This window comes from Pseudomonas grimontii, assembly GCF_007858185.1.
Taxonomy (GTDB): Bacteria; Pseudomonadota; Gammaproteobacteria; order Pseudomonadales; family Pseudomonadaceae; genus Aquipseudomonas; species Aquipseudomonas grimontii.
This window is the reverse complement of record NZ_VFES01000005.1, coordinates 230687-282828: the sequence shown is the minus strand read 5'-3', so window position 1 is coordinate 282828 and position 52142 is coordinate 230687. Positions and strand designations below refer to the sequence as shown.

Sequence of the window (52142 nt, the reverse complement as noted above, 5' to 3'; positions counted from 1 at the left end):
CCAAATAGCACTCACGCCGCATATGTGGGCGAATTTTGGAAGGTGTGCGCTTTGAAGGTTCTTGCCTGTCTCCAGCTGGGAGATCAGGGGCTGCTCAACACCGGAAACCGTCGCCAGTTTTGCCTGGGTCAGCTTCGCGTGTTTCCGCGCTTCTTTTAGTCGTTCTGCAAGTGTGCTCATGCACATGAATTTATAAGTTCCCTTATTGGCTTGCAAATAAGCCTGCTTCTACTTAGGATATAAGCAGGCTTATCAGGAGGGCTCTCATATGACCCCTATCGAAAGGCTCGTCGACTTCTTCGGCGGGCAAACCAAAACCGCTTCAGCGCTCGACGTATCCCAAGCAGCAGTTTCGTACTGGGTCGCCGGGATTCACCCGATGCGTGCAGAAAAAGCTTTCAAGGCTGAAGAGTTGACCGGTGGAAAGATCACTGCGCGTGAGCTGTGCATGCCCCAGAAGGGATCCCGATCCGCCGCATGACATCCCTGTCCGCCGTTCCATTGAGCAAATGATCGCCTCTGCACCTGCAGGGCGCCACGTAAAGAATTTCGAGGTGTTACATGCAGGAATTGATGAAGGCGATCTATGACGTGGTGGACGACCACGGAGCAGGGCGGATTGCAGAGGGCGCCAGCTTCTCTTCGAAGACTTTGCTTTCCCAGAAAGCGAACCCGGACTACGACAGCCACAAGCTGAACGTCCAGGAGCTGCACAGGATTATGAAGTTCACTCAGGACTTCCGGCCACTGAAGGCGTGGGCCGAGGCGTTTGGTTTCGACCTGGTGCCGAAGGAAAAGCCCGAGGGCATCAACCTCAACTCCGCGCTGCTGCGCCTGCACGCCGACTTGGCTGATGTGACCCGCCTTGCGTTCGACGCCCAGGCCGATGGTCGCGTTTGCTCTCGCGAGAAATCCGAACTGCTCAAGGAGGCTGAGGAAGTGATCGTCAGCCTGGAAGTGTTCAAGCAGTCCGTGAAGGCGGCCTGAATTACAGACACAAAAAAGCCACCGGACGAGGGTGGCTTTTTCTACAGCGGTAAACAACTGGAGCGAATCATGCACCAACACACCGAATCGATCAATAGCCCCAACATTACAGCGCCACGTTTTTCGCAATCTGAAAACGTGGCGCGGATTAAACCAGTGACACCTTTCGACTTTCACGGCTTCCCCGTACGCGTAGTTGACGACGGTCACGGGGAGCCATGGTTCATCGCCAAGGACATCGCCGAAGCCCTGGGCTACTCCAACACGTCGAAGGCGATCAATGCTCACTGCAAAGCGGTCAATACCTGCCATACCGAAATGGGAGGTCAGGTCCGTGCTGTGCAAATCATCCCTGAGCGCGATCTCTACCGTCTGGTGATGAAATCCAAGCTACCGGCTGCCGAGCAGTTTGAGGAATGGGTTGTGGGCCAGGTGCTGCCGACCATTCGAAAGACCGGCTCTTACACCGTCCAGGAGACGAACAACTCCAAGGTCATTGGCGAACTCGCCATTCTGGAATGCTTCGATCGCCTGCTGAAGCCGGCGCCCTCCAGCAAGATGATGATGCTCGCGCAGATCGCCACCAACAACGGCTTGGATGCCAAATTCCTCCCAGGCTATGCCGTTGATGCCGCCCCTGACGCTGCTGGCGGCTCTTCGATGCCAACGAAGGCCATTACCGCCCTGATCAAAGATCACGCCATCGCCAGCACCGCCCGTGCCTTCAACCTTGCTCTTGAGGCTCACGGCTTCCTCAAGGTCCTCCAGCGCAAAAACTCCAAGCAGGAAATGGTGGACTTCTGGTCTGTGACCGAGAAGGGCATGGCCTACGGCAAGAACCTAACCAGCCCTCAATGCCCCCGCGAGACGCAGCCTCATTGGTACGTGGATCGCTTTCTTGAATTGGCCGCAAAGGTCGGGAAGGCTTGATATGAGCATGGGCCTTATGGTCGCCGCGATGAAACTTCGCGTCGGAAATCCGTTGCGCAAGCTGGTGCTGATAAAACTGGCCGACAACGCTAGTGACATAGGCGAGTGCTGGCCGTCCTATCAGCACATCGCCGATCAGTGCGAGATCAGCAAGCGCTCTGTCATGAACCACATCACAGCCCTGTGTGATGCGGGATTGCTACGTAAGGAAATCCGTAGGGGTGGCCCGAAGGGAAACTCGTCGAACGTTTACTTCCTCACTCTCGATGGGGGTGGTGCACCTCCTGCACCAGGGGTAGTGCAGCAGATTCACCAGGGTAGTGCAGCAGATTCACCCCCTAGTGAATCTCCTGCACCAGGGGGTAGTGCAGCAGCTGCACCCAGAATCAGTAACTCTCTTGAACCAGTCATGGAACCGGTCATTGAACCAATTACGCCCCAGGCTACCGCCAAGGTCGTGACGGGGCAGGTCGTGCAATTCGTTCCGCAGCAACCACGAGTTGAGATCCCCGCCGACATGCCAGGTCCCAAAGACCAGACCTGCAAAACCTTCAAGGTCTGGGCGAACTACGCCATGGCATACCGCAAACGCTACAGCGCCTGGCCGGTGTGGAACGCCAAGGCTGGCAAGCAGATGGCTTTGCTCGTCGACCGCCTGGGCGCCGACGTCGCTCACCACGTCGCCGCCCACTTCCTGAAAACCAGCGATGCGACCGTCTTGCGCAAGTGCCACAGCCTCAACGAACTGCTGGCCAACGCCGAGAGCTACCACACGCAGTGGGTGACCGGGCAGCGGGTCAACGGCACAACCGCCCGCCAGATGGAACGGACTGAGGCAAACCTCTCCGCTGCCGAGCAGGCCGCCCAGATGGTTCTGGCAAAACGCCAAGCAGGTGACCGCAATGAGTACCTCTGAAATGAATGACCAGCAGGTTGCCGGGCTAGCCGCCGCCATCTGCGCAACGGCCGAGGCTATGGGTCAGGAAATGAACCCCGGTACCGCCGCGATGATGGCCGAAGACCTTTGCGCCTACCCGGTCCCTGTCGTCAAAGCTGCGCTCAAGGCCTGCCGCTTTGAGGTTAAGGGCAAGCTGGCGATGGCTGACATTCTGCAGCGCGTCCAGTCCTGCGACGGCCGGCCTGGCAAGGACGAGGCCTGGGCTATCGCCATGACCACGAACGATGAATTTGAAACCGTGGTGCTGACCGACGAGATCCAGCTGGCCCTGGCCGCGGCGAAACCCATCTTGGATGGCGGCGACAAAATCGGCGCGCGCATGGCGTTCATCGACGCCTACCAGCGTTTCGTGAGCCAGGCCCGCGAGGATGCGAAGCCGGTCAACTGGCACGTATCCGTGGGTTTCGACGCCAGCCGTCGAATCCAAGCTGTGACCAAGGCGATGGAGCTGAAGCGCATTCCCCACGAACACGCCCAGAAGTACCTGGCAGACCTTAGCGTTGAGCCGATCACCGAGGATGGTCGTGCCATTGCAGGTCTGCTCACCGGTGCCGTCACCCGGGCAGAGCCGGTGCTTCGCCAAAAACTGGAGATCGTGAAGAGCTCGATGCTGGAAATGCGGAAGGCCAGCGAAGAGCGAAAGGACGAGATCCGGATTGCAGCGGCCAATGAGTTGGCTGATCGCCGGGCCCTGCTGATCAAGCAGGCGCAGGAACTGGAAGAGAAGAGGGTGGCGCAATGACCGACAAGATCAGCGTCAACTGTCAGGCCAAGCTCACCGAGGCGATCACATGCTTGACCGCCATGTACCGGGACAAGAAGTTTGTGGTGGTCTCCCTGCGCCCGGGCAAGGACCGCACGCTGGACCAGAACCGGTTGTGGTTCGCGATGTACAAGCGCATCGCCGAGATGACCCAGATCGGTGACGCAGCGGACGCTCGCCGGTACTGCAAGCTTCACTTCGGCGTCCAGATCCTGCTGAACGAGGACGCTGGGTTCCAGGTCGAGTGGTACCGGGTCATGCGTCATCTGCCATACGAAACGAAGCTGGCCATGATGGGCGAGTGCCATTTGTTTGGCCCTGATGGCTTCCCGGTGACCAGCCTGTTCAACCGCGCCCAGGGCATCGCTTACACCGACCGCATTGCAGCCTACTTCACGGGCCAAGGTGTGGTTTTCACTGATCTACTCAGCAAGGAGGCTGCATGATCGCCAAGCAACCAAAACCGAAGAAATGCCGTGTTACGGCGTGCGGGGTGTCATTCATCCCATTACGCCTGGGTCAGGCTGTGTGCAGTCCTGCATGCGCAATCCTCGATGCACCGAAGAACCAGGATAGGGCCCGCAAGGCAATTGCCCAGCGTGATCGCCGCGATATCAAAGTCCGCAAGGAGAAGCTGAAGAGCAGGGCGGATCATCTGCGCGAGGCCCAGGCCGCCGTGAACGAGTACGTGCGCCTGCGTGACGCGCACCTGCCCTGCATCAGCTGCGACTCCACGCCGAACGATAACGACCTCATGACTGGCAGCCGGTGGGACGCTGGCCACTACCGATCCGTCGGCGCATGCCCGGAGCTGCGCTTCGAGCCACTGAATATCCACCGGCAGTGCGTGAAGTGCAACCGCAACCTTTCCGGCAATGCCGTGGAGTACCGCATTCGCCTGGTGTTGCGCATCGGCGCCGAGAAGGTGGCTTGGCTGGAAGGCCTGCACGCGCCGTGCAAGTACACCGTGGAAGAGATCAAGGCGATCAAAGCCAAATACCGCGCAATGACCAGAGAGTTGAAAAAAGGGGAAGCCGCATGACCTATCGCAATGTTGTTTCAGCAGTAGTTCGCGCCCTTGCGGCCGAGACCATCAGTTCCGCCGGCGGCTGCGACTTCGAGCCTAAGGTGCAGTGCGCCAAGCAGAAGGGGGAGATTGTCGGTAAGGAGGCGGCGTTTCTCCAGGACTGCTGGGTGTTCGGGCGTCTGCATAAGGCGCTGTCAGCAGAGCACTGGCGCGCCTTGGTGGCGAAGTTCTCCACGCATACAGAGCGCAAGCACGCTGCAATTGCTGAGTTGACCCGGGTGATGCGCTCGCCGGCGCCGGAACGATTCCTGCACTGCGCTGTGGTGACTTGGGCGTTGCCTCGGCTTCCTGGTGTTGACGGCAAGCGCTCCACCAACGTTCTGCCCGCTGGCTGGTACGAGATGGATAATTGGTCCAACGAACCGCACCCGATCAAGACTCAGGAGCGCTGGAGGCGTGACATTCGCAAGGCGCTGGAGAGCAGCGTAGACATGGCTTTGGTCGAGGCTCAGCACATCCTTGAGCAGGAAGGTCTTGTGACATCAGAAGTCGCTTGACGATGAATGATCCAATGAGCCATTATCAACCCATCCTGTCGTACTTGCGCATGTAGGTGATGCAAGAGACAAACAAACCCGGCCACCGTGCCGGGTTTTTTATTGCCCAAAGAAACCCACCGAAAGGAATGCCGAATGATGAAGCGAATGTCCGCTTACCTGGGCCTGGCGCTCGCCGCCTGCCTGACCTGTATCTCCATGTCGGCATTCGCCGAGCCGGTGGCTTATGCCTACCGCTCCGCCGTGATGCTGGCCGATCTGCCAAGCGTCGGTGTGAAGCGGCTGGAACTGACCCTCGCCATGTGGCGAACGGGTAGCAAGACCACTGATGAAAGTTTGGCCTCCAATCTGCGCGTATCCAGCAACCACTTCGTGATGGCCTCGGCCAAGCATGCCCCTGATGGCGTCGGCCTGACCCCCTGCTGAATACGCCTGGAAGCAACAGAAAAAGCCCGGACATACGCTCCGGGCTTTTTTGTACCTCCGAGGAAAGCCGCTACCCAAGTGGATGCTTTCCCAGATGTACCCAGTTTCACCTGTAGCCAGGACAGCCCTCGGGAAGGCCTGGACGTCGATAGCCGGTAGTGCGACGTACGGAAACAACACCGGCAGCCCGTGCATCCTGACCTCACTGTGCTTCCAGGGTGGCGCGAGACAAGAGCGGCGAGATCGATGCATTGGGGCGTCGACGCTGGGATTGTCTTTGGCTGGCAGCGCGGAAAGACGCGCACACCTATTCAGGGCCTCGACATTGATCGAGGTCTTTCTGTTTTGGGCTATGCCCAGGCCAACGCAGGCCTTTTTTATTCATGGAGTGACGATGGATCCTACTGACCTCGGCCCAGGCACAGCTACCTGGCTGGGCGGTAGTGCCACCGTTGTGCTGGGCGGCTTGCTTTGGCTGCGCCGGTTCCTTTCCAAGGATGCGACAGACCGCGCGATGGACAGCGCCGATATCGGCACACTGAAGCGCCTGAACGAACTGCTGAACCAGGAGCGCGCCGCCCGCAAAGAAGCCGAGGCCCGCGCTGATCAGTTCGCGAAAGAGCGGAATGACCTGGCGGCCGCCGTTGGGCGAATGGAAGGGAAGATTGAAGCGCTGACCAGTCAGGTAGGCCAGCTTACCGAGCGCGTCACAGAGCAGAGCGAAGAGATTCACCGCCTGCGCACCAAGCTTGGAGGTATCGCGTGATGGAGAGATGCGCAATCAACTTCATCGCCCGCCACTGGTGGAGACGATTCGAAGTGTGGGTAATCGCGCTGCTGTTGGTTGCTGGCGGGTTGATCCTTGGCTACCAGGCTGGTGTGTGGTCCGCCAGTAGCGAGCAGACCAAGCAGCTTGCCGAGGTGCGCGCCGCGTATGACGCCGCGCTGGGCAATCGTGACCTGCGACTTACCAACCTCGCCGAGAAGACCCAGGACGCCGCCGTGAAGGTGCAAGAAGCGTCGAACACGGCAGTCCAGGCAGCTGACACCGCGAGCAAGGCAGCCGAGAAGGTCAACGAAGCGGTAGAGCGGCAGGCGCCGTAATCCGCGCCACGTTTTCGAATGCGCCAAATCGTGGCGCGAGATAGGTCACATGAAAGTAATCGTAACCAAGCTTCTGGGGTCGGCTGAGGTCGAGTTCCTGCGTAAGGGTGTGGTCGTTCATCGTGAGCGGTTCACCGGGAAGACCAATTCCCGCTACGAGCGCACGATCGCCACCAAGGAAGAGTTCGATGCCCACCGGTGCCGGTTTGTGACTGCCACGCCTGCTGATCGGGCATTTCAGTACGAGGTTGCACTGTGAGCAACGTAACTCGCCTGCGGCATGTGCTGCCGATGAGCCCGGACGTCAATACGGCGGTAAACGCTCTCGACAAGGCCATTGCTGATGCCGTGGACGCTGCGAAGTCTGCCGGATTGCCCCAGGGCCTGATCGTTGGCTTGCTCCATGGCCATGCCCACGCACAAACCCATCAGATGGTGACCGAATGACCGTCAAGGTTTTGGAGTTCAAGCGGGAGGACTGGCGCGACGCCGCCAAGACCCTGCGCAAGATTGCCGATGACCTTGATGCCGGTGAGCATCCCGAGTGCGCGGTAGGCGCCTTGACCCTGATCGGCGCGAAGGGAGAGGTGACCGTGTTCGGCCTCGGCCCCAAGTGCGACGACCTTCAGTGCCTCGGTGCGATGCGCCTTGGTGAGCAGAAGCTGATTGATGTGTTGCTGGATAACGCGGAAGGGTAGGTGTGCCGCAGGTGAGTGCGGCACAAGGCGCGGTTAACGCTGTTGAATCGCGGCCTGGATCTGATCGGCATATTTATTCAGGTTGTCGAACTCCTGTTCCAGGTGAACCGAATCCGCGCTGGACGCTCGTGAAGCGATAAGTTCCAGGGCAGCAGAGACTGCGATGATGCGCTTTGCACGGTCGTCGCCGTTGTAGTAATGGGTGGCGCTCAGCGCATTGAGTTTTACATCGGACATGTTGCTTCCCTTGCTTTGTTGGTTGAACACGTTAAGTAGGGGCAGAGTGCCATTAATTCAAGTCGAGTTGATCCATGGATAGGCCACACCCTCCATCTTCACTGCTTGAGCTGTCCGATCTATCCGACTTCGGCATCCGCCTTACCCCAGCTCCTGAGGTGTGGGAGTGGCTCGAGGCCGAGATCCTTGCCGACACCGGAAGCATTCACAACGAAGACCATGCTCACCTGCTGGATGCAGACATCCGGGTCATGTGGGCGTCGTCGAGCTTCGCCAAGCAGGGGCGCACAGTCTTGGGCCAGGCCGAGCAGGTAGCGTTCCGCGCCGGCGGCTGGCAGAAAGCCCGGATGGAGCAGCAGATGCGTGATTGGTTCGGCGATGTGCCGGCATTCATCATCACCCTGGCTGCTGACTACTGCGCCCAGTGCAGCGACCTTGAGTTCTGCGCGCTCCTCGAACACGAGCTGTATCACCTGGCTCACGTGACCGACAAGTACGGTCAACCAGCATTCACCCAAGACGGTGCACCAAAGATCAAGCTGCAGGGTCACGACGTCGAAGAGTTCGTCGGTGTGGTCCGCCGCTATGGTGCGAGCCCTGACGTTCAAGCGTTGGTGGATGCTGCAAACAGTCCTGCTGAGGTGGGGAAATTGAACATTGCGAGGGCCTGCGGAACCTGTCTGCTCAAGTCGGCCTGATTCTGGACAGGCTCTGGACGGATGAGAATCTATGGCAGCCCTTCAAAACGACGTGAAGGCCTTTATCGTTCAGGCCCTGGCGTGCTTCGACACGCCTTCACAGGTCGTTGAAGCTGTCCAGAAAGAATACGGGGTTGTGGTGACCCGCCAGCAGGTGGAGACACACGACCCAACGAAGACATCGGGTAAAGGCCTGGCAAAGCGCTGGGTGACGATGTTCGAAGACACCAGGAAGCGATTCCGCGAAGAGACGGCAGACATCCCGATTGCTAACCGTGCCTTCCGCCTCCGTGCCATGAACCGCTTCGTGGAGAGGGCTGAGTCGATGAAGAACATCGGCCTGGCTATGCAGATCCTCGAGCAGGCCGCGAAGGAAACCGGCGACATCTACGTCAACCGTGCCCGCAAGGAAGAGGTTGGCGACGAGCCAACGATCCCGACCCGCATTCAGGTCGACGTGGTGGATGCGAGGAAGCCGAATGCCGAGCCTTAACGTTCCCCAGGCTCAGTTTCTCACGCTGCCCCACAAATTTCGCGCGTTCGTTGCCGGGTTCGGCTCAGGCAAGACCTGGGTAGGGTGCTCGGCACTGAGCAAGCACTTCATGGAGTGGCCCGGCGTCAACGCTGGGTACTTCGCGCCGACCTATCCGCAGATCCGGGACATCTTCTATCCGACCATGGATGAGGTGGCCTACGACTGGGGGTTAAAGACCAAGATCAACCAGGCGAACCACGAAGTTCACATCTACAGCGGCAGGCAGTACCGCGGCACTGTGATTTGCCGGTCGATGGAGAAGCCGCAGACCATCGTCGGTTTCAAGATTGGCCATGCCCTGGTGGATGAGCTGGACGTGCTGACCGCCATCAAGGCGCAGCAGGCCTGGCGCAAGATCATTGCCCGGATGCGTTACAACTTGCCCGGGCTGAAGAACGGGGTGGACGTCACCACGACGCCGGAAGGTTTCAAGTTCGTCTTCATGCAGTTCGTGAAGCAGTTGCGGGACAAGCCTTCGCTCAAGGACATGTACGGCCTAGTGCAGGCCAGCACCTTCGACAACGAGCTGAACCTGCCGGATGACTACATCGCATCCCTGATGGAGTCGTATCCGCCACAGCTGATCATGGCGTACCTCAGGGGCCAGTTCGTCAACCTGACGTCGGGAACGATTTACACGGCGTACGACCGCAAGCTCAACGGGTGCTTCGACACCGTACAGCCCGGCGAGCCGCTGTTCATCGGGATGGACTTCAACGTCGGCAAGATGGCGGCGATCACCCACGTCAAGCGCGATCAAGGCTTGCCCAGGGCAGTGGATGAGCTGATCGACGGCTACGACACGCCCGACATGATCCGCCGCATCAAGGAACGCTACTGGCAGCACGATGGGAATGACTTCAAGAAGACATGTGAAATCAGGATCTACCCGGACGCCTCGGGCGATTCGCGCAAGTCTGTGAACGCCAGCATCACCGACCTGGCCATGCTCAAGCAGGCCGGGTTCGCGGTCATCGCTCCAGCGGCAAACCCGCCGGTGAAGGACCGAATCAACGCAATGAACGCGGTCTTCTGCAATGCGCAGGGCGAGCGCCGCTACCTGGTCAACCCGCTCACCTGTCCGACCTACGCCGATGGCCTGGAGCAGCAGGTGTGGGGCGCGAACGGGGAGCCAGACAAAACCGCCGGCATCGATCACGCGAACGACGCCGGCGGCTACTTCATCCACCGCGAGTACCCGATCATCAAACCGGTCACCGCTATCAAAATGGGATACGCCCGATGAGCAACGACGTCTCCTTCAAGCGGGCGGAATACACAGCAGTGCTGGACCGCTGGGCCACCGTTCGCGACGTCTGTGCCGGCCAGCACCGGGTTGTCGATCGGCTCCCGTACATCAACGCACACGACAAGTCGCCTGAGAACGAGGACAGGAACCGGGCTTACCGCGAGCGAGCGGTGTTCAAGAACGCCACTGGGCATACCCGCAACGGGCTGCTGGGCCTGGCCTTCCACAAGGATCCGACGCTGACGGTCCCAAAGAAGCTGGAATACCTGCAGGACAATGCAAACGGCTCCGGTGTCAGCATTTACCAGCACTCCCAGGGGACGCTGGAGAAGGTGCTTGAGGCTGGGCGCCACGGGTTGTACGTCGACTATCACCAAGACGACGGAATCGGCGGTCACTCGGTGATCCTTTCCTACTGCGCAGAAGACATCATCAACTGGCGCACTGGTATGGTGAATGGACACAGCGTGCTGACGCTGGTGGTGCTGCGCGAGTCGCCTGAGATACCGGACGGGTTTGGCTACAAGACAGCTGAGCAGTACCGCGAACTGGCGCTGGAGGACGACGGCTTTGTCTGTCGGGTCTGGCGCAGGTCTGGGCCGAAAGGTGGCGGGCCGCTGGCGGTCACCGAAGAATTCAGGCCTGAAGGTGTCACCGGTCGCTTCAAAGAGATCCCGTTCACTTTCGTCGGCGCGCAGAACAACGACCCCAGCATCGACGAATCACCGCTGTACGACATCGCCATGATCAACCTAGGCCATTACCGGAACAGCGCCGACTATGAGGACAGCGTTTTCTGGTGTGGACAGGCCCAGCCGTGGATCAGTGGCCTGGATGAGCAGTGGCGCGACTGGATGGAGAAGAACGGCGTCTATGTCGGCTCCAGGGCGCCAATGATGCTGCCGGTCGGTGGCCAGTTCGGCTACGCGCAGCCATTGCCCAACACACTGGTCAAAGAGGCCATGGCCGACAAGAACCAGATGATGATCGAGCTGGGCGCGCGGATGGTGGTGGCGTCACTTGCCACCAAGACCGCTACGGAGTCCCGCGGCGATCAGTCTGCTTCCACTTCGGTGCTGGCCGGCTGCGTGGCAAACGTCAGCGAGGCTTACACCCGAGCAATCATGTGGTGTTGCGCTTACATGGGCATCGCTGACAAGAAGGTTGCCTACCAGGTGAATCAGGAGTTCGTCGAGCTGACGGCTGATCCGCAGATGATCACGGCCCTGGTCGGCTTGTGGCAGAACGGCGGATTCGCGAAGGCTGACCTTCGGGCCTACCTGCGGAAGCTGGGCCTGATCGCGCCAGAGCGCACTGACCTGCAGATCGACGGCGAATTGCAGGAGCAGGGCGACGGCCTGGGCCTGGACAACGAGGACACACCAAATGGCGGCAAACCAAGCAATCCATGACGCCACCATCCGGCACGCGGTCTTCCTCGAAAAGCTGAAGGCGGGGGAGGTGGGCAAGTTCGCCCCCTTCCTCAAGGAGATCGATCGCTCGATCCGCGACCGGCTGACCCAGTCGGACCTGACCGAGTACAACGTCAAACGCCTTGAGGCGCTGCTGAAGGAGGTGGATAGCCTGCTGCTGGGCATATTCGACCGCTACAGCGCGCAACTGAACCTCGACTTGGTGGATATCGCCAACTATGAGGCAGAGTTCGAAGCGACCAGCCTTGCCCGGTCGGCGCCGGTTGGCGTGTCGCTCGATGTGGTAGCACCAACGGCTGCTGCGATCCGTTCGGCAGTACTGACGAATCCGCTCAGTGTGCGCGGCACAGGCGGCGGGAAGCTGCTGAAGGCCTTCATCAAGGGTTGGACCGGTGCAGAGCGTGAACGGGTTACCGGCACCATCCGGCAGGGCTTCTTCGAAGGGCAGACGAACTTCCAGATCATCCGCAACATTCGCGGCACCAAGGCGGCAGGATACAAAGACGGCATCCTGGCCACCACCAACCGCAATGCCAGCACGGTCGTTCACACCGCCATTCAGCATGTGTCGTCCCAGGCGCGGATGGAGGTGGCCAAGGCCAACACGGATATCGTGGAAGAGATCCAGATGGTGGCCACGCTGGACAGTAAGACCAGTCAGCAATGTCGGTCGATGGACAAACGACGGTTTCCGGTTGATTCGGGGCCTCGGCCACCGTTTCACCCTAACTGCCGAACCACCTTCATTCTGCTGACCAAGCTCAGTGAGATGTTCGCCAAAGGTGCTACCCGCGCTTCAGTGGGTGCCGATGGCGGCCAGCAGGTCAGTGCGAGCCTGGATTACTACCACTGGCTCCAGCAGCAGCCGGCATCGTTCCAGAACGTGGCTATCGGCCCGATCCGGGCCAAGCTGTTCCGGGAGGGCGGGTTGACCGTCGAGCGCTTCTCCGAACTGCAGCTTGATCGGAACTTCGCGCCGCTGACTCTGGTGCAAATGAAAGGGCTAGAGCCGCTGGCATTTGAAAGAGCAAACATTTAGATTTCGTACCTTAAATGGATTTCAAGGTAGCGTAAAATGTCGAGATATAAGCAGCTTTCAGATGCATACGCGGTGAACACTCAGGCGTTGATTGTTTATAGGCAAGAGGCGAGAGATGCGCTCACGAAAATTCGTGATGCCGTTCGGAAGCACCTCGGGCTCATTGTTGTCGACACCGATATAGTGCGAATAGTCTCAGAGAATGGATCAAACGTTTTCTCGACTCTTGCAGTGCTTGAACATGGAGAGTCGGTCCACTTCGAACTTGTTGTGAGCCTTGGCGGCGACGGTGGACTACCGAAGTCCGACATCGCCATCCCCGCAGTGATCGGTAAAAAATCGAACCACATCAATTTATCGATACCTGGAATAAATTTTGAAATTGTCCTGGATAGCGATGATCGCTATCAGGCAGTCGCCGAATCGGTCTTTGAAGCCATTCTCAGCCGGCTGGAAAAATTCTAATAATCATTGATAGCTGCGCTCCGTAATTGGAGGGCTAACAAACAAGACCTCGGTTAATTGCCGGGGTTTTTTTATGCCTGCAAAGCGGGCCGACCAAACCCAAGGGGTGCATCAACGTGGCAGAAGAAAACGAGATCGACCTGGAAAACCCGGCAATCAAGGCCGCTATCGCGACTGCCGTTGAAGCCTCCGTGACTGGGTTGAAGTCCAAAAACAATGAGCTGCTGGGCAAGCTGAAGGAAACCACCGGCAAGCTGACCCAATTCGAGACCCAGTTCGAAGGCATCGATATCGACGCCGTGAAAGGGCTGCTCAGCCGTGCCGGCCAGGACGAGGAAACCAAGCTGCTGACAGAGGGCAAGGTGGATGAAGTGTTCAACAAACGCACCGAACGCTTGCGTGGCGAATACGACAAGCAGTTGAAGACCGTCAGCGCGCGCGCAGAGAAGGCTGAGTCCTTCGCAGCCAAGTTCCAGGGCAAAGTCCTGGGTGACGCGGTGCGCAGCGCTGCATTGAAGGCTGGCGCGATTCCTGAAGCCACGGACGACATCATCCTGCGCGCCAAAGGCGTGTTCACCCTGAACGAAGACGGCGATGCGGTCGCTGTGGATGAGTCCGGCCAGACCATCCTCGGCAAAGACGGCAAGACCCCTCTAACCCCGCTCGAATGGGCGGAATCTCTGCGCGAAAGCGCACCTCACCTGTGGCCAAGGGCTTCAGGGACACAAGCCCCGGGCGGGGGTGGCGGCCAGGCTGCATTCAAGCGCTCCGAAATGACCTCCGAGCAGAAGCGCGACTACCAGCGCAAGCACGGCCAAACCGCATTCCTGCAATTGCCCAAGTAAGGGGAAATACCCATGGCGACAACCGTCAACAGCGACCTGATCATCTACAACGATGAGGCGCAAACCGCATACCTGGAGCGCGTCCAGGACAACCTGGATGTGTTCAACGCATCTTCCAATGGCGCGATCGTCCTCGACAACGAGCTGATCGAAGGCGACTTCCGCAAGCGCGCTTTCTACAAGATTGGCGGCTCGCTGGAACACCGCGACGTCAACTCCACCGGAAAGGTGACCGCCAAAAAGATCGGCGCCGGTGAGGCCGTCGGTGTCAAAGCACCGTGGAAATACGGCCCGTACCAGACCACCGAAGAGGCGTTCAAGCGTCGCGGCCGCCCGGTTGATGAGTTCTCCCAGATCATCGGTGCCGACGTTGCCGACGCGACCTTGGAAGGCTTCATCCAGTACGCCACCGCCGCGCTGCGCGCAGCCATTGGCTCCAACGCCGGCATGGTTGTCTCGGCGAACATCGAAACCGACGGCAAGAAGACGCTGACCCGCGGCATGCGCAAATTCGGCGACAAGTTCGGCCGCATTGCGTTGTGGGTTATGCACTCCAGTGCGTACTTCGACATCGTCGACGAGGCCATCACCAACAAAATCTACGAAGAGGCTGGCGTCGTTATCTATGGCGGCCTGCCTGGCACCCTGGGCAAGCCCGTACTGGTGACCGACACCGCGCCATCGGACGTGATCTTCGGTCTGCTGCCGAATGCCGTAGTGATCACCGAATCCCAGGCCCCCGGCTTTCGCTCGTACAACGTGGACGACGAGGAAAACCTGGGCATCGGCTACCGCGCCGAGGGCACCGTCAACATTGACGTCCTGGGTTACAGCTGGAAGGAAACCGCCGGCGGCGCGAACCCAACCCTGGCGGCTGTCGGTTCTGCGGCCAACTGGGTCAAGCACGCCGACAGCAACAAGGTCACCGCGGGCGTGATGATCACTCTCACCACTACGCCACCAGCTGGCGGCTGATATTCACCCCAGGAAGCGGTCGGCAACGGCCGCTACGGAGATTCCCATGGAACTGATTTACACGAACCAGCTTGAGGGCTTTGAGCCGGAGAAGCGTTACCGGACTGCCAGTCTATTTCGCGGCATTGAACGCGGCGCGACGGCAGTGGTGGTCGTTGGCGACCATCCAGACATCGTCGCCGCCTATGAGGCCGCAGGCATTGCCGTTTCGGTTGCTGAGGTCCCGGAACCTTCAGCAGTCAGCGTGCCAGCGGCACTGCCCGATGAGCTGGCAGAGGAAATTGCCAGGCTGCGGACTGAAATTGGCGCGGTCATTCTCCTGGCTGATGGCATGGAGGCTGGCGAAATTCAGCGACCCGAAGTTGGCGAAATTGCGCTGCGATTGTTTGGCGTACTGGGCACCATCCACACCTCGGTTGGAGAGCTGACTACTGAGCGTGACGGCCTGCCCGTGACTGTAGATACACTGCGCAACGAGGTTGAAGCGCTGAAGAAGGCCGCCATTTCGCCGCCGGTTGATGAGACTGGAGAAATCGCGGCGCTGAAAGCCAAGCTCGACGAAGCGAATGTGCCATACCGGGCCAACGCTTCGAAAGAATCCTTGGAAAAGCTCGTCGCTGATCTGCCCAAGGCGTGATAATGCTGGCTGCCGGTGACCCGGTGGCCGATCTCAAACCATTCCAGCGAGTTGACGCATGACACTCATCATCGAGGACGGCACCGGCAAGCCTGACGCCGAAAGCTACGCGAGTGCCGAGGATCTGGCCATGTATGCCGTGAAATTCGGCACGGTTATTCCTGAAGGCATTCCAGCGCAGGAAGCGCTGCTCCGCCGGGCCGCCTTGGCGATGGATGGCAAAACCTGGAAAGGCCGCAAGATGAGCAGCGAGCAAGCCCTGTCCTGGCCGCGTCGGGGTGTTGAGCTGGACTGCCAGATCAAGCCAGACAACTACCTGCCGGCGCGGATCCAGTACGGGCAGATGGCCCTGGCCGCCGAGATTCATCAGGACGACATCGACCCAATCGAAAAGCGCAAAGGTGCTGTAACGCTGGAGCGTGTCGAAGGCGCGGTAACACGCGAGTACGCCACGATTTCCAACACCAGCGGTCGACTGTTGCCGGCGGCACCGGACCGGCCGAGCGCTACGCAGTTTGCCGACTACCTTCAAAAGCGTGGGCTGTTCGCAGTGCGCGCATAGCAGCAACGGAGACCACCATGGCCACCTTCTACGACGAAATGGCCGTGATGGCTCTGGAGATGATCACAGAGTTCGGCCAGCCCGTGACCATCAGCAAGACGCAGCCGGGCGAGTACGATCCTGAAACAGGTGGCGAGTCAACGGGCGCCACCTTTGAGCAGACCGCCCAAGGCATCCTGCTCGACTTCACCGGTCAGGAATTCCAGAACAACAGCCTCATCCGGCAGGGCGACAAGAAGCTCAAGATCGCCGCGCAGGGTTTGGCTTGGGTGCCGGGCTTGCTGGACAAGGTGGTCGTCCAGGGCCGCACTTGGGACATCGTCCCGCCGCTGAAAGAGGTAAACCCTGCCGGTACGCCGATCCTGTATGAGTTGCAGGTGCGGTCGTGAGCCGGGCAGGCGCCGGACAGTCCGGAAGCTTCGCTCTCAGCCTGGCCGAGTTCGCTGCTCAGACGGGTGAAGCCATTGACGCCAGTGTTCGTGAGATCATCATCGAGGTCGGCAGCAGCCTGATCCGGATGTCGCCTGTGGGCAACCCGGAGATCTGGGCCGCAAACGTCGCTCACCGTGAGGCGAACACCCGTGCGGCCGACGACTATGACTTCAAGGTCTCGGTCCGCAATACGATCATCAACCTCAACGAATCGAACTTCACCAAAGCCGGCAAGCTGCGAAAGGGTGTGAAGTACGCCAAGCCCCTGACAAAGACCGAGCGCGACCAGAACTTCAACGTGAACGGTTTGGTGGCTGGCAGGGACTACGTCGGCGGCCGGTTCCGGGCGAACTGGCATATCTCGCTGGGCGTTGTCGAGAGCGTCACCTTCGACGAGGTTGACCCGAGCGGCGCCGAAACCACTGCCGCGATGGTGGCCGCAATGAGCGACTTCACCGCCGGCCAGATGGCCTACATCGTCAACAACTTGCCATACGCGATTCCGTTGGAGTTCGGCCATTCCACCCAGGCTCCCGGCGGCATGGTTCGGGTAACCGTGGCTCGCTTTCAGCAGATAGTGCTGGAGGCCATCAGGAACAACCAGGTATGAGTCACGCAATCATCGCTTCGATCTACGAGGCCAAGCTCATCGCCTGGAACGCTGCCAGGTCGGACAAGCTCAAGGTCGTTTTCGAGAACACGGCCTACGCGCCGGCGGAGGGCGAGACATACCTTCGAGCTTTCACTATTCCGGGCGACACTGCGAGCAACACGCTCGGCGGCGATCACCGGCTGTACACCGGCGTGTTTCAGGTCAGCATCATCGCCCCGGCTGGCACCGGCAAGGCCAAAACCAACCCAATTGCCGCCGAGATCATCGCGCTATTCCCACTGTACGTGCGCGACGTGAAAAACGGTTTCGTAGTGACGCCCATGACGCCTGTAGATGTCGGGCCGGGCATTACTGGTGACTCAACCTATACGGTGCCGCTCTCGTTTACCTACCGGTCCGACACCACGCCATAACCCGCCCGTTGGGCAAATCCTGAACCCGCCTCTGTGCGGGTTTTGTCATTTCTGCAAAGAGGAAAACCCATGTCTGTTTATTTCCCCAACGGTGCAACACTGGCGCTCTCCACCGGCTTTGCCGCTGCGAAGGTGATTGCGAGCATCACGAACGCAAACCCTGGCGTAGCTACCGCACTCGCCAACGGCTTCGCCAATGGTGACATCCTGCTGATCACCTCCGGCTGGGAGGACATCAACGAGCGCGCCGTGCGTGTCGCCGCTGCCGCAGCCGGCGCATTCACCCTGGAAGGTATCGACACCTCGAATACCTCGTTTTTCCCTGACGGCATCAGCGCCGGCACCGCCAAGAAAGTCACCGGCTGGGTGGCGGTAAACCAGGTGATCGGCAACTCCATGTCCGGCGGTGAGCAGCAATACTGGACGTATGCGCCGCTTGAGGCTCGCCGCGACAAACAGATCCCCACCACGAAAAACGCCCAGGCCTTTGCATTCCAGCTCGCTGACGATGACAGCTTGGCCTGGTACGACGAGCTGGATAAGGCAGACCGCGAGAAGGAAGTACGCATCCTGCGTATGTCGCTGCCCAACGGCAAGACGATCTATTATGCCGGTTACGCTTCCTTCAACAAAAGCCCGACCCTGGTACGTAACGAAGGCGCTGCGGTCGCGTTCGGCTTCACTATCAACGCCGAGATCACCGCGTATCGCGCTCCTGTTGTCGCTGGCGGCGGGGCTTAATCATGGCGAAGTTCAAGATTGCCCAATCACCGACGTTCCTGGGGGCCGTGATGGTCCCGGTAGTTGGCCAGGATCCGGTGAAGGTCGGGTTCACCTTCAAATACCGAAACCGGATCGAGCTTGCGGCGTTATTCGACGAGTGGAACCAGCGGCGCAAAGACGGTCTGGATCGCTTCGGCGAAAAGCCCACGGTGTCGGAAATCATTGCCGTGGATACCGAAAATCAGATTCAGCAGATCAAGGATCTGGTGGTCGGCTGGGAGTTCGATGACAAATTTGACGACGAAGGCATCAAGGCGCTGGTGACGTCCTGTCATGGAACAACCGAAGCTGTCGTAGACGCCTACCAGGATGCTTACGCCAAGGCTCGATCGGGAAACTGATCCGCGCCGCCCGCGCTCTGTATGAGCCCCCGCCGGATGCCGAGCAGATTGCGGCTTTCGGCTGGGATGCAGAGGACATGGCAGAAGAGTTCGAGGTTTGGCCGTGCCTTTGGCCGGTCTTCCTCTTGTTCAATCGGATGTCCACCCAGTGGCGTGCAGGTACGGGCGGCGCGATCGGTCTCGATTACAGCAGCATCCGCGACGTGGCCGGGTTCCTCGGCATCAAGAAAAAGAAACTCGCTGAAATCTTCCCTGATCTTCAGGTGCTGGAAGGCGAAGCCCTGCGCGTCATGGCGGAGGAAAGGGAAAACAGCCCGTAACCACGGGCACTTATTCAAGGTGAGTCGATGAACATTGCAGAACTCGGCGTCAAGATCGACTCGGCCGATGCAATCCAGGCAAAAACGAGCCTGGATGAAATGGCGAAGGCTGGCGGCCGGGCCGAGCAGTCCGCCGTTTCGCTGATGAGCGAAATGCAGGCGTTGGAAAAGTCGCTGTCTACCAGCGCCAAAACCACCCAGGACCTTGCGAAGCAGCGTGACGCTCTCGCCAAGCTGACCAAGACCGGCGCCTATGGCGAGGCCGAGGCAGCGAAGATCTCGGCGCAGCTCGACAAGCAGCAGGTGGCCTTGGCCAAGTCCGCTATGGACGAGCAGAAGGCCCTCAACAGCCTGCTAGGGGCTATTGACCCTGCCCGTGCCGCGCTGGCTAAGCTGGACACGCAGGTCGAGCAACTGGGTAAGCATCTCGACGAGGGGCGAATCAGCCAGGACCAGTACAACAACGCCCTGGCCAAGATCGACAAGGATTACGGAAAGCTCGAAAAGACCACCACCGGTTTCGACAAACTGCGCCTCGGCACCCGCCAGGCTCAGGAAAACGTCGTACAGCTGGGTAACGCGCTGTCGTCGGGTGACTGGGGTAGCGGCGTTCGCGCAGTAGCTCAGCTGGGCGCCGGTGCCGGTGCTGGTGCAGCCGGTCTGCTCGCCATCCTGGCGCCGCTAGCCCTCGCCACTGCGGCCGTGGGCGCCCTGGCCTATGCCTATCACCAAGGCAGCGAAGAACAGGACAGCTACAACAAGTCTCTGATCCTCACCGGTAACTACGCCGGACTGAGTGCCGGACAACTGGGTGACATGGCAAAGCAGGTCGGCGCTACTGTCGGCACTACCGGTCAGGCGGCGGCAGTTCTGGCCACGCTGGCGGGCAACGGCAAGATCGCAGGCGAGAGCTTCGCAGGCATCACCCAGGCCGCAGTATCCATGCAGGAAGCTACCGGGAAGGCGGTAAGCGAGACCGTCTCGGAATTCGTCAAGCTGGCCGACGATCCCGTAAAGGCATCCGCAGCGCTGAACGAGCAGTACCACTACCTGACTGCTTCTGTTTACTCGCAGATCGCAGCATTGGAAGAGCAGCGCGACCACGCCGGTGCGGTGAAACTGGCCACCGAGTCCTATGCAGACGCGATCAACGAGCGGACGCCGAGGATTCTGGAAAACCTCAGTTTTTGGGAGAAGGGTTACAACGCTGTAGCGCGCGCCGCCGACAACCTCAAGAACATCGGCCGTACAGATATTGGCGCCGACATTGAGCAAGCCCGTCGGAACCTGGCGAGCGCACAATCCGGCGACATCGGTCTCTTCCAAAACAAGCAGGTGATGGTTGATTACTACACCAATCAACTGAACATGCTGGAGGACCAGAAGGCGGCACAGGCTGAAATTGCAAAGCTGGAAGGCGATCAGGCAAAGGCCCAACAAGCCGCCATCACCTCGATGCAGAAGGTTGACGCGCTCACCAAGTCCTCGTGGACGAATGAGCAGAAGCGGGCAGAGGCCCTCAAGGACTATAAAAAGCAACTCGACGATATCCGTAAGGTAGCGCCGAACGATCCTCGCCTGGCTCAGGCCACGGTCGACAAAAACATCGCCAACATCAATGACAAGTTCAAGGACCCGAAAGCCGCCGGTTCCCAGGTCGATTTGACCAGTTTCAACAGCGCCAAGAACAACCTGGCGGCGATCACCGACACCTACAAGAACTATCAGAAGGAACTGGAGGCGGCACAGAAGGCCGGCCTGCTATCTGAGGAAGACTACCTTCTGCGGCGTCAGGCGCTGATCGGCAACGAGCTTGATCAGGTCACGGCGGCCTACGAGGCCGAGATTGCAGCGCTTGAGGCCGCCAAGGGCAAGAAGTCCACGTCCGCTGCGCAAAGCATCCAGCTAGACCAGAAGATCGCCGACGCGCGCGCAGGAATGGTCAAGGCGCAGAAGGATGCCGACAGTCAGCTTGAAGTGCTGGCTACGAACGAGACCGGGCGCCTGGCAAAGCAGGAGCGGGCGATCAGCACGTACGTGCAGGCGCTGGGGCAGCAACAGAGGGCCTTGGAGCTTGCAGGTCAGCGTGCAGTGCTCGGCGTGGGGCAGGGCGATCGACAGAACGCGCTCAGCGGCGAACTGAACAGCCAGCAGGACCGGTTTGCTCAGCAGTCGCTGGAGCTTGCCAACCAGAAATCCGATCCATCGCGGAACATGTCGGAGGAAGAGTTCAAGCGCAAATCGCAGGCTCTCGCAGACGCGAACAAGGCCGCGACGGACCAGATCCGGCAGAACTATGCGGATGTGGAGAATGCCCAGGGCGACTGGACGAAGGGGGCGACAGCCGCCTGGGACAACTATCTGGATTCGGCGCGCAACATTGCCGGCCAGACAAAAAGCCTGTTCGGTAACGCCTTCGGGTCCATGGAGGATTCGATCACCAACTTCGTATTGACGGGTAAGGCGTCTTTCGGCGACTTCACCAAGTCGATCTTGGCAGACATGGCGCGCATCGCGACACGGCAGGCCAGTTCGGCACTGCTGGGCAGCCTGGTTGGTGCAGCGGCGAGCTACTTTGGTGGTAGCGCTGCTGGTGGAGGCAATGGCATGGCCGCCGGGTCTGCCGGTGCCACGTCGTCAAACCTCGGGGCATCCTCTGCCGGGTACTCCAGCACCTACTTCCCGCAAGCCAAGGGCGGCGCGTGGTCGAGCGGTGTGCAGATGTTCGCCGACGGCGGCGCGTTCACGAACTCCATCGTCAGCAAGCCCACGGCTTTCGGGATGGCCAATGGCAAAACCGGCGTCATGGGTGAAGCTGGTGAGGAGGCAATCATGCCGCTGACCCGGACGTCGAGCGGCAAGCTTGGGGTTATGGCCATGGGCGGCGGTGGAGCAGGCTCAACTCAGATCAATGTCGAGGTACACATCGACGGTGACGGAAATGCATCGTCAACGGCTGATGCACCAGGCTATGACCTCTTCGGCAAGGAGCTGGCGACGTTCGTAGAGCAGAAATACCAGGAACTGCGATCGAGGGACATGCGCCAGGGCGGCGTCATCAACAACGCAATCAAGGGGCGATGATGGCTATCGAACGATTCACCTGGGCGACGGAGAAAGGCGCGGAGGGCGATATTGCCCAGCGCGTTCGCTCCAAGAAGTTCGGAGATGGATACGAGCAGTCGGTCGAGGATGGGATCAACAACCGGTCGCAATCGTGGCCGGTGACCTTCACCGGTTTGAAGGGGCGCATCAAGGACATCATGGCGTTCCTTGACCGGCACAAAGGGGCTAAGGGCTTCCTCTGGGAGCCGCCCCTGGGTGAGCTTGGCCTCTATAAGTGCAACGGCTACAAGCCAGTGCACCGTGGCGGCCAGGTATACGCCATCACCGCGACTTTCCAGCAAACCTTTCACCCCTGAGATAACTGCCCATGGCACTGATCACGGACATCCAGAAACTGGAGCCCGGCGGCGAGATTCGCCTGTTCGAAATTGACGGTACCGAATACGGCGCGGATTACCTGCGCTTCCACGGTCACGCTATCCCGCACACGCCCGAGGAATTGCTGGCCTACGAGGGCTCCGAAGATGATCTACCCGCCAAGTCGATTATCTGGCAGGGCCAGGAGTACGCGGCCTGGCCGGTGCAGATTGAGGGTATCTCCTCGAGCAGCGACGGCACCGCCTCTCGGCCGACTTTCGCCGCCGGCAACGTCAACGGGCGCGTCACGGCGCTGTGCCTGGCTTTCGAGGACATGCTCAAGTTCAAACTGACGGTCCGCGAGACCCTGGCCAAGTACCTGGATGCAGCCAACTTTCCGGACGGCAACCCAACCGCAGACCCGACGCAAGAGGCGCTGGAGATCTGGTACATCGACCAGAAAACCAGCGAGGACGGCGAGGCGGTGGTCTGGGAGCTGTCCTCCCCGGGCGAGATCGATAACCACGGTTTGCCCGGCCGGCAGATGACAACGTTCTGCCACTGGGCCATGACCAATGGCTACCGGGGGCCGGACTGCGGATACACCGGCGCGGCCATGTTCGACGACGAGGACAACCCCACGGATGACCCAGCACTGGACCAGTGCAAGGGGTGCCTGTCGTCCTGCAAGCTGCGCTTCGGCGAGAACAACGAACTGTCCTTCGGTGGCTTCCCTGCCGTTTCCCTCATAGCCCGGAGCTGAACATGCGCAAGCACATCATAGCGGCCATCCAGGCGCACGCGGCGGCCCAGTACCCGAAAGAATGTTGCGGCCTGCTGCTGGTCATCGGGCGCAAGCAGAAGTATTTCCCGTGCCGGAACATCGCTACGGAGCCGAGCGAAGAGTTCCGGCTCGATCCCGAGGACTACGCCGCGGCGGAAGACTTGGGCGAAGTTATCGGCATCGTTCACTCGCACCCGGACGCCACCAGCAGGCCGTCACCGCATGACTTGGCCATATGCGAGGCCACGGCCTTGCCTTGGCACATTTTGTCTTGGCCCGAGGGCGACATGCGCACGATCACGCCAACGGGCAGTACTCCTTTGCTCAAGCGCCCGTTCGTGCACGGCGCATGGGACTGCTGGCAGGTCTGCGCTGACTGGTATCAACGTGAGTGGGGCCTTGAGTTCGAAGCATTCCAGCGCACCGATGGTTGGTGGGAGAGTGCAGAGAACGCCAGCCTGTACGAGGTGAACTACGAGGCTGCCGGTTTCGTGCGTGTCGACCGCCCACAGCGTGGCGACATGATCGTCATGCACGTCGGGCGGACAGTTCACCCGAACCATGCCGGGATCTATCTGGGCACTGATCCGGCGTTACCTGGCGAAGAGTCGGGCACGTTCGGGCCAGGCCCATTCCTGCTGCACCATCTGTACGGCAGGCCGTCCGAGATCATCGTCTACGGAGGCCCTTGGCATGACCGGACGCGCCTGATCCTCAGGCACAAAGACGCAAGACAACCAATATGACGCGGCACGGCCACAGGAGAGAATTATGAACCAGCCCTTTGAAGTTACTGCTGACGGGCAGGTGCGCATTGTCGGTACTGTAATTCGCGACAATGCCACCTTTCGTTGGCGCGCAGTGATTTCGGTAGGTCAAAATCGGCGTTTACTGGGGTTTACTTACGGGCATGCTCAATCCGTGAAATGAACAGGTCGATCAAATTTCCATAGAGAATTGGCTCAACGCCCTGAGTGGGCAATGACTTCAGCTCAGTAAGATCTTTTTCCAATTGGCTGACGTCCGTTTCAGGCAAATTGCATATGGCGGTAATAATGCCTGCTATAGCGTTGGTGTGTGCGGTAGCGGTGGTACTTACAGCGCTCTCAAGTGCAGCCAGTCGCTGATCGAGAGTTAGCATGCTGATGCCGCCTTTGTTATCACTCATTTGACCTCCAGGTCATAAACGCGCCGATATTGGCGCAACCCCAGTCCTTGGGCTTGCAGGCGAAGGACTGGGAAATCCTTAATTCAGGCCTTCATGCTGGTCAGTGTCGAGGCGCCAAGCCTCGGCGGCCCCTGAAAGCAAGGGATCGTCGTCGCTCTTTATATTGCCTATGACTGCGTCCATTCTCTTGAAATCGATATCTGGCAATACCTGTCTGTCAGCCATTTGAACCTCAAGAGGAATCAGCGTTACGCTAACGCTCTGTGCTGCCATGAAAGTGCCGGCCGTAACTCCATCTATCACGCTTCTCGCTGACTGACGGAGCTTGGCATCGTCCGCCTCGCTCAAAATATCGTATTGCTCCTTAATGGCGTCCGACTTTGCTCTATTCGAAGAATTCATGCAGCTCCTTGACTCTCAATGTCCATGAAAGCATAACGCTACTACGCCGAACCTCTGCCCAGTTACTGGCATTCCATCCACGCTGGATGCCCGGACAGGTCCGCGTTACAGTCGCCACTTTCAGGACGAGGATCGATCATGCGGATTTTGATAGCGGCTGTAGTGGTGGCGATGCTGGCGGGGTGCATGGCGCCAACGATGAACGAGGCTCGCCAGGCGGGACCCTACAAAGTATTGACCTCGAAGAAATCTGACGCGGCACTCGCGAAATGCGTTCAGTACGAATGGCAGAACCAGTCGATCTTCGGCGGCACACCTGGTGCAACTCTTCAGCCGGGCCGAGACTCCGGATACACGGTATTCACAGAGGGCTCGCAGTACTTTGTTGATATACAGCCAAAGGGCGCCGGATCTGAGGCAATGTATTACGTAGTGGTTGGCAACTGGATTGCCAACAAAAGACTGGGCGCGCTGCAGGGCTGCCTGTAGCAGTAACCACTTTCAATCAAGGCTCGCTTCGGCGGGCTTTTTATTGCCTGGAGAAAAGTCAATGGCAGCACTCGTTATCAATTATCAGCCCATGACCACGATCCTACTTTACGGTCAACTTCGACAGTTTGGCCGCTCATTCCGAATGGCTGTGAGGTCTCCGGCCGAGGCGGTGAAAGCTCTGTGCGTTCAAATTCCAGGCTTTGAGCGCTTCCTATCCAACGCAAAATCCAAAGGGATCGAGTTCGCCGTTTTTCGCGGAAAGACGAATCTGGCGGAAAAGGAACTTGAATTCACGGGCGATGGCGATATTCGTATTGCGCCGGTCATCACCGGGAGCAAGCGTGGCGGAGCACTGCAAACCATCATCGGTGCCGTCCTGATCGTCGTCGGCCTCGTCATCACCGGCGGCACCTTTGGTGCAGGTGCGCCTTTTGGCTCCGCCCTGATCATGATGGGCGGGTCGATGGTGTTGGGCGGCGTCATCCAGATGCTCAGCCCTCAGGCCGGCGGCCTCAAGACCAGCGCGGCCCCCGAGAACACGCCCGGCTACGCCTTCGGCTCAGCACAGAACACAACAGCGTCGGGTAACCCTGTCTCGCTCTGCTACGGCAAGCGCAGGGTCGGCGGAGCAATTATCAGCGCCGCAATCTACGCCGAAGATCAGATGTAACGAAACCTGCAGCACTACAGCCGGCCACGAGCCGGTTTTTTATTGCCTGGAGAAAAGCATGGGCGCAGCACGCAAGTTTGATATCCACGGCGCAAAGGGCGGCGAAGAGAAACCAAAAACCCCAACGGAAGCGCCAGACAGCCTGCGCTCTGTTGCTATTGCCAAGATGCTGATTGCTGTCGGGGAGGGCGAGTTCGAAGGTACGCCGACCGCCAAGGACATCTACCTCGACAACACGCCGCTGCAAGACCCCCAGGGCAACATGAACTTCCCAAACGTGAAGTGGGAGTGGCGCACCGGGGCCGTGGATCAGAGCTATATCCAGGGCATCCCTTCGGTCGAAAACGAGACAACCATCAGTACCGAGCTACGCAGCGGGACGCCGTGGGTGCGGGCCATCAGCAATACCCAGCTCTCCGCTGTGCGCGTTCGTTTTGCGTGGCCTGCGCTTCAGTCCGTGGACTCTGGTGGAAACGTCAATGGCTACCGGATCGAATACAAGGTTGAGCTGGCCACCGATGGCGGTGCCTATCAGCAGGTGCTGAGCGAGGCTGTCGACGGCAAGACCACCAGCCTGTACGAGCGGACACGCCGTATTGATCTTCCAAAGGCGACCACCGGCTGGTTGATGAAAATCACGCGCCTGACCGTCAACCAGAACAACAACAAAATCTCCGACACCATGCAGATCGCCGGCTTCACCGAGGTGATCGACGCGAAGATCCGCTACCCAAATACTGCGCTGCTCTACATCGAGTTCTCCGCTGAGCAGTTCCGCAGCATCCCGGCCGTCACGGTCGAGACAAAGCTGAAGAAGATGCAGGTGCCGAGCAATTATGACCCTTTGTCTCGTACCTACTCGGGCGTTTGGGACGGAACATTCAAGCAAGCCTGGACCGATAACGCGGTTTGGATGACCTACGACATCACCACCGCAGACCGCTTCGGCCTTGGCCGTCGTATCAAGCCGTGGATGGTGGACAAATGGGAGCTGTACCGAATCTCGCAGTACTGTGACCAGCTTGTACCGGACGGGAAGGGTGGCCAGGAGCCGCGCTTCATCTGCAACCTGAATCTGCAAAGCAAGGCTGACGCCTGGTCTCTGCTGCGTGACATCTCCACGATCTACCGGGGCATGACTTACTGGGCCCAGGGCCAGGTGTTCACCCTGGCGGATATGCCGCGCGCCACCGACTTCGACTTCGCCTACACCCGGGCGAACGTCATCGACGGCAAGTTCACTTACTCCAGTGCGTCGGAGCGCACCCGCTACACACGGGCGCTGATCAGCTACGACAACCCGCTGAACAACTACGACACCGATGTCACCGCTGTGACCGATGCCAAGCTGCAGCGGCGCTACGGCGACAACCCGCTGGAGATCAGTGCCATCGGCTGCACCCGCGAATCCGAGGCCCAGCGCCGGGGCAAGTGGGCGCTGCTCACGAACTCCAAGGATCGGGCGGTTACCTTCAAGGTCGGTCTCGACGGGCGTATTCCGTTGCCTGGCTACGTGATTCCTATCGCGGACGAACTGCTGGCGGGTCGCCCCGTGGGTGGGCGTATCTCCGCAGTGAATGGCAAGGTCATCACGCTGGACCGCGATACCCAGGCCAAGCCCGGTGACCGGCTGATCCTCAACCTGCCAGACGGCAAGTGTGAGGGCCGTACCGTGCAACTGGTCAGCGGCCGGCAGGTCACCGTTACCGTGGCTTACTCCGTTGCGCCCGAACCCGAACTGGTATGGGCGCTGGATGCCGACGACCTGGCAATCCCGTTGTACAGGGTGGTGAGCGTGGCCCGGCCGGAGCCTGGCGTGTTTGAGATCTCGGCCGTGCAGTATGACCCGAGCAAATTCGCGCACATCGACACCGGCGCCCGGCTGGAGGAGCGCCCAATCAGCGTTGTGCCGATCACTGTCGTTCCGGCGCCGGCAAGCGTCACGCTCACATCGAGCTACGCCGTGAACCAAGGCATCGCCATCAGCACCATGAACATCTCGTGGCCGGCCGTGGCTGGTGCTGTCGCCTATGACGTGGAGTGGCGCAAGGACAGCGGCAACTGGATCAAGCTGCAGCGCACTGGCGCGACAAGCGTGGATGTCACCGGCATTTACTCGGGCGCCTACCTGGCCCGGGTTCGGTCGGTGAGCGCCTTCGAAATCTCGTCGATCTGGAAAAGCTCCAACCTGACCAATCTGGAAGGGAAGGTCGGCCTGCCGCCGGCGGTGGCGTTCCTGACTACCACCAGCGAACTGTTCGGCATCGGCATTCGCTGGGGTTTCCCTGCTGGCGCCGAGGATACCCAGCGCACCGAGTTGTGGTATGGGCCTGCGAACGACCTGGCGGCGGCTATCAAGCTTGCCGACTTGGCGCATCCTCAGGCGGATTACCGCATGCAGTCGCTCTTGGCAGGCGCAACCCTGTTCTTCTGGGCGCGCCTGGTTGACCGCACCGGAAACGTGGGGCCGTTCTATCCGGTCGGCAATGGCGTGATTGGGCAGGCTAGTTCGGACGCTGGGCCTATTCTTGAGATGCTCACCGGCAAGGTCACCAAGACCGAGCTTGGCGAAGACCTGCTCAGCGAGCTGGAAGGCCTGCAGGACCAGATTGACAGCCTGGACGGTCTTGGCGCGTACGTGCCTGCGCAGGTGTACCTGCAAGGTCAGATGGTGGTAGCTGGCGATCGCATCTACCAGGCGAAGCAGGAAGTGCCTGTGAACAGCCCGCCGCCGAATTCCACGTACTGGCTGGACGTGGGGCAATCGGTTGAGACGGCCAATGGACTGGCACAGCAGGTCAGCACCAATACGACCAACATCACCAAACTCGATGGCGCAGTCACGGCTCAGGCCGGCACTACCAATGCGCTGCGCGCTTCTGCCCGAGACGACAGCGGCAGTGGGGCGAAGGCTGATGCTCTCAAAGGCTGGGCCAGCACCGCGGCCATCGTCCAAGAGAGCAAGGTGCGAGCCACGGCGATCGAGGCGGAGGCGACCAAGACCACTCAGTTGCAGGCAACGGTCGGGCAGAACACCTCGTCAATTCAGGAGACTTCTTCGGCGCTTGCCAATACCAATGGCCAATTGTCGACTCTCTGGTCAGTGAAGATGGAGACCGCTCCTGGCGGGCAGAAGTACGCCGCCTCGTTTGGCCTGGGCCTGCAGGTCGATCCGTCTGGAGTGTCGTCGCAGTTCGTGGTGAGGGCTGACACGTTCATGCTGTTGAACTTGGCGAACGGTGTGCCGGTTTCGCCGTTCTCGGTATCTGGTGGGCAGACGTTCATCAGTTCGGCCTTCATCCAGGACGGCAGCATCAGCATGCTGAAGATCGGCCAGGCGCTGCAATCGGATAACTACGTCGCTGGTGCTCAGGGATGGCGCCTTGATAAGGCGGGCAATCTGGAGTTCAACGGTCCGGCACCTGGCGGTGGGCGCCTGACCATGACTAACCGCGCGATCAAGGTCTACGACGAAACCGGGGTTAAGCGTGTACAGCTTGGAGATCTGACGGCATGAGTTTCGGAATGAGGATATGGGGCGCCAATGGCGCCCTTGAGTTAGACGAGAACTCTTTTACTGTCAGGGTTGTTTATTCTGCCGTGCTATTAAGCGCTGACTATGCTCCTAGCCGATCCATCTTTATATCAATTCCTGGAGTTACCCCGGCTACTCACTCGGCAGTATGCGTACCTATCACAAACTACGGAACAGATGGTCAAAACATTCGAAATATACAATATACCCCGATAGTTGGTAATAATGGAGTGACTGTCTTTTGGGGTCAACCTAATACGAACGGACCGCTTGGTGTTCTAACTCCACAACGTCTTTTAGTTATGAAGTACAGATAATGACATTCGGACTAACCTTTTCAAATACAAGCGACGTAGTAGTTCTTGATTCTGAATTCACTAGACTTGTGGTTATAGCTAAGGGAGCATACTCCGGCACTGGTGGTGCAGGCGTAGCGTTCCCGGTAGTAGTTACCAGTCAAGAGCCACCACTAGTGTTCGTCAGGCCAGCCCAGTCGAACACGCTTTGTTTTTGTAAAATATCTGGGGGGGGCAGGAGGGTGGACGGGTTTCTCTTTCACTGGTATTGCTGGTGTGGGAACATCTGGTGACTGGTTTTGCGCGGCTTACCAATCAAGTCCTACAGCGTTGTTCGGTCTTAGGTTATGGGATGGGTCGTCAAAGCTTCTCTTCGACAATGGTACGGCCGCTGCTCAATTTACTAGAGCCATAACATCTTGGACTTACCTAGGGTCTCAGAGTACCGGTCAGGGTGTCTCTTTGTTAAGTTGGACAGCCGTCTCACCACTAAACACAGGAGATTTCATGCTCCTAAACAATATCGCAATGGATGTAGCCGGGGGGCAGACGAGGCAAGGAAACCAGTACGCTGTTTGGGACTATGCAAACAATAGGCTTGTTATGCAAGTCGTTGGCGTAGATATTCAGACCACACTTTATACCCCTGTAGTTTTCGCAAAACCAATTTCATAACCGTTACTAATACGAATAGAACCCGATAACCGCCGTGCGCGGTTTTTTATTGCCTGGAGAAAAGTATGGTTTGGCAAAGAGCCGGAACAGTGTCTGTTCAAAACGGCAGCACTACAGTCGCGGGCGCCGATGTTGATTTCGCGGCATCCTCCAGGGTGGGTGATTCGTTCGTCGGCCCGGATGGTGCAACCTATGAGGTCGCCAACGTCGCGAGCGCCACGGTGATCTCGATCCTGCCTGCGTACAAAGGGCCAACAGTTAGCGGTGAGGCCTACGCCATCATGCCCGTGCAGGGCTATGACAAGATGCTGTCGGATGCCTTTAACAGCCTGAACAACCAGTTCGGGCCGAAGCTGGCTGCGCTCGGAACTACTGGCAACTACGATATTTTGCCGGTCGAGAAGGGGGGGACAGGTAACACCAATGGCACAGCGCAAAAACTTGCGGCCGCTGGAATCGTCGGCACGGTGTCGCAGGCTGGCGGGCAGCCTACTGGCGCTATAATCGAGCGCGGCAGTAACGCCAATGGCCAGTATGTGAAGTTTGCCGACGGCACCATGATATGCACTCGAACTACCACCTTTACATCAACCATCAATGCTCTGGTCGGTGGGCAGGGTTCGGTTTACGGAAGTAGCGGTGTGCCTTCTGCTGCAATGCCCGCTACTTTCATAGCAATCCCCGCCGTAGAAATCGACGTCACTACAAGCGCCGCATTTACGGGGTGGACGGGAGGCAAATCTCCAGCATCAATTTCCTCCTGGGGGACGCTCATGCTTTTAGAGGCTTTCGCCCGGGCATCCCAGACTTACACGATTCAGTACACGGCTATCGGGAGGTGGTTTTGATGCGCATTAAACTTTCGCCAGACGCAAACATTGCTCCTAATCTCAGCATCGTTAAGGCAGGGGAGACACTGATCGTCAACGGAGATTCGTTCGACTTCTCGCCTATGGGTAACGGCGACACTCTGCCTGTTTCCGCGATCACCAGCACCTGGTTCCGTGCTGATGTTGAAAAACTCGAAGATGGGGAGTTGGTGATTACCGTCGCGCTTCCCAACGGCCCAAATGCCAGCCATGCGCAGCGATTCCCTGAAGACTTGGTCAACGTGCCAGACGGCCCCGTCGTTCTTCCGCTGCCACTCCCTGCACCCTTGGAGGTATCTGAATGAACATCGATTGGGATAAGCTCATCACGAAGGCTATGAAGGATGCAGCGGGCCAGGCTGCACAATTGGCGGCTTCCAAGGGCGAGCTTGCAGCAAGGAACACAAGGTCGCTCCTTCAGATTTCAAGACTCCAGGAGCGAATCGACACGATTGGATTCGGCATTGAAATTGGCGAAGCCACTGAAGAGGATGAAGCAGAGCAAGCCGCGCTACTGCTGAAGCTGAAAGACTGGAAAAGTTACAAGTACGCCCTCGGCAAGGTCACGGTTCAGCCGACTTGGTACCAGGCGCCAGTCTGGCCCGTAGAGCCACCAATCCCCGAAATCATCGCCGCGCCGATGCAGGTCGCCGCCGAGGTCATCTAATCCAAACCGAGCACCGCAACCCGCCATTGAGCGGGATTTTTTTCGTCTGGAGAAAGGCATGCCCATCACCGAACAGCAACTCCTGCAGATCCTTCCGAACGCCGGCCGCCAAGCCGGCGTTTTTGCTCCTGTGCTGAATGCTGCCATGGCCAAATATGGCATCGTCAACCGCCTGCGCATTGCCGCATTCATTGCCCAGGTAGGTCACGAGTCGGGGCAGTTGCGCTACGTGCGCGAGATCTGGGGCCCCACCGCGCAACAGGCCGGGTACGAGGGGCGCGCCGACCTGGGCAACACGGAGCCGGGCGACGGATCCAAGTACCGTGGCCGGGGCCTTATACAGATCACCGGCCGGGCGAACTGCGCGGCGTGCGGTGAAGCGCTGGGCCTGGACCTGGTCAATCAACCCACGCTGCTGGAGCAGCCGCAGCACGCTGCGATGTCAGCGGCCTGGTTCTGGTCTACCCGTGGACTGAACAAGCTGGCGGATCAGGGGCAGTTCGTGAAGATCACCCGGCGCATCAATGGTGGGCTCACCGGCCAGGATGATCGCCAGGCGCTGTACGAAAAGGCGCTGAAGGTGCTGGCATGACGCCGGTGCAGAAGCTGGCCGGCCTGGTGGTGCTGGTGTTGGTGCTGATGGCTGGCGCCGCCGGCGTCACCTGGCAGGTGCAGGACTGGCGGATGGGCAAGCAGCTCGCCGAGCAGTCCGGGCTGCACAAGGCTGACCTGGCAGCGATCAGTAATGCTGCCGCCGCCCAGGCGCGCGCCGAACAGGACAAACGCCTGTCCACCGAGCGGGCCCTGGCCACCTCTGACCAACAACACACCAAGGAATTATCCGATGCCCAGCGTAACCAGGCGTTGCTGCGTGATCGTCTTGCCACTTCTGATCTGCGGCTGTCAGTCCTTCTCGACGCCACGGATTCAGCCAGTGGCTGCAACGTGCCTACCGCCACCAGCGCCGTCGGCGTGGTTCATGCAGCCCGTCGAGCCCAACTTGACCCAGCGCATGCTCAACGAATTATCGCCATCACCGACGACGGGGATAACGCCGTGATCGCGCTGCGGGCGTGCCAGGCTTATGTGAGAGAGCTACAAACACAGCTGTGATCGAATTACGGCAACAATTGAAGAAGCCTGTGAACGTAATCCGAGTCGTGTTGCATTCCGCAGAAAATAGTCATCGATTTTGTAGTTTCCTCTGTGCTGCGCTCTATTTTTGGTTTGTTAAAATCTACTGCGGTCGCTGAAGGCCAGATTTTTACAACTCGGTTATTTTTTTCGTTTGCTCTTATTATTCGATTTATGCTCGAGTCTTCATGACTCAGGATGTGGAGTATGATATGGCCAATCATAAAGGTTGTAGATCTGACATTTGGGGTGAGTTGTTCAGGGCTGTATTGTGTAAGGTGTAAGTATGTTCTATGCCAAGCTACTATTCCGCTTTGGTCACAGTGCCCTAGCCAAACTCTTACGTTAGGTGGGGGGGATTTATACTTATATAAATAATTTGTGTCGGGCTCGGTATATCCGGAAGTATTTGTTTCAAGTATGTCCCACTTCATTGCAAGCATTGTGGCCCATAAGCCTAGCGTGAAGGCTTCGTCATTAGATATAGTAATAAATTCCTTCCGCTTGAGCTTTTCATATATTGGGATGATCTTGCTCTCTAATTCGCTCATCCATCCATTATTGCACGTGATACAGACTTTTTTTGTTTGTAGGCTTAAAATTGGGTTGTTTGAATTTTTCGGGAATCTTTGAGTCGAAATATGAGTTTCAGCTTTTCTGATTGTCAGTGCGCGGTTGAAAGATTTGTTGTGCGATTTTTCAGAAATGTGGTTTCTCAACCACTGCGGAAACATGTGTTCCTTTGACGGTTTTTTACTTCCGCAAAACATGCAGGTATTTTTGTATTGTTCTTTTGCCATTTTATTAAGCTACACAGCGGTTTTTTGAAATTCTAGCATCTTTACTAATAATGAAGGGCCATTGTCAAGCATACTTATAAATTGAAAGGATAGAATGCTCGGAAGAGAGGGGCGTGGACTTCCTTCTCGACGTGGGCATTGATTGGGACGGTTGCCCAGTGGAGCCGCCATCCCCAACGCACCAGATCAGCGTGTAGCGTTTCCCCCTGGAGGTGGAGCAGGGCGATCTATGTTGTCGGTGCAACGTTGTACCGCTCAAGCGGTGTGTCACCCGCGGAGTTCGCCAGGGCGTTGGGCATGCTCAGCGCCGCCACGAAGTCGTGAATCCCTCGATACTGTGAAAGTCGTCCACACATGGCCAGCACCTCTCTCTGTTTGAGCTTAGACAATCGTGGTCGGGCGAGGCCTCCTCTCATTTACGATCCGGCGCAACTCGTCCGCCTCTCGTCTGCTTACGCTGGTCGATGTGGTCAGGTCTGAGATTTGTTTACGCATTGCTGCCGCTTCGGTACCGCGCTCTCGAAGGTACCCGGCAAACTCGCTGTTCTTCGCCTGGGTCTCCAGCAGCATCTGGCTGATGCCGAAAACGTCGGCCTGTGCTTTTCGAAGCTGCAGGTTCAGTTCCTTTACCTCGTTCTCCAGCATGCGGCAGTGCTGCTTGTACATTTCGAGGGGCGTGGGGAGTCCAAGCCACTCGCAGGTGTCTTCATCTATGTTCATGTTGGCGCCCTCAAATGCTGTATGTGCGTACAGTAGTCGAGGTGTATCAGATTTGGGAGTGGTGTTCGTCGGCAGGACGCCGTGGAAATGGAAATTGCGGTGCAGTGCCTAAAATTGCGGAGCGAAAAAGATAAGGGCCTGCATGAAGTTCATCATGCAAGCCCTTGATATATATGGTGCCCGAACCCGGAATCGAACCGGGACGCCCTTACGAGCGGGGGATTTTAAGTCCCATGCGTCTACCAGTTTCGCCATTCGGGCGGTAGCGCGTTGTTGCAGGGTTGGGAATATATAGATCCAGGCGCTTCGGCGCAAGGTCGGGTTGCCGCTTTATTGCATCAGGGGACGCGCGAAAAAGCTTGGCAGATCAGTGATCTACATCGGCTTTAACGGGGGATTCAGAGGATTGCTACAGTGCGGGAACAAGTTGCATAAATGACAGTCATAGCGATATGCCATCCCGGCAGTCTGGAAAGGAATCAGTTGATGCTCAGTGTTCGCAAGCGCTCTTGGATGGTGGTTGTAGGCGTCATGGGACTGTTGGCCGGTACGGCACAGGCTGGGAGTCCGGTGAAGTGGGGGGATTTCAGTGCGTCAGCGGGTGACCGGTTGACGGGGGCTTCGCTGGAGGCAGGTAACCAGTATGTGTTGAAGACGTCGAGCATTTCGGTGGGGGATATTGAGCAGCTGCAAGCTGCGCAGAAACGCACCGATAGCGAAGTGCAAGGCCTGAAAAGCAAGCTGGAAGGGCAGGACCGTGCGTTCGATGAGCTCAAGCGCAAGGACGGTTCGAGTTCCAGTTCCAGTGACAGCCAGTTGGCGAGCCTCAAGCGCACGGTCGAGGATCAGAAAAGCACGATCGAACGGCAGAAAAGCGACATCGATGGCTTGAAGCGCAGCCTGGACGATCTAAAGCGCAGCGTCGATACCTTGAGCAGCAAGGTCAAGTAGCCTGGCCGCTGCGACATGCGGTCAGTCATGACCTTGGACGCGGGTGTAAGGTAGGGCGTGTAACGCTGGGAAATCTCAGGAAAGCGAGGTGACTATGAGCGCTCCACTGCTGAAGAAACTGCATCTGAATGGGTACGACATCGTGCAGGTCAATTTCGGGCCATGGCGGGTGTGTACGCCCCAGGACCGGCTGGCGTCGTTTAATTCCCGTGAACAGGCACTGGCGTATGCCGCCACGTTGCCGGGGTACCAGGCACGCAACAGGCCGGTGTCCAATGATGATTGATTGAAAACGAAGCCCCGGTTTGACCGGGGCTTCTGCGTTTCTGGCTTATACGAACGGTTGTGCGCCGAAGCCACGTGGCAGGCGTTGCAGCCCTGGCAATCCGGTCAGGTGCTGCGTCCACGCACTGCGCCAGTCGGTGCTGATGTGGGTCTTGGCTTGGCGCGAAGCACGGCGAGCGGCGTTGCGCTGGTTGCGGCGCGCTTCCTTGTAGGCATCGGTGTTGCGGCAGGTGCGGCATTTGACCCGGTTCAGCTCGGTGCTGGAGGGCAGGCTATTGCCGTGATGGCCGCAGGCCAGATGCCCGGCAACCTTGAAGTGAATGACCATGCAAGCGTCTCCTTCTTATTGGGTACGCGCATCGGTAAACCCACAATGCACGCGGGGAGGGCGGGGATTAAAAATCCCGGCCCCTGAGATTACGACCCCACGGGCGCAGCAGCGTTCAGCACTCGAAAGCTTCGAGCAACTGCCGCAACCCCAGGAATTTGCCCGGTTGTTGCAGGCCTATGCCGAGTTCAGTGCTCGCTGAGTTCAGTCAATCAAGGCGAGCAGGTCTGTGTCGCCTACATCCTGCCCGGCCTGGGTCAGGAGCGTCGTGACCTGGCCCCGGTGGTGGGTCTGGTGATTGAAAAAATGTACCAGCAGGTCGCCAAACGGCTTGCTGGCCGCCGCGCCGAGCATGTTGTGGTAGTGCAGGCGATGGTCGAGGTCGGGCTCGCGCAGGGTGTGGACCCAATCGATGATCAACTGGTCCAGCCAACGGCGCTGGGCCGCGAGTTCACCCAGGTCGGCGAACGCCAGTTGCTTGAGGTCCGGCGGGGTGGCAATGGCGCTCAGCGGCGCCAGCGCCGCATAGCCGGCGGGGTGCAGGGCAAAGCGTTTGAGCCAGACGGTGTCGCCCAACGTGAGGTGGTTGAGCGTGCCGAAGATCGAGCCGAAAAACGCTTGGCGGTCCACGCGCAATTCATCGTCCGTGAGCTTGGCGGCCGCGTCATAGACCTTGCGGTTCATCCACTGGTTGTAGGTCGCCAGCAGCGCCATTTGTTCGATACGGTTCACGTGCTACGCCCCTCGTTGGCAATGGTGCCGCCATCATAAGGCAATCAACTCGACGCCCCGCAGTTGCAACGGCACCTCGCTTGAATGCAGTTTTCTACCGTCAGTACCGAAACGCCGCTGGCTCTGGCCCGGCAGACCATTCCGGATGTGTCATCACCACCCGGCTGGGCGAGCGCCACCGTTTAGAGTTCATTCAGACAAGAGGCGCTCGAAAGTTACCCGATATATAACTTCATACGCCGCGTGCGGCGAGAACGGCCAGATAGATCAATACCAAACCGCAGGCGCCATAACTGATGCGCTGCCAAGTGGGCGATGCATTCTTGCGCAGCAGGTTGACCAGTGCGGCGATCAGAAAGCATGACAGCACCGAAGCCAACATGAACCCGGCGAAAAACATCAGCGTCTGCCCATGGCTGGGCGTGGCACCGACGATGCCTGTCAGCGCGCTGCCCAATGCCCCCCAGTAGACGATGTTTTTCGGGTTGGCGAGGGAGATTGCCGCGCCCACGGCCAGCGCGTTTTGTCGGGTACTGGTCGGCGCGCTGTCCGCTTCGGGCAAGTGCCAGGCGTCGATCAGGCTGCGTATGCCCAACCAGGCCAGGTACAACGCACAGATCACCGTCAGCGGTACGCGCACCGCGTCATGCTGGATCAACAGCGCGATGCCGGTGAGGCCGATCACCGCCCAGACTGCGTCGCCGACCAGCGAGCCAAACTGCACCAGCAAGGCGGGTGTGAAACCGTGGAGTAAGCCACGGCGCAAGGTCTCCGCCAGCACGGCGCCGGGGGAGAGGCAAAACACAAAACCGAATACCAGCGCGTAAAAGAAGATCGTCAGCATGCCCGCGTTCCTTCAAGTGATGGCGGGCAGTGTGCGGGCGCAGAGGCGGGGTGTCTTGAACCAGATTGCGCTGTTCAGCCCTTCAGCGCGCTTTGGTAGCGGCCCGGTGTAATGCCGTAGGCCGCGCGAAAATGCCGATTGAGATGGCTTTGGTCCGCGAAGCCGAGGTCATGGGCCACCGTGCTGGCCGCCATACCAGTGCGCAACAGGCCCTTGGCGCGCCGGGTGCGCAATTGCATGGCCCATTGACGCGGGCTGAGCCCGGTTTCTTTCTGAAAGGTGCGCAGCAGGTGGAATTTCGATAGCCCCAGCTCATCGCCCAGCCGGTCCAGAGGCAGTGCTTGATGCAGGTGTTCGGCGAGCATTTCCTGGGCACGGCCAATCAGGCTTTTGCCGGTTGTTGCGCTACCGGGCACGCGCACGCCGCTGAGGCTGACCACGTCACCGAGCAACAGCACCAAGGCGTCTTCGCTTAACTCGCGGAGCAACGCATCACTGCTCAATGCGCCTTTTACCGCTGCCGCCAGGCGCTGCGCCAGGTCCGGCTGAAAACACAACGAGCGATCGAACTCCAGATGCGTCAGGCCCAGGTCATTGGCCAATTGATCCGCCGTGACGTACAGGCTGACAAACTGCCACGGCGCGCCATCCGCCGCACCGCCGCCCTGAATCTGGCCTGGGTTATACAGGGTGATGGAGCCCGGCCCGGCCTCGAACTCGCGGCGATCCAGCCACACCTTTTCCTCGCCCACCAGGTTCACGCCGATTACGCACTCGTCGTGGCTGTGGCGGGCAAAGTTCAGGCCGGTGCAGGTGGTGCTGCTGATTTCGTAATGGCCCAGCCAGGCGTGTTGAAGGGCGCTCATCGAGTTGGCTCGTTCAGGGGCAAAGGCTGAGGATACGCCGGCAACGCGGTTCAAATCGACCGTTGATTGACCCGTTGAGAGAGTTGCTCGGCGCTTTCCCTGCGCTCCGAATAACGGTCTACCAGGTCCGGGCGGTCACGCAGCAGCAGGGTGAACTTCAGCAGTTCTTCCATCACGTCGACAACGCGATCATAAAGGGCTGAAGGTTTCATGCGGTCCTGGTCATCGAACTCCATGAAGGCCTTGGGCACCGAGGACTGATTGGGGATGGTGAACATGCGCATCCAGCGGCCCAGTACGCGCAGCTGATTGACGGTATTAAAGGACTGCGAGCCGCCCGACACTTGCATCACCGCCAGGGTCTTGCCTTGGGTCGGGCGGACGGCGCCAAGGGCCAGCGGCACCCAATCAAGCTGTGCCTTGAACACCGCCGACATCGAGCCGTGCCGCTCGGGGGAGCACCAGACCTGGCCTTCGGACCATTGCATCAGTTCCAACAGCTCCTGCACCTTGGGGTGGTCACTGGGGACGTCATCGGGCAACGGCAAACCGCTCGGGTTGAAGATGCGGGTCTGCGCACCGAAGTGTTGCAGCAGGCGCGCGGCTTCTTCCACCAGCAGGCGGCTGAACGAGCGCTCGCGGGTCGAGCCGTAGAGCAGCAGAATACGGGGCGGCTGGGCCAAACCGGCAGGCTGGATCAAGGTCGTGTCCAGGTTGGGCAGGGTGGTCATAAATGCTCCGGTTATAACAGCGCAATGCGCTCGAGTTCTGCTTTCAGTTCAGCAGGGCTGAGCTGGCCGAAGCGCAGGGCGAAAAACGCCCGGCAACGGGTGGCGATGGTCGCCAGCGTGGCGTCGAACGCGGCCTGGATGCTGGCCTCGTCACCTTGAGCGTCCGAAGGATCTTCCAGGCCCCAATGCGCCTTCACCGCCGGCCCGAAATACACCGGGCAGGCTTCGCCGGCCGCCTTGTCGCAGACGGTGATGACCAGGTCCGGCGGGCTGCCTTCAAACGCGTCATTGCCCTTGCTGTACAACCCTTCGGTGCTGATACCCGCCGCCTGCAACGTGCTCAGGCTGCGCGGCAGGACTTGGCCCTTGGGGAAGCTGCCAGAGCTGATCGCGGCGAAACCCTCTGGTGCCAGGTGGTTGAACATCGCTTCGGACAAGATGCTGCGGCAGCTGTTGGCGGTGCACATGAACAGGACTTTCATTGCGGTCTCTCCTTTAAATACTCAGGCGCAACGCGAGGGCGGCGAGGGTGATCAACAGCACCGGCAAGGTCAGCACGATCCCGACCTTGAAGTAGTAGCCCCAGGTGATGGTGATGCCTTTGCGCGCCAGGATATGCAGCCACAGCAGGGTGGCCAGGCTGCCGATAGGGGTGATTTTCGGGCCCAGGTCGCTGCCGATCACGTTGGCGTAGATCATTGCGTCCTTGACCACGCCCACGGCATGGCTGGACTCGATGGACAACGCGCCGATCAAGACTGTCGGCAGGTTGTTCATCGCCGAGGACAACAATGCTGTCAGCACGCCGGTGCCCATGGCCGCACCCCACACGCCGTAGGTGGCGAAGGTATCGAGCCAGGTCGCCAGGTAAGTGGTGAGGCCGGCGTTACGCAAGCCGTAGACCACCAGGTACATCCCTAAGGAAAAGATCACGATCTGCCACGGCGCTTCCTTCAGCACTTTGCGTGTGGAGATCTTGTGGCCCTTGGCGGCGATCACCAGCAGGAGTACGGCGCACACGGCGGAAATCGCGCTGATGGGAATGCCCAGCGGTTCCAGGGCAAAACAGCCGATCAGCAGGATGCCCAGCACCCACCAGCCGGCGCGGAAGGTGGCGCGGTCGTGGATTGCGCTGGCGGGGTCGGCCAGGTCGGCGGGGTCGTAGCTCTGCGGAATGTCGCGGCGAAAGAACCACAGCAAGACCGCCAGGGTGGCGGCGACGCTGACAAAGTTGACCGGCACCATGACGGCGGCATATTCGTTGAAGCCGATCTTGAAGTAGTCCGCCGAGACGATATTCACCAGGTTCGACACCACCAGCGGCAGGCTCGCCGTGTCGGCAATAAACCCCGCCCCCATCACAAACGCCAGGGTGGCGGTCGGCGAAAAACGCAGCGCCAGCAGCATCGATATCACGATGGGCGTGAGAATCAGCGCCGCGCCGTCATTGGCAAACAGCGCCGACACCAACGCCCCGAGCAGCACCATATAGGCAAACAACCGCCGGCCACGCCCGCGTCCCCAACGCGCCACATGCAGCGCTGTCCAGGCAAAGAACCCGGCCTCATCCAGCAGCAGGCTGATGATGATCAGCGCGACAAACGTCCCGGTGGCATTCCAGATGATGTGCCACACCACGGGGATGTCAGCCAGGCTGATCACGCCACAGGCCAGGGCCAGGATCGCCCCCATCGTGGCGCTCCAGCCCACGCCGAGGCCCTTGGGCTGCCAGATGACCAGAACGATGGTGAAGATAAAAATGGCAACTGCGACAAGCATGAATAAACGCTCCGATGGCTCAGCAGCAGGTGCTGGCCCGTTGTGGTCTGTCGCCCATTGCATCCAGGCGCTGTGCGTCGTTATGCAACCATGGCTGGTTGGCTTTAAGGGTGATGTCCAGCACCTGGGTCACCCAATCGGGCAGTGCCGGGTTGATGCGGTAGTAGATCCATTGGCCCTGGCGACGATCCAGCAACAACCCGCAACTGCGCAGTTGCGCCAGATGGCGGGAGATTTTTGGCTGGCTGTCGTCCAAGGCATGGATCAGTTCGCACACGCAAAGTTCGCCTTCACGCTGAATCAATAACGTCAGGCGCGCCCGGGTCGCATCGGCCAGGCATTTGAACAGGGTGGGCGGTGAGATGAGGTCCGACATGGGCAGGGCCTGTATATGTGGAAATTCGAATATACGTATTTCCATATATATCAGTCAAACCCTGTTTCAATTGATATGGATCAACGCTCGGGAAAACTGCCACAAGTGATTGAAATTAAAATGAAACACGAATGTCCTAAAGTGCCTCCCCATTGCTGATGAAGGAAGACCCCGCGTGACCCGTGCCACTCGCAACCTGCGCAAGACCCTGGATTCCGTCGCGGAAAATAACGAAACCGCGGCCTTCGACCTGATGCGCGCGGTCGAAAAACTCGGCGATGAAGTGCTGCGCCAGCGCTTGCTCAACACCATCCACCGGCTCAACCAGGACGCTCACGAACTGCGTGAAGCGCGGGATTCGGTGGAGCAGGTGTCGGTCCGGCTCGCCTGAGCAAGATCGTTCAAGACAAGCTCCATCTTGCGCTGGCATGCTTGTCGACTGTCTGTCGATGAGCCGTTTCCATGCCTGCTGCCTTACCTCATTACGCTTTCGCTCGCGGCGCAATCGCCGTCATTCCCTTGTCCCTGGCCTGTGCGCCCTGGGGGCTGCTGGCCGGCTCCATGGCCATCGATGCGCAATTCACGCCGCTGCAAGCCCAGGGGTTGTCCGCCATTGTGTTTGCCGGCGCTGCGCAGTTGGTCGCCATTGGCATGGTCAAGAGCGGCGCCAGCCTGATCTCCATCGTACTGACCACCTTGCTGCTGACCTCCCAGCACCTGCTCTATGGCATGCACCTGCGTCCGATTCTTTCGCCGCTCAAGACGCGCTGGCGCATGAGCCTGGGCTTTCTGCTCACCGATGAGTTCTTTGCGCTGGTCAGCCACTATGACCGCGAAACCTTTAATCGCTGGTATGCCCTGGGCGTCGGCCTGACGTTTTACATCATCTGGAACCTGTTTACCCTGGCCGGCATCGTGCTCGGTAAAAGTATCCCCGGCCTCGACCAGTTGGGCCTGGAGTTCTCCATCGCCGCCACCTTTATCGCGCTGATCACCCCGGTGGTGCGCGACGTGCCGACGGTGGTCTGCGTGGCGGTGTCGCTGTTGTGTTCGGTGTGGTTGAGCTTCCTGCACTGGGAGTCGGCAGTGGTGGTGTCGGGTGTGCTGGGCATGAGCGCAGGGTTTGCCTGCAAGCGATTGGGAGTAGGGCAGCGATGATTTACCTGATGATTGTGGCCATGGGCCTGGTGGTTTTTTTCAACCGCTATTTGTTTATCGAGCCGCGCCTGCCGGTGCGCCTCAACCGTGGGGCGCGGGAATTTCTCGGCTTTGCGGTGCCGGGCATGCTCACGGCGATCTGCGGGCCGATTATTTTCCTGGCTGATCATCAGCTCAACCTGAGCCCGGCCAATCCGTATTTGCTGGCAGGTATCTGTGCGGTGGCGTTGATGTTCTGGACGCGCAATGTGCTGCTCACCGTGCTGCTGAGCATGGCGTTGTTCTACCTGTTTCGCTGGTGGCTCTGAAGCGCAGGCGAAAAAAAGCCCGCGGGAGGGCGGGCAGAAGGGAGACTTCTAAAAATGAGCCAGGCCACTATAGGCGGCAAATTCTCCCCCCACAGTGAAACAAAGTTCATGGGGGCGTCAGTCAGCCCTGCGGCAATGGTACAGTCGCGTTTTTTCCAACGAGGCAATGGCATGCACAAGGTGGTAATGGGCGCATTGGTAGTGGTAGCACTGTCCGGTTGCGCGGGTTCGAAGATGAACGAGGCGCGCCTGGGTGCTCCCTACAAGGCCATGGCATCGGACAAGGCCACCCTGGTGGTTGCCGAGTGCATCCAGTTTGGCTGGCAGGATGAAAGCGTGTTTGGCGTCGACGCCGGTGGCTTCAAAGAGCCGAACGGGGCCGGTGGTTTCACCGTCTACACCACGGGTGGCGATTACTTCGTCGACGTGCAAAGCGCCGGTGCCGGTTCGTCCGTCAAGTACTACGCCGCTGAAGATACGATGCCCGCCAAACGTCGTTTGGCCGCACTCGCGACGTGTCTGTAAGCCGTTGCCTTAGTCTTTTTAGGAAATGCCCGGCGGGACAGCCGCCGGACATTCGCTTATGATTCACTCCGCCCGCCCGACACGATGGCTCTTTACCAGTACACGGACGTCGAGGCCTAACCGTCGGGCGGGCATCTTTGGTTCCTTATCGCGGCATAAAGCCCAAATGCCAGCGTCGGGGAATCTTCAGCGACACCAGCCCCAATACGCCCGCCAACACGCCGCTGACCATCAGCGCCTTCAGCCCCATGTGCTGCTCCAGCAACGCGCCGATCACCGCGCCAACAAACATCCCCGCCCATGGAATCAGTTGCACCCGCCAGCCGTTGCGGCGTTCCCCCAGCATCCAGCGTCCCAGTCCGCGGCCAAAGCGTGACAGCGCCCCGGTGACGTAGGTAAGCCCCACCGGCAAGCCGTTGACCTCTTCCACGGCCGCGTTGAGCATGCCCATCGCGATGATCGCCGCCAGCAGCGCGGGCAATGTGTCGGCGAAGGGCAACACGGCTGCGCCGCAGAGCAACGTTGCGATACACAGCAACAGGGGCAGGGCATGGCGCCGGCTGAGGCGGCCGACCACCACCCCCAAGGCGTTACCGGCGACGAATGTGGCGACCAGCAACAACAGGCGTGCGGTCAAACCGAGATCTCCAACGCTGATAGCCACTGCCAGGCGCGTGGTGTTGCCGCTCATGAACGAAACAAAGTCGCCACTGGCCATAAAGCCAATGGCGTCAGTCATACCTGCCAATACCGAAAGGCTGGCCACCAGCATCAGGCCGACGCGGCCGCGCCAGCGCTTTTGGTGGGCCAGTGCGGCATTGGCATAAGGCTTTTGGGGCGAAGGCAACATAGGGCCGGGCTCCTCGGTGAGATTATCCGGCCACTACCCTAGGACGCTTTGATTGCGCGCGCAATGACCTCAGACACTCTCCAGGCACCAACCCTCAACCGCCCAGCTCAAAACGTGAGTGGGCTTGATCGCCTGCACGAACGCTTCGTCATGGGACACCACTACCATCGCCCCGTTAAAACCTTGCAACGCCTGCTCGAAAGCGATCACCGATTCCAGGTCCAAGTGGTTGCTGGGCTCGTCGAGCAACAGCAGTTGCGCGGGTGTTTCACGCCACAGGGCAATCGCCATCGCGGCTTTCAAACGCTCGCCGCCGCTGAGGTGCGCGGTCGGTTGTATCACCCGCCGGGCATCCAGTTGCAGCAAGGCCAGGCGCGTACGCAGTTCGGCTTCGGCCAGCGGTGTGTCGAGCAGGTTGAGCTGTTCGACGACGGAGCGCCGGTCATCCAGCAGTGCCAGGCGCTGATCGATATAGGCAATGGGCACATGCACGTGGCATTCACCGCTGAGTGGCTGCCACTGGCCGGCCAGCAGCTTGAGTAAGGTGGATTTGCCGCAACCGTTGGGCCCACGCACGGCAACGCGCACCGGGCCCATCAGGTTGAGCGTCAACGCGGGGTGGTCCAGCCACGGTAATCGGGCATGGAGCAAGGCCAGCACCTGCCGACCGTTAGGCACCGCCGATCCCGGCAAGGCTAACAGGGTGGGGGTTTGTTCCTCGACCCGCGCATAGGCCTGGCGCACCTGGTCATCAAGCTGGTTTTTGTGGGCGTGGTGGGCGCTGCGCTGCGTACTCACGACCTCGGTGGCAGCGCCTTTCCAACGGGCCTTGGTAAACCGATCCACATTGGCCGTCTCTGCCTGTTTGCGTGAATGGGCGGCATTGCGTTGCAGGCTGTCATGGTCTTTTTGCAGACGCCGACGCTCACGGCTGCGCTCCAGGCGTGCGTGCTCCAACGCGGCGAGGGCGGCTTGCTGCTGCCGGTCGCGCTGGATGCGATAGGCCTGGTAGTTACCACCGTACACCTGCGTTCCTAGGGGCGAGAGTTCGATGATGCGGCCGAGGGTGTCCAGCAGTTGCCGGTCATGGCTGACCACCACCAGGCCGCCGCGCCAATCCGCCAGCACGCGCAGCAGCCACGTGCGGCCAGCGCTGTCGAGGTGGTTCGTGGGTTCATCCAGTACCAGCAGTTGGGGGGCGGCCAACAGTGCACCGATCAGCGCAACCCGCGCCAATTGGCCGCCACTGAGTTGCGCGGCCGGGGTTTCAACACCGAGCTGTTCCAGGCCTGCGGCATCCAGGGCCCGACGCAGGCGATCGGCAAGGTCCCAGCGCTCGTCGATCAACGCCAGGTCGTCAACCTGCGCTGCGCCCAGGGCCATGCGCTCAAGCGCCGCCAAGGCCTCGGCGGCGCCCGTGACGTGGGCGACGGTATCTCCTGCAGCGATCACCACGTTCTGCGACACATACGCCACGCTGGCCGAGCAACCGAGTGAGCCGCGGGAGGGTGACAGCACCCCGGCGATCAGTTGGGCGAGGATACTTTTACCTCGGCCATTGCGCCCCACAATGCCGGTGGGTGTGTGGTCGATGGACAGGTTCAGGTCGTCCAGCAAAGTCTCGCCGTTGGCGAACTGGAAGCACAGGTGTTGCAGGGAAACCAATACGGGCAGCCGGTTGACGTCAGTCATCAGCACCTCCAAAAAAATGTCGGACAGGCCAACAAGCGCGCCAGGCGGCTCGTTGCAGGTACATTTTGGAAGGCTTAGTGATTCACGTCGGCGGTCATCCCGAGGGTTGGAGGGGGGGCAAAGCCTAACTCGCCTTGGCGAGCTGTTCAAGGAACATGGCCAGAGCGACTTCCTCGGCCTTGAGCCCCTTGCGCAGCCGAGGCTTGGGCAGCTTGGATAACTCGCCCAGGCTGAAGTGCTCCAGCACCGCCGGGTGGATATAACACTTGCGACACACCGCCGGGGTGTTGCCCAGCTGCCTGGCAACGTCCTTGACCATCGCCACCACGTGCCGCTTGGCATCGGATTCGGGCTGCCATTCCAATTCGCGCAACACCGCCAGTGCCATGGCGGTACCGGCCCAGGTGCGGTAATCCTTGGCGGTGAAGTCGGCGCCGGTGAGGCTGTGCAGGTAGGCATTCACGTCCTGGGAAGTGACCGTGTGACGTTCACCGTCCTCGTCCAGGTACTGGAACAGGTTTTGCCCCGGCAATTCCATACAGCGCTTGACCACCGTGGCCAGGCGCCGGTCCTTGACGCTGACCTGGTGCTCCACACCGCTCTTGCCGCGAAACTGGAACAGGATTTCGCTGCCTTTCACGTCCACATGGCGGTTACGCAAGGTGGTCAGCCCGTAGGATTTGTTGTCTCGCGCATATTGAGTATTGCCGACACGAATCAGCGTGGCGTCCAGCAGCATCACCACTGTGGCCAGGACTTTTTCGCGGGTGAAGCCGGGTTCGGCGATTTGCGCTTCCAGCTGTTTGCGCAGTTTCGGCAGGGCGGTGCCGAATTCCTGCAGCCGAGCGTACTTGTCGCTGTCGCGCACTTCGCGCCAGCGCGCGTGATAGCGGTACTGCTTGCGTCCACGGGCGTCGCGCCCGGTGGCTTGCAGATGGCCGCGCGGGTCGGCGCAGATCCACACGTCGGTATAGGCCGGCGGGACCGCGAGGGCGTTCAGGCGCTTGATCTCATCGGCGTCCTGGATGCGCTCGCCCTTCGCGTCGAAGTACTGGAACTTGCCACGCAGCTTCTTGCGGCGAATGCCCGGCTGGGTGTCGTCAACGTAATGCAGGTCGCGGGGCAGGTCGGCGGGCAGCGCGGAGTCGGGCATGGGGCAAATTCCTTGGCAAAAAATCAGACCGGTATGCCTGATTGACCGCAGCCGTATGCGGTCGTGCCAAAAGGTTTTTTACGCCAGCACGGCGACCGCCTTGATCTGTGCCCATAGGGTCTGGCCGGGATGCAGTTGCAACTGATCGCGGGAGAAACGCGTGATGCGCGCCAGCAACGGTGTGCCATCCGCGTCCAGGCGCACCAGCACATGGGCGCTGTTATCCGCGGCAATCTCCTGGGTAACCGTCACCGGCAGGCGGTTGAGGATGCTGCTGTGTTCCTCGGCTTGCAGGCTGAGGCTGACGTCGCGCGCCTGGACCTTCACCCGCAGGGCGTTGCCCAGCGCCAGCGGAACATGGGCGACACGCAGGTGCTGGGCACTGTTGGGCAGTTGCAGCGTCAGCAGTTGGTAGTGATCGTCGTAGGCGCTGACGTTGCCGTTGACCACCACGCCCGCGTCGTCCCCTCGCGCCATCGGCAAGTCGAGCCGCGCCAGGGTTTCGCCGATAGGGCCGCTGGCCAGGGCCTTGCCGTCGCTGAGCAAGACGATGTGATCGGCCAGGCGCGCCACCTCATCCTGGGCGTGGCTGACGTACAGCACGGGGATGTCCAGTTCGTCGTGCAGGCGTTCCAGGTACGGCAGGATTTCGCCTTTGCGTTTGCTGTCGAGGGCGGCCAGAGGCTCATCCATCAGCAGCAAGGTGGGGCTGGTCAGCAAGGCGCGGGCGATGCCGATGCGTTGGCGCTCACCGCCGGACAGGTGCTGGGGATGCCGATCGAGCAGATGACCGATCCCGAGCAGTTCGGTGGCCTGGGCCATATCAACGCGGCGTTGCTGGCGCGGGATGCGCTTGAGGCCAAACTCCAGGTTGGCGCGCACCGACAAATGCGCGAACAGGCTAGGCTCCTGAAACACGTAGCCGAGCGCGCGCTTGTGCGGGGGCACGAACAACCCGTTGCGGCTGTCTTGCCAGACTTCATCGTTGATCTGGATAAAGCCGTCCTCGGCACGCTCAAGGCCGGCGATGCAGCGCAGGCAGGTGGTCTTGCCGGAGCCGGAATGCCCGTACAGCGCGGTCACCCCACGGCCGGGCAACTGCAGGTCCACGTCCAGGGCAAAGCCTGGGTACTTCACGTTCAGGCGCACATTGATCATCGACATCAGCTCCAGCCCATCTTGGTTTTACGGCTGGAGTAAAGCGCCAGCAACACGAGGAACGCGAACACCACCATGGAACCCGCCAGCCAATGGGCCTGGGCATATTCCATGGCTTCGACATGGTCGTAGATCTGTACCGAGACTACGCGGGTCTTGTCCGGGATATTGCCGCCGATCATCAGCACCACGCCGAACTCACCGACGGTGTGCGCAAACCCGAGAATGGCAGCGGTGATAAACCCCGGGCGCGCCAGGGGCAGGATGACGCTGAAGAAGGTGTCCCAGGGATTGGCGCGCAGGGTCGCGGCCACTTCCAATGGGCGAGTGCCGATGGCGGAGAAGGCGTTTTGCAATGGCTGCACCACAAACGGCATGGAATAGATCACCGAACCGATGACCAGCCCGGCGAAGCTGAAGGTGAGGGTGCCCAGGCCCAGCCATTGGGTGAACTGGCCGAAGTAGCCGTGGGGCCCCATGGCCAACAGCAGGTAGAAACCGATCACGGTGGGTGGCAGCACCAACGGCAAGGCCACCACCGCGCCAATCGGGCCGCGCCACCATGAACGCGTGCGCGACAGCCACAGGGCAATCGGCGTGCCGATGACCAGCAGGATCACAGTGGTCAGCGACGCCAGTTTGAGGGTCAACCAGATCGCGGAAAAATCGGCACTCGACAGGGGCATTTACTTGGCCAGCTCGTAACCATAGGACTTGATAACGGCAGTGGCTTTCGGCCCTTTGAGGTACTCGACCAGGGCCTTGGCTGCGGCGCTGTCTTTGCCCTTGTTGAGGATCACCGCGTCTTGTTTGATCGGGTCGTGCAGGGCCGCCGGGACGATCCACGCCGAACCGCTGGTGACTTTGCCGTCTTTATAGATCTGCGACAAGGCGACGAAACCCAACTCGGCGTTGCCGGTGGACACGAACTGAAAGGCCTGGGTGATGTTCTGGCCTTCGACGAGCTTGTCCTTGACCTTCTCGGTCAACCCCTCCTTGGCCAGTACTTGGGTGGCGGCCAGCCCGTAAGGCGCGGCTTTCGGGTTGGCGATGGACAGGTGCTTGAATTCGTTCTTCTTCAAGACCTCACCCTTGGCGTCCACATAACCGTCCTTGGCCGACCACAGCGCCAGGGTGCCGACGGCGTAGGTGAAGCGCGAGCCTTTGACGGTGTCGCCTTCGTTTTCAAGCTTTTGCGGGGTGGTGTCATCGGCACTCAGGAACACTTCGAACGGCGCGCCGTTCTTGATCTGGGTGTAGAACTGCCCGGTGGCGCCGTAGGCCGCGATCAGTTTATGCCCGGTGTCTTTTTCGAAGTCGGCGGCAATCGCCTGGATCGGTGCGGTGAAGTTGGCCGCTACAGCCACTTGGACTTCATCCGCGTGCGCCGGACCGAAGGCGAGGGCGGCGACCAGAATGGCCAGGCGCGAGGCGTGAATCTTCATGAAGCAGCTCCTTGGGGTTGTACGGCTTGTTATAGGTAGAGGGCGTGACCGCTATGTATGGGAATATATAGCGGTTAGCCATTGCCGGTACAGTGCAAAGTTGCCACAGGTGAAGGCGCTACTTGAGTTTCGCCAAGGCCTGCCCGGCCAACTCGCGGGTCAGTTCGTAGGTGCTTGTGTCTTTGCCCAGGCGCAGCGCCTGGCCGGACCACAGGTTGCTGAAGCCTGCTTCGTCCTTGGCCTTGAGTGGCATTAATGCGCCTCCAGACCTGGGAAACGCGGGGGCCGTGGGGTTGATCGCGCCCAACTCACGCATTACTCGGTTAACGATGCCCCGCGCCGGGCGCCCGGTGAACAGGTTGGTCAGGGCGGTTTCGCTGGCCTGGGCGTGGCGCAACGCGTGGTGATGGGAGGCTGTGATCGTGGCTTCGGGCGTGAACAGATACGCCGTACCGATCTGTACCGCTGAAGCACCCAATGCCAAGGCTGCGACGATGCCACGTGCATCGCCAATGCCACCGGCAGCAATCACTGGCACGGTCACCGCGTCGACGATCTGCGGCACCAATGCCATCAGGCCTATCTGACTGTTGAGGTCGTCGCTCAGGAACATCCCACGATGGCCGCCAGCTTCAATGCCCATGGCAATAATCGCATCGCAACCGTGCTGCTCCAGCCAGATCGCCTCTTCAACGGTGGTGGCCGACGACAGCACCTTGGCGCCGGTGGCTTTTACCCGGTCCAGCAGGGATTTTTCCGGCAGGCCAAAGTGAAAACTGACAACCTCGGGCCGAAACGCTTCAACCACCTGGCACGCGGCGTCGTTGAACGGTGCGCGATCGGACACCGGCGTTGGCGCCTCAAAATCGGCGCCCAGCTCGCGGTAGTAGGGCTCCAGCAGATCCTTCCAGCGTCGATCACGCGCTTCGTCGGCTGCAGGGGGCTGGTGGCAAAAGAAGTTGACGTTGATCGGGCGCGTACTGGCCTGGCGAATGCGGGTCAGCGCTTCGCGTAGTTGCTCAATGTTCAGTGTTGCCGCTGGCATCGAGCCCAGGGCGCCCGCTTCATTGGCGGCGATGACCATGGCGGCCGTGGTAGCGCCGGCCATCGGCGCTTGGATGATGGGCACGTCGATGCCCAGCAGGTCGAGAATGCGAGTGTCTGGCCAGGTGCTCATCGGATGCTTCTCCAGCGTCAGTCAGGTTTTTCGCTGTTTTAGCAGGGTACCTGGCACCCGGCCAGTCTGTTTTATTCACTGGACGAGGCGGGCTTTTCGTGCGCTTCAGTGGTCTCGTTCGCGGTCCAGCAACTGCCGCTTGCGCTCAACCCCCCAACGATAGCCCGACAAATCGCCATTGCTGCGCACCACCCGATGACAGGGGATCGCCACCGCGAGGCTGTTCGCCCCGCAGGCTTGGGCCACCGCGCGAAAAGACGTAGGCGCGCCGATACGCTGGGCGATTTGCGCATAGCTGGCTGTGCTGCCCACCGGGATTTCGCGCAAGGCCTGCCACACCCGCTCCTGAAAGGCCGTGCCACGCAGGTCCAGCGGCAGGTCGAGGCCGAGGGCGGGGGCCTCGATGAAACCTATGACGTGGGCAATCAGCTGTTCGAAATCGTGGTCAGCGCCCACCAGCTCGGCCTTGGGGAACTGATCCTGCAAGTCACGCACCAGTTGGTCCGGGTCATCCCCCAGCAGGATCGCGCACACGCCGCGGGTGCTGCGGGCCACCAGAATCGCCCCAAGCGAACATTGCCCCACCGCAAATAGAATTTCGCTGTTGGTGCCACCCGCCTTGTAGTCACTGGGTTTCATGCCCAGCAAGTGGTTGGCCGACTCATAAAAGCGACTGTTGGAGTTGAAGCCTGCGCCGTACAGCGCATCGGTCACTGAATGCTGGCCCTTGAGCCCGTCGCGTACTTTTTGTGAGCGATGGGCGCTGGCGTAGGCCTTGGGAGTGAGGCCAGTGACGGCTTTGAAAATGCGGTGGAAATGAAAGGCGCTAAGCCCGGCGAGGGTGGCGAGCGCGTTCAGGCTCGGCGGGGTATCCGCCTGCTCGATATGGCGGCACGCGTCAGCCACCCGTTGTGCATCCTGAGCTGCTCGTTGGGTCTGGTCGCCGGCCGCACGTTTGCTCGCGCGATAACCCGCCGCTTCGGCTTGCGCCGGCGTGTCGAAGAATTCGATATTTTCCGGGCGCGGCAAGCGTGAGGCGCTGCTGGGTCGGCAGTACACGCCGGTGGTCTTCACGCCGTAGACGAACAGCGCATCGGCTTTGGGGTCGCGGGCGACGATTGC

The 52142-nt window shown here is 59.8% G+C and carries 70 protein-coding genes, 1 tRNA gene and 1 pseudogene (2 of these 72 running past the window's edge); 48 read left to right on the top strand and 24 right to left on the bottom strand.

Features of this window, described 5'->3' with window-relative positions; genetic code table 11:
- On the bottom strand, nt 1-186 hold the start of the coding sequence (locus FIV39_RS11300) for a LexA family protein (RefSeq protein ID WP_090403855.1). It extends 486 nt beyond the left edge of the window; the window shows 186 of its 672 coding nt (coding positions 1-186); it begins with the start codon at nt 184-186; the stop codon falls past the left edge of the window.
- Nucleotides 187-268: 82 nt separating this feature from the next.
- Here FIV39_RS11300 and FIV39_RS11295 point away from each other — a divergent pair, with 82 nt between their 5' ends.
- From FIV39_RS11295 to FIV39_RS11230, 14 genes are all read left to right on the top strand, one after another.
- Nucleotides 269-481, top strand: coding sequence for a transcriptional regulator (locus FIV39_RS11295; RefSeq protein ID WP_017528163.1), 213 nt, complete (start codon nt 269-271; stop codon nt 479-481).
- Nucleotides 482-561: 80 nt separating this feature from the next.
- The gene (locus FIV39_RS11290; protein WP_090403857.1) at nt 562-987 is read left to right on the top strand and encodes a phage regulatory CII family protein; all 426 of its coding nucleotides are present in this window, start codon (nt 562-564) and stop codon (nt 985-987) included.
- A gap of 69 nt (nt 988-1056) precedes the next feature.
- A complete protein-coding gene (locus FIV39_RS11285) occupies nt 1057-1917 on the top strand; it encodes a BRO-N domain-containing protein (RefSeq protein WP_167361112.1) in 861 nt (286 codons plus the stop codon).
- A gap of 1 nt (nt 1918) precedes the next feature.
- Nucleotides 1919-2833, top strand: a complete 915-nt coding sequence (locus tag FIV39_RS11280) for a helix-turn-helix domain-containing protein (protein WP_090403859.1) — start codon at nt 1919-1921, stop codon at nt 2831-2833.
- Entirely contained in the window at nt 2820-3617 is a 798-nt protein-coding gene (locus tag FIV39_RS11275; protein ID WP_090403861.1) for a hypothetical protein, read from the top strand. The genes FIV39_RS11280 and FIV39_RS11275 overlap by 14 nt, the downstream gene beginning before the upstream one ends.
- Nucleotides 3614-4084 (top strand): hypothetical protein, encoded by a 471-nt coding sequence (locus tag FIV39_RS11270; protein ID WP_090403863.1) that lies wholly within the window; start codon nt 3614-3616, stop codon nt 4082-4084. Before FIV39_RS11275 ends, FIV39_RS11270 begins: the two co-directional genes overlap by 4 nt.
- Nucleotides 4081-4680, top strand: coding sequence for a recombination protein NinG (locus tag FIV39_RS11265; RefSeq protein WP_090403865.1), 600 nt, complete (start codon nt 4081-4083; stop codon nt 4678-4680). Before FIV39_RS11270 ends, FIV39_RS11265 begins: the two co-directional genes overlap by 4 nt.
- Nucleotides 4677-5222 (top strand): hypothetical protein, encoded by a 546-nt coding sequence (locus FIV39_RS11260; protein ID WP_090403867.1) that lies wholly within the window; start codon nt 4677-4679, stop codon nt 5220-5222. The genes FIV39_RS11265 and FIV39_RS11260 overlap by 4 nt, the downstream gene beginning before the upstream one ends.
- Before the next feature lie 138 nt (nt 5223-5360).
- A complete protein-coding gene (locus FIV39_RS11255; RefSeq protein ID WP_143513869.1) occupies nt 5361-5648 on the top strand; it encodes a hypothetical protein in 288 nt (95 codons plus the stop codon).
- A 394-nt stretch (nt 5649-6042) separates the two neighbouring features.
- The gene (locus FIV39_RS11250; RefSeq protein ID WP_078826972.1) at nt 6043-6414 is read left to right on the top strand and encodes a chemotaxis protein; all 372 of its coding nucleotides are present in this window, start codon (nt 6043-6045) and stop codon (nt 6412-6414) included.
- Nucleotides 6414-6752 carry a hypothetical protein gene (locus tag FIV39_RS11245; RefSeq protein ID WP_090403871.1) on the top strand — a complete coding sequence of 113 codons (339 nt, stop codon included), beginning with the start codon at nt 6414-6416 and terminating at the stop codon, nt 6750-6752. Before FIV39_RS11250 ends, FIV39_RS11245 begins: the two co-directional genes overlap by 1 nt.
- A 49-nt stretch (nt 6753-6801) precedes the next feature.
- Nucleotides 6802-7011 carry a hypothetical protein gene (locus FIV39_RS11240; RefSeq protein WP_090403873.1) on the top strand — a complete coding sequence of 70 codons (210 nt, stop codon included), beginning with the start codon at nt 6802-6804 and terminating at the stop codon, nt 7009-7011.
- Complete coding sequence (locus FIV39_RS11235) at nt 7008-7199, top strand: hypothetical protein (protein ID WP_090403875.1); 192 nt, start codon at nt 7008-7010, stop codon at nt 7197-7199. Before FIV39_RS11240 ends, FIV39_RS11235 begins: the two co-directional genes overlap by 4 nt.
- A complete protein-coding gene (locus FIV39_RS11230; protein ID WP_090403877.1) occupies nt 7196-7450 on the top strand; it encodes a hypothetical protein in 255 nt (84 codons plus the stop codon). Before FIV39_RS11235 ends, FIV39_RS11230 begins: the two co-directional genes overlap by 4 nt.
- A gap of 33 nt (nt 7451-7483) precedes the next feature.
- On the opposite strand, the gene FIV39_RS11225 is transcribed toward FIV39_RS11230, so the two are convergent.
- On the bottom strand, nt 7484-7687 hold the full coding sequence (locus FIV39_RS11225; RefSeq protein WP_090403879.1) for a hypothetical protein: 204 nt from the start codon (nt 7685-7687) through the stop codon (nt 7484-7486).
- A 74-nt stretch (nt 7688-7761) separates the two neighbouring features.
- Between FIV39_RS11225 and FIV39_RS11220 the strand changes: the two genes are divergently transcribed.
- The 20 genes from FIV39_RS11220 (at nt 7762) to FIV39_RS11125 (ending at nt 23980) form a co-directional block, all read left to right on the top strand.
- Nucleotides 7762-8385 carry a putative metallopeptidase gene (locus FIV39_RS11220; RefSeq protein ID WP_090403881.1) on the top strand — a complete coding sequence of 208 codons (624 nt, stop codon included), beginning with the start codon at nt 7762-7764 and terminating at the stop codon, nt 8383-8385.
- A gap of 31 nt (nt 8386-8416) precedes the next feature.
- Nucleotides 8417-8878, top strand: a complete 462-nt coding sequence (locus tag FIV39_RS11215; protein WP_090403883.1) for a DUF2280 domain-containing protein — start codon at nt 8417-8419, stop codon at nt 8876-8878.
- Nucleotides 8865-10166: a terminase large subunit domain-containing protein gene (locus FIV39_RS11210; protein WP_090403885.1), complete on the top strand. Its 1302-nt coding sequence runs from the start codon at nt 8865-8867 to the stop codon at nt 10164-10166. The genes FIV39_RS11215 and FIV39_RS11210 overlap by 14 nt, the downstream gene beginning before the upstream one ends.
- Nucleotides 10163-11581 (top strand): DUF4055 domain-containing protein, encoded by a 1419-nt coding sequence (locus FIV39_RS11205; protein ID WP_090403887.1) that lies wholly within the window; start codon nt 10163-10165, stop codon nt 11579-11581. Before FIV39_RS11210 ends, FIV39_RS11205 begins: the two co-directional genes overlap by 4 nt.
- Nucleotides 11556-12641 (top strand): minor capsid protein, encoded by a 1086-nt coding sequence (locus FIV39_RS11200; RefSeq protein ID WP_090403889.1) that lies wholly within the window; start codon nt 11556-11558, stop codon nt 12639-12641. Before FIV39_RS11205 ends, FIV39_RS11200 begins: the two co-directional genes overlap by 26 nt.
- 36 nt (nt 12642-12677) lie before the next feature.
- The gene (locus tag FIV39_RS11195) at nt 12678-13106 is read left to right on the top strand and encodes a hypothetical protein (RefSeq protein WP_090403891.1); all 429 of its coding nucleotides are present in this window, start codon (nt 12678-12680) and stop codon (nt 13104-13106) included.
- Between the two features lie 116 nt (nt 13107-13222).
- Entirely contained in the window at nt 13223-13951 is a 729-nt protein-coding gene (locus FIV39_RS11190; RefSeq protein ID WP_090403893.1) for a hypothetical protein, read from the top strand.
- A 12-nt stretch (nt 13952-13963) separates the two neighbouring features.
- Nucleotides 13964-14926: a major capsid protein gene (locus FIV39_RS11185; protein WP_090403895.1), complete on the top strand. Its 963-nt coding sequence runs from the start codon at nt 13964-13966 to the stop codon at nt 14924-14926.
- Nucleotides 14927-14972: 46 nt separating this feature from the next.
- The gene (locus FIV39_RS11180) at nt 14973-15563 is read left to right on the top strand and encodes a hypothetical protein (protein WP_090403897.1); all 591 of its coding nucleotides are present in this window, start codon (nt 14973-14975) and stop codon (nt 15561-15563) included.
- 58 nt (nt 15564-15621) lie between these two features.
- Entirely contained in the window at nt 15622-16125 is a 504-nt protein-coding gene (locus tag FIV39_RS11175; protein ID WP_090403898.1) for a DnaT-like ssDNA-binding protein, read from the top strand.
- 17 nt (nt 16126-16142) lie between these two features.
- The gene (locus tag FIV39_RS11170; protein ID WP_090403899.1) at nt 16143-16514 is read left to right on the top strand and encodes a hypothetical protein; all 372 of its coding nucleotides are present in this window, start codon (nt 16143-16145) and stop codon (nt 16512-16514) included.
- Nucleotides 16511-17167, top strand: a complete 657-nt coding sequence (locus FIV39_RS11165; protein WP_090403902.1) for a hypothetical protein — start codon at nt 16511-16513, stop codon at nt 17165-17167. The genes FIV39_RS11170 and FIV39_RS11165 overlap by 4 nt, the downstream gene beginning before the upstream one ends.
- The gene (locus FIV39_RS11160; protein ID WP_090403904.1) at nt 17164-17583 is read left to right on the top strand and encodes a phage tail terminator-like protein; all 420 of its coding nucleotides are present in this window, start codon (nt 17164-17166) and stop codon (nt 17581-17583) included. Before FIV39_RS11165 ends, FIV39_RS11160 begins: the two co-directional genes overlap by 4 nt.
- A 69-nt stretch (nt 17584-17652) precedes the next feature.
- Nucleotides 17653-18324: a phage tail protein gene (locus tag FIV39_RS11155; protein ID WP_090403906.1), complete on the top strand. Its 672-nt coding sequence runs from the start codon at nt 17653-17655 to the stop codon at nt 18322-18324.
- Between the two features lie 2 nt (nt 18325-18326).
- Entirely contained in the window at nt 18327-18707 is a 381-nt protein-coding gene (locus FIV39_RS11150; protein ID WP_090403908.1) for a phage tail assembly chaperone, read from the top strand.
- Between the two features lie 47 nt (nt 18708-18754).
- On the top strand, nt 18755-19027 hold the full coding sequence (locus FIV39_RS11145) for a DUF1799 domain-containing protein (RefSeq protein WP_261384713.1): 273 nt from the start codon (nt 18755-18757) through the stop codon (nt 19025-19027).
- Nucleotides 19028-19054: 27 nt separating this feature from the next.
- Nucleotides 19055-22111, top strand: coding sequence for a phage tail tape measure protein (locus FIV39_RS11140; RefSeq protein ID WP_090403912.1), 3057 nt, complete (start codon nt 19055-19057; stop codon nt 22109-22111).
- Complete coding sequence (locus FIV39_RS11135; RefSeq protein WP_090403914.1) at nt 22111-22449, top strand: phage tail protein; 339 nt, start codon at nt 22111-22113, stop codon at nt 22447-22449. The genes FIV39_RS11140 and FIV39_RS11135 overlap by 1 nt, the downstream gene beginning before the upstream one ends.
- Before the next feature lie 11 nt (nt 22450-22460).
- Nucleotides 22461-23213 (top strand): phage minor tail protein L, encoded by a 753-nt coding sequence (locus FIV39_RS11130; protein ID WP_090403916.1) that lies wholly within the window; start codon nt 22461-22463, stop codon nt 23211-23213.
- Between the two features lie 2 nt (nt 23214-23215).
- A complete protein-coding gene (locus tag FIV39_RS11125; protein WP_090403918.1) occupies nt 23216-23980 on the top strand; it encodes a C40 family peptidase in 765 nt (254 codons plus the stop codon).
- Between the two features lie 152 nt (nt 23981-24132).
- Here FIV39_RS11125 and FIV39_RS11120 read toward each other — a convergent pair whose 3' ends face one another.
- Entirely contained in the window at nt 24133-24402 is a 270-nt protein-coding gene (locus FIV39_RS11120) for a hypothetical protein (protein WP_090403920.1), read from the bottom strand.
- Between the two features lie 78 nt (nt 24403-24480).
- Entirely contained in the window at nt 24481-24804 is a 324-nt protein-coding gene (locus FIV39_RS11115) for a hypothetical protein (protein WP_090403922.1), read from the bottom strand.
- Nucleotides 24805-24942: 138 nt separating this feature from the next.
- Between FIV39_RS11115 and FIV39_RS11110 the strand changes: the two genes are divergently transcribed.
- The 8 genes from FIV39_RS11110 to FIV39_RS11065 all read left to right on the top strand — a co-directional run bounded on the left by FIV39_RS11110 (nt 24943) and on the right by FIV39_RS11065 (nt 33121).
- On the top strand, nt 24943-25293 hold the full coding sequence (locus FIV39_RS11110) for a hypothetical protein (protein ID WP_090403924.1): 351 nt from the start codon (nt 24943-24945) through the stop codon (nt 25291-25293).
- Nucleotides 25294-25354: 61 nt separating this feature from the next.
- Nucleotides 25355-25966, top strand: a complete 612-nt coding sequence (locus tag FIV39_RS11105; RefSeq protein ID WP_090403926.1) for a tail assembly protein — start codon at nt 25355-25357, stop codon at nt 25964-25966.
- A gap of 58 nt (nt 25967-26024) precedes the next feature.
- Nucleotides 26025-29483, top strand: coding sequence for a phage tail protein (locus FIV39_RS11100; RefSeq protein WP_090403928.1), 3459 nt, complete (start codon nt 26025-26027; stop codon nt 29481-29483).
- A gap of 1078 nt (nt 29484-30561) precedes the next feature.
- Entirely contained in the window at nt 30562-31320 is a 759-nt protein-coding gene (locus tag FIV39_RS33375; protein ID WP_244176313.1) for a phage tail protein, read from the top strand.
- Nucleotides 31320-31646, top strand: a complete 327-nt coding sequence (locus tag FIV39_RS11080) for a hypothetical protein (RefSeq protein WP_090403932.1) — start codon at nt 31320-31322, stop codon at nt 31644-31646. The genes FIV39_RS33375 and FIV39_RS11080 overlap by 1 nt, the downstream gene beginning before the upstream one ends.
- Complete coding sequence (locus FIV39_RS11075) at nt 31643-32008, top strand: phage tail protein (protein ID WP_090403934.1); 366 nt, start codon at nt 31643-31645, stop codon at nt 32006-32008. Before FIV39_RS11080 ends, FIV39_RS11075 begins: the two co-directional genes overlap by 4 nt.
- A gap of 58 nt (nt 32009-32066) precedes the next feature.
- Nucleotides 32067-32600, top strand: a complete 534-nt coding sequence (locus FIV39_RS11070; RefSeq protein ID WP_090403936.1) for a glycoside hydrolase family 19 protein — start codon at nt 32067-32069, stop codon at nt 32598-32600.
- Nucleotides 32597-33121 carry a lysis system i-spanin subunit Rz gene (locus FIV39_RS11065; RefSeq protein WP_090403938.1) on the top strand — a complete coding sequence of 175 codons (525 nt, stop codon included), beginning with the start codon at nt 32597-32599 and terminating at the stop codon, nt 33119-33121. The genes FIV39_RS11070 and FIV39_RS11065 overlap by 4 nt, the downstream gene beginning before the upstream one ends.
- Before the next feature lie 5 nt (nt 33122-33126).
- On the opposite strand, the gene FIV39_RS11060 is transcribed toward FIV39_RS11065, so the two are convergent.
- From FIV39_RS11060 to FIV39_RS11045, 4 genes and pseudogenes are all read right to left on the bottom strand, one after another.
- A complete protein-coding gene (locus tag FIV39_RS11060) occupies nt 33127-33942 on the bottom strand; it encodes a hypothetical protein (RefSeq protein WP_143513870.1) in 816 nt (271 codons plus the stop codon).
- An 86-nt stretch (nt 33943-34028) separates the two neighbouring features.
- A pseudogene (locus FIV39_RS33370) lies at nt 34029-34298 on the bottom strand (SOS response-associated peptidase family protein); the annotation flags it as partial.
- Nucleotides 34299-34323: 25 nt separating this feature from the next.
- Nucleotides 34324-34662, bottom strand: coding sequence for a hypothetical protein (locus tag FIV39_RS11050; RefSeq protein WP_090403940.1), 339 nt, complete (start codon nt 34660-34662; stop codon nt 34324-34326).
- A gap of 174 nt (nt 34663-34836) precedes the next feature.
- Nucleotides 34837-34923 (bottom strand) — tRNA-Leu (locus FIV39_RS11045).
- 225 nt (nt 34924-35148) lie between these two features.
- Between FIV39_RS11045 and FIV39_RS11040 the strand changes: the two genes are divergently transcribed.
- Nucleotides 35149-35613 (top strand): hypothetical protein, encoded by a 465-nt coding sequence (locus FIV39_RS11040; RefSeq protein WP_090403942.1) that lies wholly within the window; start codon nt 35149-35151, stop codon nt 35611-35613.
- A gap of 94 nt (nt 35614-35707) precedes the next feature.
- Entirely contained in the window at nt 35708-35899 is a 192-nt protein-coding gene (locus tag FIV39_RS11035; protein WP_027606617.1) for a hypothetical protein, read from the top strand.
- Nucleotides 35900-35944: 45 nt separating this feature from the next.
- Here the strand turns inward: FIV39_RS11035 and FIV39_RS11030 are convergent, their stop codons facing one another.
- The 8 genes from FIV39_RS11030 to FIV39_RS10990 all read right to left on the bottom strand — a co-directional run bounded on the left by FIV39_RS11030 (nt 35945) and on the right by FIV39_RS10990 (nt 41554).
- Nucleotides 35945-36226, bottom strand: coding sequence for a hypothetical protein (locus FIV39_RS11030; RefSeq protein ID WP_090403944.1), 282 nt, complete (start codon nt 36224-36226; stop codon nt 35945-35947).
- Nucleotides 36227-36430: 204 nt separating this feature from the next.
- A complete protein-coding gene (locus tag FIV39_RS11020; protein WP_090403946.1) occupies nt 36431-36958 on the bottom strand; it encodes a DinB family protein in 528 nt (175 codons plus the stop codon).
- Between the two features lie 232 nt (nt 36959-37190).
- Nucleotides 37191-37802 (bottom strand): LysE family transporter, encoded by a 612-nt coding sequence (locus FIV39_RS11015; RefSeq protein ID WP_090403949.1) that lies wholly within the window; start codon nt 37800-37802, stop codon nt 37191-37193.
- A 74-nt stretch (nt 37803-37876) separates the two neighbouring features.
- Nucleotides 37877-38668, bottom strand: coding sequence for an AraC family transcriptional regulator (locus tag FIV39_RS11010; protein ID WP_090403951.1), 792 nt, complete (start codon nt 38666-38668; stop codon nt 37877-37879).
- A gap of 50 nt (nt 38669-38718) precedes the next feature.
- Nucleotides 38719-39399, bottom strand: coding sequence for an arsenical resistance protein ArsH (gene arsH / locus FIV39_RS11005; protein ID WP_090403953.1), 681 nt, complete (start codon nt 39397-39399; stop codon nt 38719-38721).
- 11 nt (nt 39400-39410) lie between these two features.
- Nucleotides 39411-39881, bottom strand: coding sequence for an arsenate reductase ArsC (locus tag FIV39_RS11000; protein WP_090403955.1), 471 nt, complete (start codon nt 39879-39881; stop codon nt 39411-39413).
- A gap of 13 nt (nt 39882-39894) precedes the next feature.
- Nucleotides 39895-41178, bottom strand: coding sequence for an arsenic transporter (locus tag FIV39_RS10995; RefSeq protein ID WP_090403957.1), 1284 nt, complete (start codon nt 41176-41178; stop codon nt 39895-39897).
- Between the two features lie 19 nt (nt 41179-41197).
- Nucleotides 41198-41554: a metalloregulator ArsR/SmtB family transcription factor gene (locus FIV39_RS10990; protein WP_090403959.1), complete on the bottom strand. Its 357-nt coding sequence runs from the start codon at nt 41552-41554 to the stop codon at nt 41198-41200.
- A gap of 175 nt (nt 41555-41729) precedes the next feature.
- On the opposite strand from FIV39_RS10990, the gene FIV39_RS10985 reads away from it, so the two are divergent.
- From FIV39_RS10985 to FIV39_RS10970, 4 genes are all read left to right on the top strand, one after another.
- Nucleotides 41730-41945 (top strand): hypothetical protein, encoded by a 216-nt coding sequence (locus tag FIV39_RS10985; protein WP_025856028.1) that lies wholly within the window; start codon nt 41730-41732, stop codon nt 41943-41945.
- A gap of 71 nt (nt 41946-42016) precedes the next feature.
- Entirely contained in the window at nt 42017-42712 is a 696-nt protein-coding gene (locus FIV39_RS10980; RefSeq protein ID WP_090403961.1) for an AzlC family ABC transporter permease, read from the top strand.
- Nucleotides 42709-43020, top strand: coding sequence for an AzlD domain-containing protein (locus tag FIV39_RS10975; protein ID WP_090403964.1), 312 nt, complete (start codon nt 42709-42711; stop codon nt 43018-43020). Before FIV39_RS10980 ends, FIV39_RS10975 begins: the two co-directional genes overlap by 4 nt.
- 171 nt (nt 43021-43191) lie before the next feature.
- Nucleotides 43192-43545: a hypothetical protein gene (locus FIV39_RS10970; protein WP_090403966.1), complete on the top strand. Its 354-nt coding sequence runs from the start codon at nt 43192-43194 to the stop codon at nt 43543-43545.
- Nucleotides 43546-43690: 145 nt separating this feature from the next.
- On the opposite strand, the gene FIV39_RS10965 is transcribed toward FIV39_RS10970, so the two are convergent.
- From FIV39_RS10965 to ada, 8 genes are all read right to left on the bottom strand, one after another.
- A complete protein-coding gene (locus tag FIV39_RS10965) occupies nt 43691-44395 on the bottom strand; it encodes a YoaK family protein (protein WP_090403968.1) in 705 nt (234 codons plus the stop codon).
- Nucleotides 44396-44464: 69 nt separating this feature from the next.
- Nucleotides 44465-46087 (bottom strand): ABC-F family ATP-binding cassette domain-containing protein, encoded by a 1623-nt coding sequence (locus tag FIV39_RS10960; RefSeq protein ID WP_090403970.1) that lies wholly within the window; start codon nt 46085-46087, stop codon nt 44465-44467.
- A gap of 124 nt (nt 46088-46211) precedes the next feature.
- Nucleotides 46212-47240, bottom strand: coding sequence for a DNA topoisomerase IB (locus FIV39_RS10955; RefSeq protein WP_090403972.1), 1029 nt, complete (start codon nt 47238-47240; stop codon nt 46212-46214).
- Nucleotides 47241-47318: 78 nt separating this feature from the next.
- Nucleotides 47319-48398 (bottom strand): molybdenum ABC transporter ATP-binding protein, encoded by a 1080-nt coding sequence (gene modC / locus FIV39_RS10950; protein ID WP_090409955.1) that lies wholly within the window; start codon nt 48396-48398, stop codon nt 47319-47321.
- Between the two features lie 5 nt (nt 48399-48403).
- The gene (gene modB, locus FIV39_RS10945; protein WP_090403974.1) at nt 48404-49084 is read right to left on the bottom strand and encodes a molybdate ABC transporter permease subunit; all 681 of its coding nucleotides are present in this window, start codon (nt 49082-49084) and stop codon (nt 48404-48406) included.
- Nucleotides 49085-49843, bottom strand: a complete 759-nt coding sequence (modA, locus tag FIV39_RS10940) for a molybdate ABC transporter substrate-binding protein (protein ID WP_090403976.1) — start codon at nt 49841-49843, stop codon at nt 49085-49087.
- A 118-nt stretch (nt 49844-49961) separates the two neighbouring features.
- Nucleotides 49962-51020, bottom strand: coding sequence for an NAD(P)H-dependent flavin oxidoreductase (locus FIV39_RS10935; protein WP_090403978.1), 1059 nt, complete (start codon nt 51018-51020; stop codon nt 49962-49964).
- A gap of 105 nt (nt 51021-51125) precedes the next feature.
- A protein-coding gene (gene ada / locus FIV39_RS10930; RefSeq protein ID WP_090403980.1) for a bifunctional DNA-binding transcriptional regulator/O6-methylguanine-DNA methyltransferase Ada crosses the window boundary here: on the bottom strand, nt 51126-52142 show its 3' portion. The gene runs 30 nt beyond the window's last position; only the last 1017 of its 1047 coding nucleotides appear in the window; its start codon lies off the right edge, out of view — the gene reads right to left on this strand; the stop codon is at nt 51126-51128.

Bases quoted from the DNA above. Each gene is read 5' to 3' on its own strand.
- FIV39_RS11295 (WP_017528163.1), top strand. From the start codon at position 269: ATGACCCCTATCGAAAGGCTCGTCGACTTCTTCGGCGGGCAAACCAAA.
- FIV39_RS11290 (WP_090403857.1), top strand. From the start codon at position 562: ATGCAGGAATTGATGAAGGCGATCTATGACGTGGTGGACGACCACGGA.
- FIV39_RS11285 (WP_167361112.1), top strand. From the start codon at position 1,057: ATGCACCAACACACCGAATCGATCAATAGCCCCAACATTACAGCGCCA.
- FIV39_RS11280 (WP_090403859.1), top strand. From the start codon at position 1,919: ATGAGCATGGGCCTTATGGTCGCCGCGATGAAACTTCGCGTCGGAAAT.
- FIV39_RS11275 (WP_090403861.1), top strand. From the start codon at position 2,820: ATGAGTACCTCTGAAATGAATGACCAGCAGGTTGCCGGGCTAGCCGCC.
- FIV39_RS11270 (WP_090403863.1), top strand. From the start codon at position 3,614: ATGACCGACAAGATCAGCGTCAACTGTCAGGCCAAGCTCACCGAGGCG.
- FIV39_RS11265 (WP_090403865.1), top strand. From the start codon at position 4,081: ATGATCGCCAAGCAACCAAAACCGAAGAAATGCCGTGTTACGGCGTGC.
- FIV39_RS11260 (WP_090403867.1), top strand. From the start codon at position 4,677: ATGACCTATCGCAATGTTGTTTCAGCAGTAGTTCGCGCCCTTGCGGCC.
- FIV39_RS11255 (WP_143513869.1), top strand. From the start codon at position 5,361: ATGAAGCGAATGTCCGCTTACCTGGGCCTGGCGCTCGCCGCCTGCCTG.
- FIV39_RS11250 (WP_078826972.1), top strand. From the start codon at position 6,043: ATGGATCCTACTGACCTCGGCCCAGGCACAGCTACCTGGCTGGGCGGT.
- FIV39_RS11245 (WP_090403871.1), top strand. From the start codon at position 6,414: ATGGAGAGATGCGCAATCAACTTCATCGCCCGCCACTGGTGGAGACGA.
- FIV39_RS11240 (WP_090403873.1), top strand. From the start codon at position 6,802: ATGAAAGTAATCGTAACCAAGCTTCTGGGGTCGGCTGAGGTCGAGTTC.
- FIV39_RS11230 (WP_090403877.1), top strand. From the start codon at position 7,196: ATGACCGTCAAGGTTTTGGAGTTCAAGCGGGAGGACTGGCGCGACGCC.
- FIV39_RS11225 (WP_090403879.1), bottom strand. From the start codon at position 7,687: ATGTCCGATGTAAAACTCAATGCGCTGAGCGCCACCCATTACTACAAC.
- FIV39_RS11220 (WP_090403881.1), top strand. From the start codon at position 7,762: ATGGATAGGCCACACCCTCCATCTTCACTGCTTGAGCTGTCCGATCTA.
- FIV39_RS11215 (WP_090403883.1), top strand. From the start codon at position 8,417: ATGGCAGCCCTTCAAAACGACGTGAAGGCCTTTATCGTTCAGGCCCTG.
- FIV39_RS11210 (WP_090403885.1), top strand. From the start codon at position 8,865: ATGCCGAGCCTTAACGTTCCCCAGGCTCAGTTTCTCACGCTGCCCCAC.
- FIV39_RS11205 (WP_090403887.1), top strand. From the start codon at position 10,163: ATGAGCAACGACGTCTCCTTCAAGCGGGCGGAATACACAGCAGTGCTG.
- FIV39_RS11200 (WP_090403889.1), top strand. From the start codon at position 11,556: ATGGCGGCAAACCAAGCAATCCATGACGCCACCATCCGGCACGCGGTC.
- FIV39_RS11195 (WP_090403891.1), top strand. From the start codon at position 12,678: ATGTCGAGATATAAGCAGCTTTCAGATGCATACGCGGTGAACACTCAG.
- FIV39_RS11185 (WP_090403895.1), top strand. From the start codon at position 13,964: ATGGCGACAACCGTCAACAGCGACCTGATCATCTACAACGATGAGGCG.
- FIV39_RS11180 (WP_090403897.1), top strand. From the start codon at position 14,973: ATGGAACTGATTTACACGAACCAGCTTGAGGGCTTTGAGCCGGAGAAG.
- FIV39_RS11175 (WP_090403898.1), top strand. From the start codon at position 15,622: ATGACACTCATCATCGAGGACGGCACCGGCAAGCCTGACGCCGAAAGC.
- FIV39_RS11170 (WP_090403899.1), top strand. From the start codon at position 16,143: ATGGCCACCTTCTACGACGAAATGGCCGTGATGGCTCTGGAGATGATC.
- FIV39_RS11160 (WP_090403904.1), top strand. From the start codon at position 17,164: ATGAGTCACGCAATCATCGCTTCGATCTACGAGGCCAAGCTCATCGCC.
- FIV39_RS11155 (WP_090403906.1), top strand. From the start codon at position 17,653: ATGTCTGTTTATTTCCCCAACGGTGCAACACTGGCGCTCTCCACCGGC.
- FIV39_RS11150 (WP_090403908.1), top strand. From the start codon at position 18,327: ATGGCGAAGTTCAAGATTGCCCAATCACCGACGTTCCTGGGGGCCGTG.
- FIV39_RS11140 (WP_090403912.1), top strand. From the start codon at position 19,055: ATGAACATTGCAGAACTCGGCGTCAAGATCGACTCGGCCGATGCAATC.
- FIV39_RS11135 (WP_090403914.1), top strand. From the start codon at position 22,111: ATGGCTATCGAACGATTCACCTGGGCGACGGAGAAAGGCGCGGAGGGC.
- FIV39_RS11130 (WP_090403916.1), top strand. From the start codon at position 22,461: ATGGCACTGATCACGGACATCCAGAAACTGGAGCCCGGCGGCGAGATT.
- FIV39_RS11125 (WP_090403918.1), top strand. From the start codon at position 23,216: ATGCGCAAGCACATCATAGCGGCCATCCAGGCGCACGCGGCGGCCCAG.
- FIV39_RS11120 (WP_090403920.1), bottom strand. From the start codon at position 24,402: ATGAGTGATAACAAAGGCGGCATCAGCATGCTAACTCTCGATCAGCGA.
- FIV39_RS11115 (WP_090403922.1), bottom strand. From the start codon at position 24,804: ATGAATTCTTCGAATAGAGCAAAGTCGGACGCCATTAAGGAGCAATAC.
- FIV39_RS11110 (WP_090403924.1), top strand. From the start codon at position 24,943: ATGCGGATTTTGATAGCGGCTGTAGTGGTGGCGATGCTGGCGGGGTGC.
- FIV39_RS11105 (WP_090403926.1), top strand. From the start codon at position 25,355: ATGGCAGCACTCGTTATCAATTATCAGCCCATGACCACGATCCTACTT.
- FIV39_RS11100 (WP_090403928.1), top strand. From the start codon at position 26,025: ATGGGCGCAGCACGCAAGTTTGATATCCACGGCGCAAAGGGCGGCGAA.
- FIV39_RS11080 (WP_090403932.1), top strand. From the start codon at position 31,320: ATGCGCATTAAACTTTCGCCAGACGCAAACATTGCTCCTAATCTCAGC.
- FIV39_RS11075 (WP_090403934.1), top strand. From the start codon at position 31,643: ATGAACATCGATTGGGATAAGCTCATCACGAAGGCTATGAAGGATGCA.
- FIV39_RS11070 (WP_090403936.1), top strand. From the start codon at position 32,067: ATGCCCATCACCGAACAGCAACTCCTGCAGATCCTTCCGAACGCCGGC.
- FIV39_RS11065 (WP_090403938.1), top strand. From the start codon at position 32,597: ATGACGCCGGTGCAGAAGCTGGCCGGCCTGGTGGTGCTGGTGTTGGTG.
- FIV39_RS11060 (WP_143513870.1), bottom strand. From the start codon at position 33,942: ATGGCAAAAGAACAATACAAAAATACCTGCATGTTTTGCGGAAGTAAA.
- FIV39_RS11050 (WP_090403940.1), bottom strand. From the start codon at position 34,662: ATGAACATAGATGAAGACACCTGCGAGTGGCTTGGACTCCCCACGCCC.
- FIV39_RS11040 (WP_090403942.1), top strand. From the start codon at position 35,149: ATGCTCAGTGTTCGCAAGCGCTCTTGGATGGTGGTTGTAGGCGTCATG.
- FIV39_RS11035 (WP_027606617.1), top strand. From the start codon at position 35,708: ATGAGCGCTCCACTGCTGAAGAAACTGCATCTGAATGGGTACGACATC.
- FIV39_RS11030 (WP_090403944.1), bottom strand. From the start codon at position 36,226: ATGGTCATTCACTTCAAGGTTGCCGGGCATCTGGCCTGCGGCCATCAC.
- FIV39_RS11015 (WP_090403949.1), bottom strand. From the start codon at position 37,802: ATGCTGACGATCTTCTTTTACGCGCTGGTATTCGGTTTTGTGTTTTGC.
- FIV39_RS11010 (WP_090403951.1), bottom strand. From the start codon at position 38,668: ATGAGCGCCCTTCAACACGCCTGGCTGGGCCATTACGAAATCAGCAGC.
- arsH (WP_090403953.1), bottom strand. From the start codon at position 39,399: ATGACCACCCTGCCCAACCTGGACACGACCTTGATCCAGCCTGCCGGT.
- FIV39_RS11000 (WP_090403955.1), bottom strand. From the start codon at position 39,881: ATGAAAGTCCTGTTCATGTGCACCGCCAACAGCTGCCGCAGCATCTTG.
- FIV39_RS10995 (WP_090403957.1), bottom strand. From the start codon at position 41,178: ATGCTTGTCGCAGTTGCCATTTTTATCTTCACCATCGTTCTGGTCATC.
- FIV39_RS10990 (WP_090403959.1), bottom strand. From the start codon at position 41,554: ATGTCGGACCTCATCTCACCGCCCACCCTGTTCAAATGCCTGGCCGAT.
- FIV39_RS10980 (WP_090403961.1), top strand. From the start codon at position 42,017: ATGCCTGCTGCCTTACCTCATTACGCTTTCGCTCGCGGCGCAATCGCC.
- FIV39_RS10975 (WP_090403964.1), top strand. From the start codon at position 42,709: ATGATTTACCTGATGATTGTGGCCATGGGCCTGGTGGTTTTTTTCAAC.
- FIV39_RS10970 (WP_090403966.1), top strand. From the start codon at position 43,192: ATGCACAAGGTGGTAATGGGCGCATTGGTAGTGGTAGCACTGTCCGGT.
- FIV39_RS10965 (WP_090403968.1), bottom strand. From the start codon at position 44,395: ATGTTGCCTTCGCCCCAAAAGCCTTATGCCAATGCCGCACTGGCCCAC.
- FIV39_RS10960 (WP_090403970.1), bottom strand. From the start codon at position 46,087: ATGACTGACGTCAACCGGCTGCCCGTATTGGTTTCCCTGCAACACCTG.
- FIV39_RS10955 (WP_090403972.1), bottom strand. From the start codon at position 47,240: ATGCCCGACTCCGCGCTGCCCGCCGACCTGCCCCGCGACCTGCATTAC.
- modC (WP_090409955.1), bottom strand. From the start codon at position 48,398: ATGATCAATGTGCGCCTGAACGTGAAGTACCCAGGCTTTGCCCTGGAC.
- modB (WP_090403974.1), bottom strand. From the start codon at position 49,084: ATGCCCCTGTCGAGTGCCGATTTTTCCGCGATCTGGTTGACCCTCAAA.
- modA (WP_090403976.1), bottom strand. From the start codon at position 49,843: ATGAAGATTCACGCCTCGCGCCTGGCCATTCTGGTCGCCGCCCTCGCC.
- FIV39_RS10935 (WP_090403978.1), bottom strand. From the start codon at position 51,020: ATGAGCACCTGGCCAGACACTCGCATTCTCGACCTGCTGGGCATCGAC.